The sequence below is a fragment of the Polaromonas sp. AET17H-212 genome (assembly GCF_002379085.1).
Classification (GTDB): domain Bacteria; phylum Pseudomonadota; class Gammaproteobacteria; order Burkholderiales; family Burkholderiaceae_C; genus Polaromonas.
This window is the reverse complement of the sequence record NZ_NBZW01000017.1, coordinates 54,417-99,893: the sequence shown is the minus strand read 5'-3', so window position 1 is coordinate 99,893 and position 45,477 is coordinate 54,417. Positions and strand designations below refer to the sequence as shown.

Here is a 45,477-nt window from a genome sequence, read left to right as displayed (position 1 = left end):
GGAGTGGGGAGTTCGTCCTACTGTCCGTTGCAAACCCAAGGCGCAGCGTGATGCCGGATTGGCTTTCCGGCAACGAAACAAAGCGAAACACACCGCAACCGGCGTGAAACCACCCGGAGCGCCCGCACGCGCACCATGCAGGCTTCCTCCACTTCTTTGCAAGGACCTCCCATGAAACGCTTCATCAAGAAAACACTTTTAGGCCTCTTCGGCGGCGCGCTCATCGTCGGCAGCCTGGGCGCGTGTTCGCATCGCGCTCCCGGTGGCTGGCAGTCCGGCACCGAGGCTTCGCCGGAATCACGCGCCCGCATGGTCGAGAAAATCGGCTCCCGGCTGGACCTGGACGCGGCGCAGAAGCAGAAGCTGGCGGTGCTGGCCGACCGGCTGCAGACCCAGCGGGCGGCGCTGCGTGGTGCCAGCGATCCGCGCGCCGACATGCGCGCCCTGTTTGCCGGCAGCAAGCTCGACCAGGCGGGTGCCAAAAAGCTGATTGACGAAAAAACCGCCGCCCTGCAGGCTGGCAGCCCGGCGGTGATTGCCGCTGCCGCCGACTTCTTCGACAACCTGCGCCCCGAGCAGCAGCAGCAGGTGCGTGAGTTCATGGAGCGCGGCCGCCGCTGGGGCCGCCATGGTTGAGCCGTCGGGCGTAGTGGTGTCCCTGGCGAAGTTCTTATGATGGCGACATGCCCCGCATCCTGCTGATCGACGACGACGAACACCTGGCCGCACCGCTGGCGACTTACCTGGCGCGTTTCGGCCTGCTGCTCGACAGCGCCCTGCGACCCGGCCAGGGCTTGGCCATGCTGCGTGCCACGGCTTACGACGCGGCCATCCTCGACGTCATGCTGCCCGAGATGGACGGTTTTACCCTGTGCCGCGAGATCCGCAGGGAAAGCGACATTCCGGTGGTGATGCTGACCGCGCGCGGTGACGTGATGGATCGCGTCGTTGGCCTGGAGCTCGGTGCCGACGACTACCTGCCCAAACCGTTCGAGCCGCGCGAGCTGGTGGCGCGCCTGCAGACCATCCTGCGGCGCCAGCGCGTGGCGCCCGGTCCGGCGCACCAGCCGCGCCGGGTGTTCCAGGACCTGGTGATCGACCTGGAGGCGCGCGAGGTGTTGCGCCAGGGGCAGCCGGTGGACCTGACCGGCACCGAGTTCGAGCTGCTCGCGCTGCTGGCCGCCGAGCCCGGCAAGGTGTTCAGCCGCGATGACATCCTGAACCGGCTGCGCGGCCACGAGGCCGATCTCTACACCCGCGCCGTTGACATCGTGGTGAGCCGGCTGCGCAAGAAGCTGGAGCCGCTCGACTGCATCAAGACCTTGCGCAATGCGGGCTACACGCTGGCCGTGGGCAAGGCCGCGGCGCCATGACACATCCACAGGCTGCGCCGGCGGCCTGCCGGCGCTGGCGGCATTCGCTGCGGCTGCGGCTGGTGACGGTTTTCCTGCTGCTGGCGCTGGCCATGGCAGCCGTGTTCATGGGCGGCATGCAGCGGATTTTTTCCACCGGCTGGCGCGATGCCGCCAGGCCGCTGGTGGCGGACTACATGGACCGGCTGGTGCTGGAGATCGGCACGCCGCCCGACGTGGCCAAGGCCCGGGCGCTGGCCGAACGCCTGCCGATTGCCATCCGCATCGAAGGGCCGCAGGTGAACTGGCAGTCGCACCCGGACCGGCCGGAGCACCGCGAGCGCGCCGGTTTTGGCGGCCGCGCAGGGGACTGGCTCAGCCGTACCACGGCCGACGGCCACCGCGTGAGCTTTGGCCTGGGCACCGTGCCCTGGCAGCGCGGGCCGCACAGCCCGGTCGGCTGGATCACGCTGGCGCTGCTGCTGGCCCTGATTGCTGCGGCCTATGGGTATGTGCGGCGCCTGCTGCGGCCGCTGGACGACATAGGCGCGGGGGCCGAGCGCTTCGGCCACGGCGACTTCGACACGCCGATCCCGCTGCGCCGGCGCGACGAACTGGGTGACCTGGCGCAACGCATCAACACCATGGCGCAGGACATCAAGGGCATGCTCGACGCCAAGCGCGGCCTGCTGCTGGCGCTCAGCCACGAGCTGCGCTCGCCGCTGACACGTGCGCGCCTGAACGTCGAGCTGCTGCCCACCAGCGCCGACGGCAGCGGCGCGGGCGAGGCCGAACGCGCCGCCCTGCTGCGCGACCTGAACGAGATGCGCGACCTGATCAGCGACCTGCTCGAAAGCGAACGCCTGGCCAGCCCGCATGCGACGCTGCAGCGGGAACCGGTGGACCTGGCCGCGCTGGTGCGCGAGGTGGTGGCCGACATGCCCGACGCTGCCGCGGTGACGCTGGACCTGGCCGTGGACCTGCCCGCGCTGGCGCTGGACCGCACGCGCATGCGCCTGCTGCTGCGCAACCTGCTCGACAACGCCCTGCGTTACAGCGCCGAGGCCGGCCAGCCGCCGCGCATCACGCTGACCCGGCAGGACGGCGGCGTGTTGCTGGCGGTGCGCGATTTCGGCCCGGGGGTGAATGCCGAGCAGTTGGCCCGCCTGACCGAACCTTTCTACCGCACCGACAGCGCACGCCAGCGCGCCACCGGCGGCGTGGGGCTGGGCATGTATCTGTGCCAGCTGGTGGCGCAGGCGCATGGCAGCCGGCTGCAGGTGGACAACGCGGCGCCTGGTCTGCGTGTCCGGTTGCTATTAAAAAAATAGCTGATAGTGCCCGTGAATCATGGGCTCAAGTCCTATTTTGTCCTTGTCCCCAGCACCGCGGCGCCAATGATCAGGACCGCCGCCAAGCCAATGCTCCAGCTCAGCGCGCGGCCGCTGACCAGCATCAGCAGCGCGGTGGAGCCCAGCGGCGTGACGTAACTCAGGATGCCAATTTGCCGCGCATCGCCGAGCTTGAGCGCCCGGTCCCAGAGAAAAAACGACGCGCCCAGCGGGCCCAGCCCCATCACCGCGATCAGGGCCCAGTCCCGTCCCGACACGGCCGCCGACGGCTCCAGCGCCCAGTGGCACAGCAGCGACAGCAGGCCCGAGACCAGGCCGAACAGGCCGATGGCCGCGGTCGGGAACGCCGGCACGCGTTGGGTCAGCAGTGAATAACTGGCCCAGATGAAGGCCGAGCCCAGCGCCGGCAGGTAACCCCAGGCCCAGCCGCCGCCAGCGCTGCCGGTGCGGGCACCCAGAATGGCGACCGCGGCGCCGGCAAAACCGAGCAGCGCGGCCAGCACATGGGCGGCGCGCAGCTTCACGCCGCGCAGGAACAGCGGCGCCAGCACCACCATGAACAGCGGCCACAGGTAATTGACGAGGTTGGCTTCCACCGGCGGCGCGTGACGCAGGGCGATGAAGAGCAGGAAGTGGTAGCCGAACAGGCCGTACACGCCCAGCGCCAGCGTGGCCGGCGGGATGGCCCAGGCCCGCCTGTCCTTCCAGACAAAGGGCAGGGCCAGCAGGCTGCCCGCCAGCAGCGCCAGGCCGGTCAGCAGGAAGGGCGGGAGGTGCCGGAGCGACACGCCCAGCGAGGCGAGCAGGACCCACAGTGCGATGGCCCCCAGTGCGTATAAATTGGCTTGCATGGCTGCAAGCATAGGGGGCCTTGGGCTGCGCCTTGCAGCGATGAACCGCGCACGGCGTTTGACCGCTGTGGCGGCCAGTTCCGCGGGACCGGGGATTCGTAAGAAAAACTAAACTATAGATTTATTTTCAGTAAGTTTTTTCTTTTGAATCCAAACTTAAAATAATTTTGTGGCCTGTTCTTGACGGGCTCTTGACTCAATATTTTTGGAGGCTCGTGCCATGCGTCAACGCTTTCTGCAGCTCACTCTTGTTTTTGCCGCGCTGGCGGCTGTGGCCATGCCGGGCCTCGCGGCCTACCCCGACAAGCCGATCCGCCTGATCGTGCCGTCGGCCGCAGGCGGCGCACCCGATGTTCTGATGCGCAGCTTGGCCTTACAGCTGTCGCAGCAAATGGGCGTGCCGATCGTGATCGACAACAAGCCGGGTGGCTCGTATCTGATCGGCACCATGGACCTGATCCGCTCACCCGCGGACGGCTACACGCTGGCCTACGGCAACGTGGTCTCGTTGGCCACCAACCGCTCGCTGCTGGCCAATGTGCCGTACGACGTGGACAAGGACCTGACGCTGATCTCGAACACGCTGCGCCTGTCCAACATCATGATCGTGAACAACAGCGTGCCAGTGAAAAATGTGCCCGAGCTGATCGCCTACGCGAAGAAGAATCCGGGCAAGCTGGCTTTTGCGTCGGACGGCAATGGCACCACCGCCCATCTGGGCGTGGAGCTGTTCAAGTCCATGACCGGCACCCACATGCTGCATGTGCCCTACCGGGCAGCCACGGCCGCCATCACCGACCTGATCGGTGGTGGCGTCCAGCTCATGATGATCAACACGCCGGTGTCCGGTCCGCATGCCCAGGCCGGCCGGGTACGGGCCCTGGGGATTTCGTCCAGCCAGCGCTCGCCCGCCTACCCGGACATTCCCACCATTGCTGAATCCGGCGTGCCGGGCTTCGAGGTGGTGGCGTGGGGCGGCATTGTCGGGCCGGCCAACTTGCCCAAGGACATCGTGACCCGACTCAATGCAGAAATTCGTACCGCATTGGCGAGTCCGGCGGTGCGCGAGCGCTTCAAGGCGCTGGGTGCGGATACAGACCCCAGCACACCCGAGGAGTTCCGCGAGCTCTCGCGTCGTGAAACGATCAAATGGGCCCAGGTCGTCAAGTTCTCCGGCGCCAAGGTCGACTGACCTTTTACTGGAGTTCCCCCTCATGAGTCCCTGGCAAGCAGCCCAGCCCGGCGATCTGATCAGCGCGATCGATACGCCTTCTCTTGTTCTGGATCTGGATGCGTTCGAGCGCAATCTGGCGCGCATGGTGGCGGCGCTGCGCGGGCGTGATGTGCGCCTGCGCCCGCATGCCAAAAGCCACAAGTGCCCGCAGATTGCCTTGCGTCAGGTGGCGCTGGGCGCAGTTGGCATCTGTTGCCAGAAGGTCAGCGAAGCAGCGGTGTTTGTGGAGGCCGGCATCCAGGATGTGCTGGTCACCAATGAGGTGATGGGCGACGTCAAGCTGCGCCATCTGGCGGCCCTGGCGCGCACCGCGCGCATGGGCGTGCTGGTCGATCATCCGCAGCAGGTGCAGGCGCTGGCTGCGGCGGCGCAAGCCCATGCGGTGACACTGGATGTCTATATCGAGGTCAATGTCGGTGCGAATCGCTGCGGTGTTGCCCCCGGAGAAGAGGCGGTGCGGCTGGCGAAGCAGGTTGCGGCCAGTGCGTCGCTGCGTTTTGCGGGCCTGCAGTGCTACCACGGTCCCGCCCAGCATCTGCGCGCGCCGCAAGACCGGGCCGCGGCCATCGGCAGCGCTGTTGAGGCCGCACGCATGACCCGCCAGGCGATTGAGGCTTGTGGCATCGCTGTCGAGCGTGTCACGGGTGCGGGCACGGGCAGCTTCGTGCTTGAGCGCGATTCGGGCGTCTTCAATGAAATCCAGGCCGGCTCCTATGTCTTCATGGACCGCGACTACGGCGACAACCAGCGCGGTGAAGGTGACGTCGCGTTCGAGCATGCCCTGTTTGTGCGCACCAGTGTCATGAGCCGGACCTCCGCCACGCATGCCGTGGTTGACGCCGGCCTGAAGGCATCGAGCGTCGACTCGGGCATGCCCGCCGTGTGGCAGCGACCTGATTTGCGCTATGTGAAGGCCGCCGATGAGCATGGTGTGCTGAGTACCGCCGACGCGGCCGCGCTCTCCCTGGGCGACCCGCTGATGCTGGTACCCGGTCATTGCGATCCGACCGTCAACCTGTATGACGAACTGGTCTGCGTGCGCGGTGGACGGGTCGAGGCGCTCTGGCCGATTGCCGCGCGCGGCGCGCTGCTGTGAATCCGGGCGTGGCCAGCGGAGGCCATACCGGGTTTGGATTCAACATTCGGTGCCGCAGGCATGGCGCGACCCGCTGCGGCAAGTAAAAAGACGTTTTAACTTCAAGGCCTCCCATGCAGGAAAATTTTGACCTTCTGATTCGCAACGCAAGCATCGTCGATGGCACGGGTGCGCCCCGGTTCACCGGCGATATCGGCATTCGCGGCGACCGCATCGCGCGCATCGGCGACCTCTCAACGCTGAACGGCGAGGTGGAAATCGATCTGGCAGGCCGCATTGCGGCACCGGGTTTCATCGATGCACACACCCATGACGACCGCATCATGCTGTCCGGCGGGGACATGGCGCCCAAGGTCAGCCAGGGCGTGACCACGGTGATAGGCGGCAATTGCGGTGTGTCGCTGGCGCCAATGCCGCGCCCCATTCCCAACCCCGTCACGCCGCCGCTGAACCTGCTCGACGGCGAGGGGGAGTGGTTCCGTTTCCCCACTTTCGCCGCCTACCTCGATGCACTGCGGGCCCAGCCGGCCGCCACCAACTGCGCCATGCTGGTGGGCCACACCACCTTGCGTGTGGCCACGATGGATGACCTGGCGCAGCCGGCCAGTGCGACCGAGATCGATGCCATGCGCGAGCTGGTCGACGAGGCCATGCGTGCCGGCGCCATCGGCGTCTCCACCGGCCTGTTCTACGAGCCGGCGATTGCCGCGCCGACCGAGGAGGTGATCGAGATCTGCCGCCCGCTCAAGGAATTCAACGGCCTGTATTGCACCCACATGCGCAACGAGGCCGAGCGCGTGATCGACTCGCTGGAAGAAAGCTTTCGCATCGGCCGCGAGGTCGGGGTGCCGGTGGTGATCTCGCACCACAAGGTGGTGGGGCAGGCGAACTACGGCCGCTCCGAGGAAACGCTGGACTTCATCGAAAAAAACATGGCCAAGCAGCCGATCTGCCTGGACTGCTATCCCTATACGGCCGGTTCCACCATCCTGTCGGCGGACCGGGCGGCGGGTTCGACGCGCGTCATTGTCAGCTGGTCCAAAGCGCTGCCTGAGTATGCCGGTCAGGACCTGGCTGACATCGCGACAAAGATGGGCGTCTCCCAGGAAGAGGCCGTGCAACGCCTGCTTCCCGCCGGCGCGATCTACTTCAGGATGGACGAAGCCGATGTGCAGCGCATCCTGAAGTTCGACCAGACCATGATCGGCTCCGACGGTCTGCCGCATGACGCGGCACCGCATCCGCGCCTGTGGGGCAGTTTTCCGCGTGTGCTGGGCCACTATGGCCGCCTGCTCGGCCTGTTCCCGCTGGAGACCGCCGTGTACAAGATGACCGGCCTGACGGCGAAGAATTTTGGCCTGAAGGACCGGGGGGTCCTGAAGGAAGGCGCCTACGCCGACCTGACCCTGTTCGACGCCGACACGGTGGACGAGGTCGCCACCTATGACAAACCGATCGCACCGGCACGCGGCATCGACACGGTGATCGTCAATGGCGCCGTGGTCTGGCGCGAGGGCCGCTCGACCGGCGCACGCCCGGGGCGGGTGCTGGCGCGCGAAACACAAGAAGCAGGAAACTGAGATGGCGAAACAAGTTCTGGAACAGCTGGGAACCCCGGCGCTGCTGCTTGACGAGGCCCGGATGGACCGCAACATCGAGCGCATGCGCAGCCATTTGCGCAGCCTGGGCGTTGCCTTCCGGCCGCACGTCAAGACCAACAAGTCTATCGACGTGGCGCGTCGGACCATGGAAACACCACAAGGCCCGATCACGGTTTCCACCTTGCTGGAGGCTGAGTATTTCGCTGCGCACGGGGTCAAGGACATCCTCTACGCCGTCTGCATTGCGCCGAACAAGCTGGACCATGTGATGGCCCTGCAGGACAAGGGCGTCCAGCTGTCGCTCCTCCTGGACAGCATGGAGGCGGCCCGGTTTCTGGCCGAACGCGCCAAGGTGGCCCAGCGGCACTTCGACGTCCTCATCGAGATCGATTCGGACGGTCACCGTTCGGGCGTGAAGCCCGACGCGCCCGAGCTCATCGAGATCGGTCAGTTCCTCGAAGGCGCGGGCCTCCCGGTGAAGGGGGTGCTGACCCATGCCGGCAGTTCCTATGACGCCTTTACCGTGGACGCGATACGCGCCATGGCCGAGCAGGAGCGCGCCGCCGTCGTTCACGCGGCCGAGCGCCTGCGGGCGGCGGGCATGGCGTGTCCGGTCGTGAGCGTGGGCTCGACACCGACCGCGTTGTTCGCCGAGCATCTGGAGGGCGTGACGGAGGTGCGCGCCGGTGTGTTCGTCTTCTTTGATCTGGTGATGGCCGGCCTGAACGTCTGCCAAACCGATGACATTGCCCTGTCGGTCCTGGCCACGGTGATCGGGCACCAGCGCGAAAAAGGCTGGACCATTCTGGATGCCGGATGGATGGCCATGTCGCGCGACCGCGGCACCGAGAAGCAGCCGTTGGACCAGGGGTATGGCGTCGTCTGTGACCTCGATGGCTGTCCGCTGGACGACTTCATTCTGGTGGGCGCCAACCAGGAGCACGGCATCATGGCGCACCGGTCCGGCAAGGTGGACGGTGCGCTGCACCTGCCCGTCGGTACCCAGGTCCGGATTCTGCCTAACCATGCGTGTTCCACCGCAGCCCAGTACGGTCATTACAGCGTGCTGGGGACCGGTCACGAGATCATCGCGTCCTGGCCGCGTTTCAGCGGCTGGTAAAGCCTGAAAGGAAGGCGTTATGTTGGTCATTTCCGAACAGGATGCCCGCGCCCTGGTGAGCGTCGAAGACGTCATCGCTGCGATCGAAAAAACCTTCGCTTCCATGGCGCGTGGCGTGGCCCGCAACTACCCGGTCGTGCGCGAGGTGGTGGGTTATCAGGACGCGGTGTATGGCGTCAAGACCGGCTGTGACACCAGTGCGCCCATCCTTGGCCTCAAGGCGGGCGGTTACTGGCCCCACAACCTGGCCTTGGGCCTGAGTAATCACCAGTCCTCGACCTTGCTGTTCGATCCGGAAACGGGCCGCGCTTCGGCCCTGGTCAGTGCCAACTACCTGACCGGCGTGCGCACCGGAGCCGCCAGCGCCATTGCCAGCAAGTACCTGTCGCGCCCCGACAGCAGCGTGCTCGGCATCATCGGCACCGGCGTCCAGTCGGCCTACCAGTTGCGGGCGACGCTGGCCGTGCGACCCATCCGCAAAGTCTATGCATGGGACCCGTCAGCGGAAAATCTCGCGACTTTTGGCCGCACGGTGACGGAACTGGGCCTGGCGTACGCCCCCCAAACCGACTGCCAGGCCGTGGCTGCGAACGCCGACATCCTGATCACCGTGACACCCTCGCAGCGGGCCCTGGTTGAAAAATCCTGGGTGCGTGCCGGCACCCATATCAGCGCCATGGGCGCTGATACCAGGGGCAAGCAGGAGCTGGATCCGGCCCTGGTGGCCAGTGCTGCCCTGTTCGTGGATGAGGCCGCCCAGGCCATCACCATCGGCGAATGCCAGCATGCCTATAACGCCGGGCTGATCACGGAGCAGAGCCTGCGCGGCAGCATCGGCGCGGTCATCGCAGGGTTCTGCGATGGGCGCCGTAACGCACAGGAAATCACACTCTTCGATGGCACGGGTGTGGCCTTGCAGGACCTGGTGGTGGCGGACCTCGCCGTGCGCCTGGCTGCAACGCGGGGCCTTGGCACCCGCGTCGAGTACTAGGCACGAATCATCGAGCCGGTGAAGTTGAATTGCTGATGCGACGTCAAGATTCTCTTTTCTTTTTTACACAGGAGTGCGCGCCATGAAAAAACGATCCCTCTGGGCCGGTTTGGTCCTTGCCGCGACGGCGGTGCTGCCGCTGTCTGGTTTCGCGGCCTACCCGGACAAGCCCATTCGCCTGGTCGTGCCGTCGGCCCCTGGCGGCGCGCCCGACATCCTGATGCGCACGCTGGCCGCGCAACTGACGCAGCAGATGGGCGTGCCTTTCGTGATCGACAACAAGCCCGGCGCCTCCTACGTGATAGGCACCATGGAGGTGGTGCGTGCTGCGCCCGACGGCTACACGCTGGGCTACGGCAACATCGTGTCGCTGGCCACCAACCGCGCCTTGATGTCCAAAGTGCCCTATGAGGTGGACAAGGACCTGACGCTGATCTCGGGTGCGCTGCGCGTGGCCAACCTGCTGGTGGTGAACAACAACCTGCCGGTCAAAACCGTGCCCGAACTGATTGCCTATGCCAGGAAGAACCCGGGCAAGCTGGTGCAGGGCACGGCGGGCAACGGCACCTCCGGTCACCTCGGCGGCGAACTCCTGCGCTCGATGACGCAGACATCCATGCTGCATGTGCCCTACAAGGGGGTGACGGCAGCCATCACCGACCTGATCGGCGGCGAAGTCCATGTCATGCTCGAGAACACGCCGGTGCTTGGCCCGCACGTGCAGGCGGGGCGCATGCGCGCCCTGGGCATCTCCGGCGCCCAGCGCTCCTCCAACTACCCGGACATTCCCACCATTGCCGAAGCGGGTGTGCCGGGCTTCGAGGTGACGGGCTGGGGCGGCATCATCGGGCCGGCCAACCTGCCCAAGGACATCGTGACCCGACTCAACGCCGAAATCCGCGCCGCGTTGGCCCACCCGGCGGTGCGCGAGCGTTTCAAGGCGCTGGATGCAGAAATAGTCCCCAGCACGCCGGAGGAGTTTCGCGAACTCGCGCGGCGCGAGGCGGTCAAGTGGGCTGAAGTCGTCAGGATTTCCGGCGCCAAGCTCGACTGAAGCTGGAGTGTGAAACGGCTTGGCCGTGCGCCTGGCTCCGGAACCGCAGGCCGTAGCGTTCACGCGTGGGGCTGCTTTTGCTTCGGTGGGCGCACCAAAGAGCCGGCGCAGGGGAGGGCGATTAAGTAGAATGATTTCAAAGTACTAACGCCTGCCGTTAATAAAGCTAATCAATGTCGAACGACATCACCGGACTGCGTTTTTTCGTGGCGGTCACAGAAGGCGGTTCCCTGGCCGAGGCCGCGCGGCGCATGGACGTGACGGCGTCGGCCGTGTCGCAGCGCCTGCGGCAACTCGAGACCCGCCTGGGCCTGCAACTGGTTCACCGCAGCACCCGGCGCTTCAGCCTCACCGACGAGGGTGAGCTGTTCTACGCGGGGGCCGTCGGCCTGCTCGCGGAACTCGACGCGTTAATCGACACCGTGCGCGCGCGCTCGGGCGAGGTCGCCGGGACGCTGCGTGTCTGCGCGCCCCTGGGTTTCGGCCGGCACCACCTGGCGGCCGCGATTGCCGATTTCCATACCCTGCATCCCAGGCTGATGGTCTCCCTGACACTGAGCGACGTGGTGTCGGTGGCCGACGCGAACCGGTTCGACATGATTGTGCACATCGGTAGCCTGACAGACTCGAGCATGGTCGCCTACCCCATCGCGCCCAATGCCCGTTTCGTCTGCGCCGCGCCCGCTTACCTGGCCCGCCACCCGGCGCCGCACAAACCGCAGGAGCTGGTCACCCACGATTGCATCGTGCTGAGGGAAAACGACGAAGACGTGACCTTGTGGCGCTTCAGGAAGGGCCGCAACGAGGTATCGGTCCGGGTGCCGGCGATCCTGAGCAGCAACGATGGCGACGTCGTGCGGCAGTGGGCGCTGGGCAGCAAGGGGCTGATCATGCGTTCGGAGTGGGATGTGGCGGAAAGCCTGGCCGCAGGCCGGCTGGTCCGTGTGCTGGAAGACTGGCACCTGCCTGATGCCGACATCGTGGCCCTGGTCGACAGGCGCCACGGCATGTCGGCGCGCGTGAAACTGTTTCTGGCCTTCCTGCAGGCGCGCTTCAAGCCAGTGCCGCCGTGGCGCCGGTGAACGGGGTCGCGCCGTCTGCGCACCAAGGCGCTGAGCTGGCCATGCCCACGGTGGCGCGGGTTCAGGGCTTCCCGGGTAGGGTGGGGTCAGTTCCGTTCCTGGGGGACTGATTCTTTGACTACGGATTGTTGACCGCCACCCCGGCGGCATGGGCCTGCTGGTCGGCGTGGTAGCTCGAGCGCACCATGGCGCCGACTGCGGCGTGGGTGAAGCCCATCTTGTAGGCTTCCTGCTCGAACATCTTGAAGGTGTCGGGGTGCACATAACGGCGCACCGGCAGGTGGCTGGTGGAGGGCGCGAGGTACTGACCAATCGTCAGCATGTCGATGTGGTGCGCGCGCATGTCGCGCATGACCTGCAAAATTTCTTCGTCGGTCTCGCCCAGGCCGACCATGATGCCGCTTTTGGTCGGCACGGCCGGATGCAGGGCCTTGAATTTTTTCAGCAGGTTCAGTGAGAACTGGTAGTCCGAGCCGGGACGCGCTTCCTTGTACAGGCGCGGCGCGGTTTCCAGGTTGTGGTTCATCACGTCGGGCGGCGCGGCTTTGAGGATCTCCAGTGCGCGGTCGTCGCGGCCGCGGAAATCGGGCACCAGGATCTCGATGGTGGTCTGCGGTGACAGCGCGCGGATGCGCGTGATGCAGTCCACAAAATGCTGGCTGCCGCCGTCGCGCAGGTCGTCGCGGTCCACGCTGGTGATCACCACGTACTTGAGCTTGAGCGCGGCAATCGTCCTGGCCAGGTTCTCCGGCTCGTTGACATCGAGCGGGTCGGGCCGGCCGTGGCCGACATCGCAGAAGGGGCAGCGGCGCGTGCACTTGTCGCCCATGATCATGAAGGTTGCCGTGCCCTTGCCGAAACATTCGCCGATGTTGGGGCAGGACGCTTCCTCGCACACCGTGTTGAGCTTGTTCTCGCGCAGGATCTGCTTGATCTCGTAAAAACGCGTGCTCGGGCTGCCGGCCTTGACGCGGATCCACTCGGGCTTTTTGAGCAGCTCGCCCTGCACCACCTTGACCGGAATGCGCGACAGCTTGGCCGCCGCCTTCTGCTTGGCCAGCGGGTTGTAGTCTTGCTGGCTCTGGATATCGCGAACAACAGGATTGACAGCTTCTGGGGTGCTCATGGTGTGCTTCTTTGGAGGTATGTGGTCAGGGCGTCAGGTAGGTGACGAGCTTGTGGCCCAGCACGTCCGCGGCCTCCTGCCAGCTGGCCGATACCCCGATTGTAGAAAGGTCTGTGGTTTGCAGCCCGGCATACCCACAGGGGTTGATGCGCGAGAAGGGTTCGAGGTCCATCGCCACATTGAGCGCGACGCCGTGGTAGGTGCAGTGGCGGCTGACCTTGATGCCCAGCGCGGCGATCTTGCCCAGGCCGCGGAAAGGGTCGGCCGGGCTCTGCGGGCCGCTCAGCGCCGCGTGTGATGCCGGGTCCGCGAGACGGACATAAATGCCGGGCGAGCCTGGCACGCGGTGCCCGGTCACGCCGAAATGCCCCAGCGTCCGGATGACGGACTCTTCAATGCGGTAGACATATTCCTTGACGAAATAGCCGGCGCGTTTCAGGTCGATCAGCGGGTAGGCCACCACCTGGCCGGGGCCGTGGTATGTGACCTGGCCGCCGCGGTCGGTTTGCACCACCGGAATGTTGCCGGCGGCCAGCACATGGTCAGGCTTGCCGGCCAGCCCCTGCGTGTACACCGGGGAGTGCTCACAAATCCATAGCTGGTCGCGCACGTCCTGATTGGGCTGGAGGCCGATTTGGCTTGAAGTGTCATGGCGGCTGGCGGTGAAGGCCTGCATGGCCGCATAGGTGGGCAGGTAGTCGACCCGGCCGAGCGGGCGCACATCAAAGGACATGGCAGGCCTCTGCAAGGTGGTGCCTTACAGCACCACCTTGACCATGGGGTGGGTCGACAGCGTGCGGTACAACTCGTCGAGCTGTTCCCTGGAGGTGGCCGTGACGGTGATGGTCACGCCCAGGTATTTGCCGCCCTTGCTTTCGCGCAGCTCGATGGTGGTCGCGTCAAACGCCGGGTCGAACTGGTGGGCGACCATGGTGATGGCATGTACCAGCCCGTCGACCTTTTCGCCCATGACCTTGATGGGAAACAGCGAGGGGTACTCGATCAGTGATTCCTGGCGCGGTGTTTCGGGGGGAGAAGGCGGTTTGGGTGGGGTGTTCATGCTTGCTCCGTCTGCGCCTGTTTGGCGCGCTGGTAGGCCGCGTGCAGCTTCGCGTAAACCGGACCGGGCTGGCCGCTGCCCACGGGCTTGCCGTCGAGCGAGGTGACGGGCAGCACCTCCTTGGTGGCCGACGACAGCAGCAGCTCGTCGGCGGCGAAAACTTCCTCGCGTTTGACCCGGCGCAGTTCAAACGGGATGCCGGCTTCGCGGCAGATCTCCTCGATCAGGCCGTAACGAATGCCTTCGAGTACCAGGTTGTCCTTGGGCGGGCCCAGCACCTTGCCGCCCTGCACGACCCAGACGTTGCTGGCGGCCGCTTCGCTGAGGAAGCCGTCGCGGAACATCACGGTTTCCAGCGCGCCCACGTCGGCGCTGATCTGGCGCGCAAACACCGCGCCCAGCAGGCTGGTGCTCTTGATGTGGGCCTTGCTCCAGCGGAAGTCGTCGGCGGTGACGCAGGCCACGCCGTGTGTGCGCTGTTCCGGCGTCGGGGGCTTCATCGTGTTCGTCATGACAAACACGGTGGGTGTCAGGTCGGGTGGCATCACATGGTCGCGCAGCGCCACGCCCCGGGTGATCTGGATGTAGACCAGCTGGTCGGTCTTTTCCGGCGAGGTGTGCATCTGCAGCGCGTAGTCGGCGACCAGCTTGCGCGTGACCTCGCGCCACTGGGCGTGGCTCAATGGATTGGTGATGCGTAGCTCCGCCAGGCTGCGGTCCAGGCGTGCCATGTGCTGGGCAAAGCGGAAGGGCTGACCGGCATACACCGGCACCACTTCATAGACGCCGTCACCGAAGATGAAACCGCGGTCCATCACGCTGACCTTGGCGTCCCGCAGCGCAGTGAATTCGCCGTTGAGGTAGCACGGTGTGGCGGGCAGGGGCGTGATCGAGGCGGGGCTGGAAGTGCTCATCATGGCATTCAAAAAAAGAGTGGAAAGACGATTGTCGCGCAGGCCGTGTTGTGCCCTGGTACTGCAGCACGGAAGCAGCGAAACAAAAATGAAAGTGATGACTTCGTGCCCAGGGCAAGGCGCAAGCCGCAGCGAAGGCTGTGCGCCTTCGCAAGGATTGCAACGCCGCCATGGGAGCGAAGACGCGCTTTCATGTTTCGATATTTTCGGGTTGCCGTACTAACGCCCATGGCGCTGGATGCGCCGCTTGAACCAGACGCGAAAGCGCCAGGCGAGGTTGACCAGCACATAGCCGCCGACCGAGCCGGCGACGGAAAAAATGGCCATGCCGAGCACCGCCGGCCAGCCAAAGCGCGCCAGCAAGCCCATGACATCGAAGCCGGCACTGGCTGAGGCTGCTTCCAGCGCCGCGCTGCCGGCTTCCACCTCGTGGGGTGAGATCCCCAGGATCAGGCTGCCCAGCTTGTACGCCAGCCAGAGCCAGAAGCCGATGGTGAATGGATTCGTGATCAGTGTCACGCCGGCGGCCACCGGGATGTTGCCGCGCCACCAGATGCAGTGGACGGAGGCCACCAGGATCTGGGCGACCGGCAGCGCAAATGCCCAGAACATGCCGATGGCCACGCCGCGGGCAACGGCCTCGTGCTGCACATGCCAAAGCCCGGGTTCGCTCAGGTGATGCGCCACCGGCTTGAGCCACGGATGGGCGGTCAGCGTCTCGCGGCTGAACCCTTTGGTGAAGCGGGCCGTCCACGAGGGTGTTGGCGGGTCGCCCTTTTTGCGTGTGCTCATGGCCGGGCCCTGGCGCCAAGACAGCGTGTGTTGTCCATCGTCATCGCGCTGGCTGCCCGCATCCTTATGCCCAGAAAATCACGGCCGCAATGGCCAGGGCGCCGAGCACCAGGTTGCTCATGGCCAGGTTGGCGATCTGGCCCACACGGCGCCCGCCTTCGGGCCAGTCGGCGGCAGCCACGGCCAGCTTCAGGCGCCGGTAGGGACCAAAATAAAGATGACCGAACAGCGCGAACATCAGCAGGCCGACGCCGAACATCAGGTGCCAGCCCAGCGGCGCGTTTTTCATGCCGACAGCCAGCAGCCTGGCCAGTCCGGTAAGCAGCAGCAGCGCAACGGCAGGCCAGACCAGCACAAAAAACTTCTGCAGGACCAGGGCGATCAGCGGCAGGCGCTGCGGTGGCGCCAGTTGCGCGGCGGCGGCAGGCCGCAGTGCAAAGAGCATGAAGCTGATGCCGCCCAGCCACACGATGGCGGCGGCGATATGGAGGAATTTCATCAGGGCGGGCATGCGAAGGGCTTTCAAAAAAGGCGTGCTGCAAGAGCAGAGATGTCACGCCTGTGGCGGGACCTGCAGCGGCCGAAAAACGGATTGTCGCCTGCAAAACGCGCCCCTGCGGACCGCGCGGCCATGCCTCCCGCCACAGTTTGGTGCAGGGACTTTCCGGAACGGGCGGGTTTCTACGTATAATCAAGGGCTTTGCTAATAACCGGCCTGTAACCTGCTCGTAATTTGTGATGATCAAAATGACAGATTCGGTGGTTCTTCCGTTGGCAAAGGCTCCGACTCAGGTAACTGAGGCGGGTGAAGAAAATTTCAAGCCGCTGACGCGCGAAGAAGCGCAGAAGCTGCGCGAAGCCAGTCCTTCGCTGTCGCCCTGGTGGGTGGTGGGCGGGCAGCTGGTGGCCGGAGTCCTGGTGGCCTGTGTTGCCTGGGCGCTGACCGGAAGACAAAACGTGGCCTGGTCGGCGTTCTACGGCGCGCTGGCGGTGGTGATCCCCGCGGCGCTTTTTGTGCGCGGGTTGACCAGCAAGGTGGCTTCCATGAATGCGGGCGCTGCGGTGCTCGGGTTCTTTTTATGGGAAATGGTCAAGATAGGCCTGACGGTCGCGATGTTGTTCGCGGCGCCGCGCCTGATTGAAGATTTGAGCTGGCCTGCCATGTTGGCGGGCCTGATAGTGACGATGAAAGTGTATTGGGGTGTGCTCTGGTTCAAGCCGAAGCGCCCCGGTATCCACCCAACTTAACGAGACGAGTAGCTAGATGGCTTCTGCAAACGGACCTACCGCCGGCGAATACATTGGTCACCACCTGACCCATTGGCAAAACAAGCCAATGAGCGGTGTCATTGACTTCTCGGTGTACAACCTCGACTCCATCATCTGGGCCTTGCTGCTCGGCGTCGTTGGCAGCTTTTTCCTCTGGAAGGCTGCACGCGCAGCGACCGCCGGTGTGCCGGGCCGCTTCCAGGCTGCCGTGGAGATCCTGGTTGAGATGGTCGACAGCCAGGCCAAGGGCATCATCCACAACGCGCAAAGCCGCAAGGTGATCGCGCCCATGGCGCTGACCGTGTTTGTCTGGATTTTCCTGATGAACGCGATGGACCTGCTGCCTGTCGATTTCCTGCCCAAGATCTGGGAGCTGGTCTTTGCCGCGACCGGCCATGATCCGCACCATGCCTACCTGCGCGTCGTGCCGACCGCTGACCTTTCCGTCACCCTGGGCCTGTCGGTCTCCGTGCTGCTGATCTGCATTGTCTACAACATCAAGATCAAGGGTTTTGGCGGCTGGCTCCATGAAATGGTCAGTGCGCCGTTTGGCGGGCATCCCCTCCTGTGGCCTTTCAATTTCGTGTTCCAGATCATCGAGTTCATTGCCAAGACCGTGTCGCACGGCATGCGACTGTTCGGCAACATGTATGCCGGTGAACTGGTCTTCATGCTGATCGCCCTGATGGGAGGTGCTGCCGCCATGTCGCTGCCGGGCATCCTGCTGCCGATCGGCCATGTTCTGGCCGGCACCGTGTGGGCCATCTTCCACATCCTGATCATCACCTTGCAGGCCTTCATCTTCATGATGTTGACCCTGGTGTATGTGGGCCAGGCCCACGATCATCACTAAGTTTGTCAGTCTGGTTTTTCTTTCTTTTGTTTGTTAGTTAACTTAAATCCATAGGAGCTTTAAATGGAAAACGTTCTCGGTCTCGTCGCATTGGCCGCTGGCCTGATCATTGGCCTGGGCGCTGTCGGCGCATGTATCGGCATCGGCATCATGGGCAGCAAGTACCTCGAAGCTGCTGCTCGCCAGCCTGAGCTGATGAATGAACTGCAAACCAAGATGTTCCTGCTCGCAGGTCTGATCGACGCCGCTTTCCTGATCGGTGTCGGTATCGCGATGATGTTCGCGTTTGCCAATCCCTTTGTGCTGAAGTAATCGTCACAACCCCGACAGAAAGGCGTTGCCGTGAGTATTAATGCAACCCTGTTCGTCCAGGCGATTGTTTTCGCGATCCTGGTGTGGTTCACAATGAAATTTGTGTGGCCGCCCATTACGAAAGCGCTGGACGAGCGTGCCCAAAAAATCGCTGAAGGCCTCGCTGCCGCCGACAAGGCCAAGTCCGAACTTTCCGTTGCCAACAAGCGCGTGGAAGAAGAGCTTGCCAAGTCGCGCAATGAGTCGGCCGTGCGCCTGGCTGAAGCGGAGCGCCGCGCCCAGTCCATGATCGAAGAGGCCAAGGCCAAGGCTGCGGAAGAAGGCAACAAGATCATTGCCGCTGCCAAGGTCGAGGCCGAGCAGCAAACCGTCAAGGCCCGTGAGACCCTGCGTGAGCAGGTCGCCGCACTGGCTGTCAAGGGTGCCGAGCAGATTCTGCGCAAGGAAGTCAATGCCGGTGTGCATGCTGACTTGCTGGGCCGCCTGAAGACCGAACTTTGAGAGGGGTGTCACCATGGCCGAACTAGCCACCATTGCCCGTCCCTACGCTGAAGCCCTGTTCAAGGCCTCCGGGTCTGACCTGGGCGGCACCTCGACCTGGCTCGATGAGCTGGCTGCCGTAGCGGCCAATGTCCAGTTGCAGCAGTTTGCCGGCAACCCCAGCGTGACGGCGTCGCAGACGTTCGACGTGATTGCCGGTGTCGTCAAGTCGACGCTGCCGGAAGCTGCGAAAAACTTCCTGCGCGCCGTGATTGACAACGGACGCATCAGCGTGCTGCCGGAAATCGCCAGCCAGTTCCGCGCCTTGAAAAATGCGAAGACCGGTTCGTCCGATGCCACCGTGTACAGCGCCTTTGCGCTCGAGGGTGCGGCACTCGCCGATCTGGCAGCGACGCTGGAGAAGCGTTTTGGCCGCAAGCTCAACCTCACGGTTGAGCTGGAGCCGGACCTGATCGGCGGCGTGCGTGTCGTGGTGGGTGACGAGGTGCTGGACACCTCGGTGAAAGCCCGTTTAGAGCAAATGAAAGTGGCGCTGATTTCCTGAGCTGGCGCCAAGGCGCAGCACCCGGGTTTTTAGCCAACAACATAGAAAGAAGGAAAGAGTCATGCAACTCAATCCCGCAGAAATTTCTGAACTGATCAAGAGCCGTATCGAAGGCCTGACTGTCAGTGCCGACATCCGTAACCAGGGTACCGTTGTGTCGGTGTCCGACGGCATCGTCCGCGTCCACGGCCTGTCCGATGTGATGCAGGGCGAGATGCTGGAATTTCCGCCGACGGCGGACGGCACGCCCACTTACGGCCTGGCGCTGAACCTCGAGCGCGACTCGGTCGGCTCGGTGATCCTGGGTGAATACGAACACATCGCCGAAGGCGACACCGTCAAGTGCACGGGTCGTATTCTGGAAGTGCCAGTCGGTCCCGAGCTGCTTGGCCGCGTGGTCAACGCCCTCGGCCAGCCCATCGACGGCAAGGGTCCGATCAACGCCAAGATGACCGACGTGATCGAAAAGGTCGCCCCGGGCGTGATCGCCCGTAAATCGGTGGACCAGCCCCTGCAGACCGGCCTGAAGTCCATCGACTCCATGGTGCCCGTCGGCCGCGGCCAGCGCGAACTGATCATTGGTGACCGCCAGACCGGTAAAACGGCTGTGGCGATTGACGCCATCATCAACCAGAAGGGCCAGGGCGTCTCCTGCGTTTACGTCGCGATTGGCCAGAAAGCATCGTCGATCAAGAACGTGGTGCGTTCGCTGGAGCAAGCCGGCGCGATGGACTACACCATCGTCGTGGCGGCATCCGCTTCCGAATCGGCGGCCATGCAGTATGTCAGCGCCTACTCCGGCTGCACCATGGGCGAGTACTTCCGCGACCGCGGCCAGGACGCGCTGATTGTGTATGACGACCTGTCCAAGCAGGCCGTGGCTTACCGCCAGGTCTCGCTGCTGCTGCGCCGTCCGCCAGGCCGCGAAGCCTATCCCGGCGACGTGTTCTATCTCCACAGCCGTCTGCTCGAGCGCGCTGCCCGCGTGAACGAAAAGTACGTCGAAGACTTCACCAAGGGTGAAGTCAAGGGCAAGACCGGTTCGCTGACGGCCCTGCCGATCATCGAAACGCAGGCCGGCGACGTGTCCGCCTTCGTGCCGACCAACGTGATCTCGATCACCGACGGCCAGATCTTCCTGGAAACCAGCCTGTTCAACGCCGGTATCCGCCCCGCCATCAACGCCGGTATCTCGGTGTCGCGCGTCGGTGGTGCGGCCCAGACCAAGCTGATCAAGAACCTGTCCGGCGGTATCCGTACCGACCTGGCCCAGTACCGCGAGCTGGCTGCGTTTGCGCAGTTCGCTTCTGACCTGGACGAGGCCACCCGCAAGCAGCTCGACCGCGGTGCCCGCGTGACGGAACTGCTCAAGCAGGCGCAGTATTCGCCTTTGTCCATCTCCAACATGGCCTCCACGCTGTTCGCAGTGAACAAGGGCTTCATGGACGATGTCGAGGTCAAGAAGGTCCTGGCTTTTGAAGCCGGCCTGCACAGCTACCTCAAGGACAAGCACGCTGCACTGATGGCCAAGCTCGAAGCGGCCAAGGCGATGGACAAGGACGCCGAGGCAGAGATGACCACGGCCGTGGCTGCGTTCAAGAAGTCGTTTGCCTGATCCGGACCTGAAGACATCAAAGCCCAGGGCTTAGAAACCATTTAGGAAGCAATATGGCAGCAGGCAAGGAAATACGCGGCAAGATCAAGTCGGTGGAGAACACCCGCAAGATCACCAAAGCCATGGAAATGGTGGCGGCCTCCAAAATGCGCAAGGCGCAGGAACGGATGCGCGCCGCCCGACCTTACAGCGACAAGATTCGCAACATCGCGGCCAACCTGGCCCAGGCCAATCCCGAGTACACCCACGCCTTCATGCAGGTCAACGATGCCAAGGCCGGCGGCTTCATCGTGGTCACGACCGACAAGGGCCTGTGCGGCGGCTTGAACACCAACCTGCTGCGCCAGGTCACGGTCAAGCTCAAGGAAATGCAGGCGGCGGGTCAGGGCATCCAGTCGGTGGCTATTGGCAACAAGGGCCTGGGCTTTCTGAACCGGATCGGCGCGCAGGTGGTGTCGCATGCGACGCAGCTGGGCGACAAACCCCATCTGGACAAGCTGATCGGCCCGGTCAAGGTGCTGCTGGACGCGTACAGCGAGGGCAAGATCAATGCGGTTTACCTTTGCTACACACGCTTCATCAACACCATGCGCCAGGAGCCCGTGGTCGAGCAGTTGCTGCCGCTGACGGCAGACCGGCTGCAGGCTGACAAGGATCAGCACGGCTGGGACTACATCTATGAGCCTGATGCACAGACGGTCATTGACGACCTGCTGGTCCGTTACGTCGAAGCGCTGGTTTACCAGGCGGTCGCCGAAAACATGGCGTCCGAGCAGTCGGCCCGCATGGTGGCCATGAAGGCCGCCACGGACAACGCCGGCAGCGTGATTGGCGAACTCAAATTGGTTTACAACAAAACGCGTCAAGCGGCGATCACGAAAGAACTTTCGGAAATCGTCGCCGGTGCCGCAGCGGTTTAAACCGCGATTCAAGATTTAAAGAACGGAAAAGGACTCAATCATGGCTCAGGCTCAAGGCAAGATTGTTCAGTGTATTGGTGCTGTGGTGGACGTGGAATTTGCGCGCGACCAGATGCCCAAGATCTATGACGCGCTCAAGATGGAAGGCTCCGCGCTGACGCTGGAAGTCCAGCAGCAGCTGGGCGACGGCATTGTGCGCACCATCGCACTGGGCACCTCGGACGGCCTGCGCCGCGGCAACGTGGTGTACAACACCGGCGCCAACATCACGGTGCCCGTGGGCAAGGCCACACTGGGCCGCATCATGGACGTGCTCGGTGCGCCGATTGACGAGCGCGGCCCCGTCAGCCAGGAACTCACCGCCCCGATTCACCGCAAGGCCCCGGCTTATGACGAGCTGAGCCCTTCGCAGGAACTGCTGGAAACCGGCATCAAGGTGATCGACCTGGTGTGTCCGTTTGCCAAGGGCGGCAAGGTCGGCCTGTTCGGCGGCGCCGGCGTCGGCAAGACCGTGAACATGATGGAGCTGATCAACAACATCGCCAAGGCGCACTCGGGTCTGTCCGTGTTCGCCGGTGTGGGTGAACGTACCCGCGAAGGCAATGACTTCTACCACGAGATGGCCGACTCCGGCGTCGTGAACCTCGAGAACCTCGGCGAGTCCAAGGTCGCGATGGTGTACGGCCAGATGAACGAGCCCCCAGGCAACCGTCTGCGCGTGGCGCTGACCGGCCTGACGATCGCCGAGTCCTTCCGTGACGAAGGCCGCGACGTGCTGTTCTTCGTGGACAACATCTACCGCTACACGCTGGCCGGCACCGAAGTGTCCGCGCTGCTGGGCCGCATGCCTTCCGCCGTGGGTTACCAGCCGACGCTGGCCGAGGAAATGGGCCGCCTGCAGGAGCGTATTACCTCCACCAAGGTCGGTTCGATCACCTCCATCCAGGCCGTCTATGTGCCTGCCGATGACTTGACCGATCCGTCGCCAGCGACCACCTTTGCCCACTTGGACTCCACCGTGGTGCTTTCGCGTGACATCGCTTCGCTGGGTATCTACCCTGCGGTCGATCCGCTCGACTCGACCAGCCGCCAGCTCGACCCCAACGTCGTCGGTGAAGACCACTACGCCACGGCCCGTGCCGTGCAGGGTACGCTGCAGCGCTACAAGGAACTGCGCGACATCATCGCGATTCTGGGCATGGACGAACTGGCGCCTGAGGACAAGCTGGCGGTGGCCCGTGCCCGCAAGATCCAGCGTTTCCTGTCGCAGCCTTTCCACGTGGCTGAAGTGTTCACCGGTTCGCCCGGCAAGTACGTGACCCTGGCTGAAACGATTCGCGGCTTCAAGATGATTGTGGCCGGCGAGTGTGATCACCTGCCGGAGCAGGCGTTCTACATGGTCGGCACGATTGACGAGGCGTTCGAGAAGGCCAAGAAGGTCTAAGTCATGGACACCTCACACACCATCCATGTCGATGTTGTCAGCGCGGAAGAGTCCATCTTTTCCGGCGAGGCCAAATTCGTGGCCTTGCCGGGCGAGGCGGGCGAGCTGGGTATCTACCCACGCCACACGCCGCTGATCACCCGGATCAAGCCCGGTGCTGTGCGTATTGAAAAGGCCGATGGTTCGGAAGAGTTTGTTTTCGTGGCCGGCGGCCTGCTCGAAGTGCAGCCCCACTGTGTCACGGTGCTGTCCGACACCGCCATCCGCGGCAAGGACCTCGACGAAGCCAAGGCCACGGCCGCCAAAGCCGCCGCCGAGGAAGCGCTGAAAAACGCCAAGAGCGATATCGATATCGCGCTGGCCCAGTCCGAGCTGGCCGTGATGGCCGCGCAGATTGCCGCCCTGCGCAAGTTCCGCCAGAAAAAATAAGCGGAACCACCCCCTTCCGAAAGCCCCGCCCGCCAGGCCGGGGCTTTTTTCATGGGCGTGTTCCGTTTCCTGCCGGGGCCGAGGTCCGGCGCCGGGCGCGGCAGGCTGTTGTGGATGCGCTGCACCTGAGGTACTTGTTTTCTTGCCGGATTGACACTTTTCCCATCTACGGTGGGCGCAGGCAGCTATCAAATCAGGAGTGGCTGTAACAGCTGGACACGAGAAGGGCCAGCGGGGTGCGCCGGTGGGCGTTATCGTCTCGAGGAGTTCAACCGGAAGACAAGGCGACACCAATGGACAGCATTCTTGACAGTGTGACGTGGGCGGAGGATTTGGAGCCCGGGCGCAAGGCCAGGCGTCTGCGCCACGTGTGGCTGAAGCGGCTGCTTGTGCTGGTGGCTGTGGTCGCTGCCCTAGGTGTGTTGATGGTGCCCTGAGCCCACCCGGCTTACCGCAGCAGGGGGGTGTCGGGCAGTTCGTTGGGGCCCGGCTCGGCACCGCCAGTGCCTGTGGGCACGGCAAAGTGCTGCATCAGCACCGCCGAGGTTTCTTCCAGCGCCTGGGTCAGTCCGTCTTCATAACGCCTTTCCCGAAACGCGCTGGCCATGTGGGCCACCATGGCCTGCCACTGCGCCGGGCTCACATGCCTGGCCACGCCGCGGTCGGCCACGATTTCGATGGCGTGCTCGGCCAGCAGCACATAGATCAGCACGCCGTTGTTGTACTCGGTGTCCCAGACGCGCAATTTGCCAAACATCATCACCGCGCGTTCGCGTATCAGGGTGCGGATGGGTGTGTTTCTGCCCAGCCGCCACAGGTAGCTGGCGGGCAGTGAGGACTCGACACAGATGCGGATCTCGCCGCTGTGGCGTCGCTCGCTGGCGGCCACGCGCCGGGCCAGCTGGTCCAGCAGGTCGGGCGGGATGGCGCGCGCCGTGTCGGACGCATCCAGCCACAGGTGCCGGATCAGGACTTTGAGCTTGTTGATCATGGTGCTCACCAGTTCCCCGACGCGCCGCCACCACCGAAATTGCCACCACCGCCGCTGCTGAAGCCGCCGCCACCGCCGCCGCCCCAGCCGCTGCTGCCGCCACCGCCAAAGCCACCACCGCCCCAACCGGACGATCGTCCCGCACGCCCGATGGAGCCCAGCGAGCCCACGCTGGCAATCAGCGCAAACACCGCGCCGATCAGCGTGGCGATGCCGCCAACCAGCAGGCTGCTGGTGAAAAACCAGGCCAGGCCGCCGACCGCGCCGCCGGTCAGCATGGCCCCCAGCTTGCGGCCGAAGATGCCGGACATCACCCGGGCGCCTATCGGAACCGCAAAAAACAGGAACACCGCCATGTCGGTCCAGTTGAAACCCTTGCCGCCCGCGCTGCCCGCCTGGGCATCGGGCACAGGCAGGTTTTCCCCCTTGATCAGGGCGATGATCTGGTCGGTGGCCGCGTCGAGCCCGCCGGCGAAGTCGCCCTGGCGGAAGCGCGGTGTGATGGCGCGGTCGATGATCTGGCGCGCTGCCAGATCGGGAATCGCGCCCTCCAGCGTCTTGGTGGTTTCGATGCGCACCTTGCGGTCGTTTTTCGCCACCACGAGCAACAGTCCGTCGCCGACGTCCTTGCGCCCGATCTTCCAGCTGTCGCCGACCCGCTGCGCATAGGCGGCAATGTCTTCCGGCGCGGTGGTCGGCACCATCAGCACCACCACCTGCGCGCCGCGGGCCTGCTCAAAAGCCGCCAGTTTGGCCTCCAGCGCCTGGCGCTGCGCGGCATCGAGCGTGCCGGTGCTGTCCATCACGCGGGCCGTCAGGGCCGGCACGGGCAGCACGTCCTGCGCCCGGGCTGTCAGGGCGCTGAGCAGCAGGCCGGCGGCCAGCAACAGGCCCAGCATGGCGCGCGCTGACGCGCCGAACCCGATTTGGCCCGGGAGGCAAAGCAGAGGGCGGCGCACGAGGGGCAAGGCGCTGGCCGCTTATTTCTTGTTGAAGTCCACGGTCGGCGGCGTCGAGATCTGTGCCTCGTTCTGCACGCTGAAGGTGGGTTTGACCTTGTAGCCGAACACCATGGCCGTCAGGTTGTTCGGAAAGCTGCGTGCGAGCACGTTGTAGGCCTGCACCGCCTGGATGTAGCGGTTGCGCGCCACCGTGATGCGGTTTTCCGTGCCCTCCAGCTGGACGCGCAGGTCCTGGAAGCCCTGGTTGGCCTTGAGGTTGGGGTAGTTTTCGGTCACCACCAGCAGGCGTGACAGGGCAGAACTGAGTTCACCCTGCGCTGCCTGGAATTTCGCAAAGGCTTCGGGGTTGTTCAGGGTCTCCGGCGTCACCTGCATGGAGGTGGCCTTGGCCCGGGCTTCCACCACCTTGGTCAGGGTTTCCTGCTCGAAATTGGCCTCACCCTTGACGGTGGCAACGATGTTGGGCACCAGGTCGGCACGGCGCTGGTACTGGTTGAGGACTTCCGACCAGGCCGACTTGGTCTGCTCGTCGAGTCGCTGGAACTCGTTGTAGCCGCAGCCCGACAGCAGCAGGGCCAGCGCGGTGAAAAGGCCGGCAAGGCCCCGGCTGAAAAAAAGTGATTTCATGGCAAGCCTCCAAAAGTGCAAGCTGCAACACTACCATAGTCGAATGTCGCCGCACCCCCTCCTTTGTTCCCTCCAGGCCCTTGATCCGCGGCAGGTGCTGCAGGCGTCCCTGAGGCCGGTGTCCGCTGCGGCCAAGGCCCGACCGGGCCTGATCGTGGCCGGTGCCACCGGTGCGCTGGGCAGCGAGGTCCTGCGCCGGCTGGCCGGCAGCGGCGGCTTTGCGCACACCCAGGTGCTGGCCCACGAGCCCATGAGCACCGGGCTGGCGCAAGTCTCGATTGCGGCCGTGCGGGGCGAGGACATCGCTGCCTGGCCGGTGTGCCCGCCGGTGCAGACCGGCGTGGTGATGTTCGAGCCGCCCCGGCTGTACCACGACCGGGAGCGCGCGCTCTGGACGCCGCAGCCGGCGCAATTGCCCGCGCTGGCACAGTGGCTCAGGCGGTGTGGCGTCCAGACCCTGGTGCTGGTGCTACCGCATGCGCCGGGCCGGCTGCCGCAGGCGCTGCGCCACGGTCTGGCCAGCATTGATGAACAGCAGGTCGCCGCGCTGGGATTCGAGCGGGTGCTGCTGGTGCGTTCTGCACAACAGCCGCTCAGGGCGCCTGGTGGCAGTTTGCCCGAGAAGGTCGCGGCCTGGATGCTCTCCACCTTCAAGTACATGATCCCGGCCGCAGCGCAGCCGGTGCGGCCCGCCAGGCTGGCCGAGTTTGTGGAGGTGGTCCTGCGGGTGTTGCCGGCGGGCATCCATGTGGTGGCCCCCGAACTGTTGTGGCAGGCCGTGCAGGCGCCCCACATGCAGGACGTGGTGCGGGCGTGGCTTAATACAGGGCAAGATTGCCAGGCGGACTGAACACGCACACCCTCCTAACTACTCATGCGAAAACCCAAAGTTTCCCCGGCCGACAGCGGCAACGCCGATGAGATCGAGACGGCGTTTTACGAGGCCCTGCAGGCCGGCGACATTGACCGGCTGATGGCCTGCTGGGCCGACGAAGATGACATTGTCTGTGTCCACCCGGATGGCGCCCGGCTCGTGGGCGCGGGTGCGATACGCGCCGCCTTTGACGCCATGTTTGCCAACGGCAGCATTCGGGCGCATGCCGAAAAAGTCCGCAAGATCGAAACCCTGGGCGCCAGCGTGCACAGCGTGCTCGAACGCATCGAGGTCATGACCGAAGAAGGCCCGCGCCACGCCTATGTGATCGCCACCAACGTGTACCACAAGACGGCGCAGGGCTGGCGCCTGGTGGCCCACCATGCCAGCCCCGGCACGCCCCGCGAGATGCAGGAAATCTCGGACAGCCCGCAAGTGCTGCACTGAGGCGCAAGACACGATGTTTTACGACGCACCGTGGTGGCTGCCCGGCGGCAACCTGCAGACCATTTATGCCGCGCTGCGTTCGCAGCGTTACCTGGCCGAGGCGCCGAGCTTTCGCCGCGAGCGCTGGACCGCGCCGGACGATGATTTTGTCGATGTGGACTTCGCGCGCCATGCCACGGCAGGTGCCGCCGCAGGGCAAGAGCCCCTGCTGGTGGTGTTTCACGGCCTGGAAGGGTCCTCGGCCAGCCACTATGCCGAGGCGTTTGCCGATGTCGCCCGCGAGCGCGGCTGGGCCTGCGCCGTGCCGCATTTTCGCGGCTGCTCGGGCGAGCTCAACCGTGCGCCGCGCGCCTACCATTCGGGCGACTTCGAGGAGATTGACTGGATCCTGCGGCGCTTCCGGGCCGGCCACACCGGCCCCCTGTTTGCCGTCGGCATTTCGCTGGGCGGCAATGCCTTATTGCGATGGGCGGCTGAAATGGAAACTTCGGCGGGCCGTGTGGTGGAGGCCGTCGCCTCGGTCTGCTCGCCGCTGGACCTGATGGCCAGCGGCCACGCGATCGGCCGGGGTTTCAACCGCCAGGTCTACACCCGCATGTTCCTGAGCTCCATGGTGCCCAAGGCGCTCCAGAAGCTGGAGCAGCACCCGGGTCTTTTCAGCGCCGACGCCCTGCTCGCGGCGCGCGACCTGTACGCCTTCGACAATGTTGTCACGGCACCGCTGCATGGATTCAAGAACACCGACGACTACTGGACGCGTGCTTCGGCCAAACCGCATCTGCGGCGCATCGTGGTCCCGGCGCTGGCGCTCAATGCCCTCAACGACCCCTTCATTCCGGCCGGCAGCCTGCCGCAGTCCGGCGATGTGAGTGCGGCCGTGACACTCTGGCAGCCGCGCGAAGGCGGCCACGTCGGTTTCCCGTCGGCGCCTTTTCCGGGACATGTGCGCGCCATGCCCGAGGCGGTGTGCGGGTTTTTCTCGGCGCTTCTTGGCGCAACAGCCAGCGGGGCAAAATAGGCCGGATGGATGACATTGTTCGCCAGGCCATTGCCAAGTGGCCCAACGTTCCGCACTGCTACGGCTGGCTGGGCCTGGACGCGCGCGGCAACTGGTACATGCGCGATGACCAGGCCCAGGCGGCGGGCCCCTTTGCCGGCGGCGCGGCCGCCGGCAAGGGGTCGCTGCTCAAACACGACAAGCTGATCGACTTCATCGCCCGCAACTACGAAGGCGACGCGGCCGGCCAGTGGTTTTTCCAGAACGGGCCGCAGCGCGTTTATGTGGAGCTCGAGGCGACACCGCTGGTCTGGCGTATTGGCAGCGCCCCGGATTTTTCAGTGACCGCCCACACCGGCCGGCCCGCGCGGGTGCAGCGCTGCATTCTCGACGAACACGGCCGGCTCTATCTGGAAACCGACCTGGGTTTTGGCCTGGTGCACACCCAGGACATGGTGCAGGCGTCGGAGGCGATCGAGCAGGGCCTGTGGGTGCCGGCAGACGTCGCCACCCGCGACCTGCCGTCCCGCTTCGGTTATGTGCGCAGCCCGGCGGCCAGCCGTGATGCGCCGGCTTGATGCTATTGATTTAATAGCTGTCTGCGCTGGTAATGAAGGGGTTTGAGCCTGTTTGAACCATAAAAAAGCCGGTCAGGGACCGGCTTTTTTGCAGAGGCTGCTACCGCTTATTTGGCGGCGCTGACCATGTATTCGACGGCAGCCCGGATATCCGCGTCGGAGGCGGAAGAACCGCCTTTGGGTGGCATGGCATTTTTGCCCTTGATCACGCTGGCCGTCAGCATGTCCAGACCGGTCTGGATGCGTGGCGCCCAGGCGGCCTTGTCGCCAAACTTGGGCGCACCGGCAACACCTGAGGCATGGCAGGCTATACAAGCCTGCTTGTACAGCGCTTCGCCGGTGCCGGCCTTGGCTGCTGCGGCTGGCGCGGCGGCGGCCACCACCACGGGCGCTGCGGGCGCAGCCGCCACCGCGGGAGCGGCTACAGGTGCCGCTGGAGCGGCGGGGGCTGCTGCTGCGCCGGCATCTGCCGTGGCTGCCGCTTTTTGCGGTTCGGCAAACTTTGCACCGACGGCATTGGCCATGTGCACCACGGCCTTGCCGATTTCGACATCGTCAAAATCGCCACCGCCCTGGGGACCCATGGCATTTTTTCCCTTGAGGGCGGAGTTCCACAGTGCTTCGAAACCGGTTTTGATGCGCGGCGCCCAGGCGGCTGCGTCGCCAAACTTGGGGGCGCCGGCTGCACCGGTGGCGTGGCAGGCGGCGCATTGCGCTGCATACACTTCGTTGCCGGCTTTCAGCGGACGGTTGGCATCGCGGATTTCAACCATGCCGATTTTCTGGATGCGCTGGGCCACCGCTTTTTCAGGATCTCCGGTGCCGGCGGCAGGCTTGTTGTCCGATGTCACGTAATACACCAGCGCAATGATGGCAAAAATCGGGACGACAAAGGAGAAAAAAACGGCAAGCAGGAGTTGCTTGGGTGTTTTGATGGGGCCTGAGTGGTCTTCTTCGTGGGCCGTCGTTGGATCGTTTGCGCTCATGGCTTCCTCAAAAAACTAAAAATCGGTAACTAAAGCAACTCATATTCGACAACCTTCGATTATAGCCGCCACCCCTGTAAATCCCGGACGCGGCCTGTCCGACTGATAGAATCAGGCTCTTCCACAAGTGCAGTGCGCCCAGCGCCTGCCCTTGCGGGTCACCTACCCGCTGCAAAGCGCCGGTAGTTGCCTTGTTTCAGCGTTGCGGCTGTAGCTCAGTGGATAGAGTATTGGCCTCCGAAGGCTGTCGTCATCGGACCAAATCGCAACAGTTAGACTATTGGTCTCCGAACAGCATGCGGCTGTAGCTCAGTGGATAGAGTATTGGCCTCCGAAGCCAAGGGTCGTGGGTTCGATCCCCGCCAGCCGCACCAAGCCTAGCGCTACGCGCAAGTACTTGCCCACATCGTGTGGGAAGATTCAGCTGTTCGATCCTATACACGCGGCACAGCTCCGCAGTGGACCAATAGTCCATGCTTCTTCTTTCGAAATGCTTGTGCCATGAATGTGCCCACCTCGTGCCAGAATTGCCTGAGTAAACCCGCTTAATTTGTCGTGACCGACTCTTGCCCCTGTGCCAAAGCTTAGTTGCCAGCGGCGAAAACGCTCCTGCGGACGCTCACTGATGGCTGGAAATCGCGGCAGCAGCGGAGGGTCGCCTGACTCGCCGTCCTACTTCTTCAACGCCTTCTCGATTGCTTTGCGTGACGGACCGACGGCCTTCGAGGCCGCCTTCACAGCGGCCTTGGTAGCGCCCGTCTTCTTAGCAACGTAGGCGACTTCATACGGTTGCGAGGCGTTGACCTTCGCGCGGTCCTGCTTCAATCCCAACGGGGTGTGCTTCTTCGCTGTCGCCATGGCAAGCTCCTTCGCTCGTCGTTGATAAAACGTTCAGTGGGGCGTGGTCCCAAGTTCATTTGCGATTTCGGGAAACAGAAAGGCGACCAAGTCGTCCCAAGCGTCGTCGTGGTCGAAGTCTTTGTCGCCAGAGGCCCACGCCTCGCGGTAGACGGGAACTTTCGCGCGCCACTTGCGTGTGGTGTCCTCGCGTTTGATTTGCGCGCCTCGGTCGTGCGCGGCCAGCATCAGTTTGAACATCCAGAGGTGGCCTCTGTGCCTTTCGAAGATGTGGTGGGCGAGCTTGACCAGGGTGTCGTAGCGCCACCCCACCGCGCGGCCTTCCTTGACCGTGTATAGGGTGTCCAGAAGGGCGTAGAGGCCCTGGCCCATGCCTGGATGGGTCGGAAGTTCAATCCCGCGCGCCTCGAAGCTCTCCACCAATTCGGTCCAGAGATCCTCGTCGTAGCTGTTCGGCTGCCTGAGCCAGTAGGACCGAAACGCGCCGCGTAGCTCCGCGTCGGCGTAGCCGCCCAGGAGCTGAGTCTTCTCGCCGTCGGCGTCGAACAGGAAGACCCGCTGCGCGGCCTGGTCGATGGTCAGCTCGCCAAAAGACGCGTGCCGATGAAACTGCCGCCAGCCAAGCTGCCCGAGCTCGATGGACGGCTCGGACCACACGCAGTCCAAGACGAGGTTTCCGGCCTCGCGCGAAGCCGCGAGCGTGCCCGGGGAGGCCACGAAGGCGTTGCGGTTGTTGTTGTAGAAGATGTCGTCCTGAGTGAGACGCGCGTCGCCCATGTCGAAGTCCTTGAAAACCCACAGGAGCAACCCGCCGTTTCGCAGGTAGAACTGGCGGCGCTGAGCGATCACGCGCAGGAATGTGGTGGAGAGTTGGACCTCGAAGGCGACGGGCAGATGGCCCTTCCACACCGCCCGCACGTCAGGGCGACGACGCGAATTGGCGTCGATTCCCTTCCAGGTCGGTTCGATCTCGATCTGGGAGAAGTCTGGGTCGCAGCGCAGGCTCGCGGCGATCACGTCCTTCATGTCGCGGTGCGCCTGCGACTCGCGCGCGCCGTCGTATTTCAACGCCAGGATTTGCTCGCCGGACAGCCGCCCCTTCGTCCGCGCCGGGCAGCGCCCATCCTCGGTCTCGTGGCGAAAGTAGAAGCGGCGCTCGGCCGCGAGGCTGACCAGGTGCACGGGGACGGCGCACATGGGGCAGGCGAGCAGCGGACGATTCGCTTGCAGGTCCTGCATCAAACGCATCCTCAGTTCGAGGACTTGCTGATAGTCGCCGGAGACCCACGATTCGGCCGGCGCGATCTCTCCCGTCGCGAGGTCCATCACCTCGTCGATTTGCGGGTCGGCCACCAACAGCCGTTCATCAACGGTTTCAGTCACGGTCGAAGCATAAACCAAGGCTGTATATTTGACCAGTATTGGATTTGCCAAAGGAGGCGCCACCATGACAGCCCAAGACAGCTTGTTCTCGCCGTTGGCGGATGTGGATTTCTTCCGCCACCTGATCGTCGATCTTCACGACGACGTGGCTGGAAAGGTCGCGCGTTTCAGGCAACTTGCCGACCTCACAGTAGAACAGGGGACCGAGAGCGCGATGATCCCCGGCGGCGCGGCGTTTTCTTCGTGGCTCGAGGCTCGTTCAAGCTTCGTGCACGGCAACTTTGTCGCGACCGTCATGCTCTGCCAAGGGATGGCCGAACACATGTTGGCCTCGCACTTGGCGATGGGCATGGACGCCAAGCCGCTGCCCAAGAAGGTCAGATTCGAGCAGACCCTCAAACGGTGCCTCGACGAAGGGGTGATATCAAAGCGCGACGCCGAAGACCTCGACCGGCTCATGTCGCTTCGAAATCCGCTCTCCCACTACCGCGATGTCAATGACGAAGCGAACTTGGAGCGCAGGGCGATCGATACTCGGATGCCAGCGCGGGAGCACTTGATTTCTGACGCCACCTTCGCGATCTCAATGGCAGTGCGGCTGCTGGCTCTGCCAAGTTTTCGGCTTGGGGACGGACGCACGCTGCTAGACGAGGATTAGCCAGCTGGCGGTTTGGGCATGGCGTCGAGGGCCGCCGCCGATGGAGCGGCCGCCTTCGCGATGGAGGCCAAAGGAGATTTGCCGGCTTCAACCAGCGCAGATCCGTCGCCTAAGTTCAGCGCGACGGCGACATAGTTCAAAAGCGACAGGGCGCGCAGGCTGTTCTCCTTGGTGTCGTAATCCAGGGATGCGCCGTGCATCACAGCGTGGCGGTTCAAACCCGTCGATCCGTTGGCGTCCCTCAGACGCATTTGCTCCCGGATTGGCAAGTCCTCGACCAGGGCGAGATGGGCGATTTGGTCGATGAAGTTGGCTTCGAAGCCTGAGGCGTAGCCGGCCGTCTCCGGCTTGCGGGTGCCTCGATTTTTTAAGAAGAAGTGTCCGCCGCGCAGCTCAGCGCTCACGCCGTCGGCTTGCGCCATGAATGCAAGAATGGAAAGGTCGTATTCCTCTCTCCGGTGAGCGGCGAAGGCGGATTTGAACTTTGACGCGCGCGCTGGCAATGCCGCCGCGAGTTCGGCTTCGATTTCGTCCAAGCGTCCTTCGAAATGAGCCGCCATGTATGCATCAGCTTCTTCGGGCTTGCCCGAATCGATCAACGCCCTGGCTGTCCACATGTTTTGCAGCGGCATGTGCGGATCGAAGAACCAGCCGCGTCGCGCGAGGTGCAGGACCGAAACGCGGAGTTCCGCAGGAACTTTGATCATGGCTTCGCCCAGGAACATCACGACGGAGCCGACGGCGGCCAGCGCGGGGCGCGCTGCGTTCCAGAGCTCTTTGATCTGCTCAACGACCGCTCCGACTCCCCGCAAGAACGCAGGATGGGTGACGACTTCGCCAATAGTGCGGACAAGCACTGCAACGTCTTCGGGCGACATTTGGGCTGGCGTCGTGGCGATGGGTCGGATGCCTTCCGGGGGCTGCACAGCGGGCACTGCGCCAAGCTCGGGTGCTGCGACTGGAGAGGGAGGCAATTTCTCGTACATAGGCTATCCATATACCCGACGCACCAAGGTGCGCCGTGTTTACGCCGTGGGCAAACACGGCTCAAATACGGCTTGCGAGCTTGGCGCTCGTGCGTTGCCGCCTAGTTTTGGCGCCAGTATCGGGACGTGGCCCAAAACAGCCGCGGACTAAAAGTTTCCAAATTGTGCCACTGACGTTTCAGTTGGTTCTTGGGACCATCCTGCCAGCGACGAAGCAGTTTCGTCGCAACCACCAGGAGCATTCATGACCAAACAAGCAAACGCCAAATCCCCCCAGCCAGCATCGCCAGCCCGGCCGCCTGGAACCCCCGGACTTCCAAGTAAGAATTTTGGGATGAAGTCCGGCGGCCCTCGCGACAACAGCGCGCCGAAGCCGAGGGGTTAGGAGGCCTGACCAGGGCCTGGGGACGACGACGCCTCCCAGTGGCGCAACCATGCGCAGTATCTGGTCGCGACCCACGTGTCGGCATCCGACGCCCCAGTCAGCAACCGCCACCGCTCGGCTCTGTCCAAGCGGGCCGCGTTCGACGAGATGCTTCTGAACAGGCCGAGCACTTGGTCGAGACGACGCGCCGCGTGGTAATTCTCCTCGGCCAAGAACAACGTTCGCTTGGCCGAGGATTTCGCTTGGCTCCGAAAGATGGAACTCACGAACTTGCCGAGCTTCGCCTCGCTTGGGAACTCAGATCCGCTATGCCAGCGTTTGAGCGTAGATTCGTCGATGACTGGGTCAGCATTAAGTTGATCGAGGTCCAGCAACTCCCGAGCTTGCTTCACACCGAGCAGGGGCTTGAGCCAAGCGATGTATTGGCGGCCGGGCTTGCACACGCCATTCGCTGCCCGTCGCAGGAGGAACTCGAAACCATCCTGCTCTCGAGAGGCGCCGCGAAGCGCGCGCGTGAAGACATCGACTTTGGCCAACTGCGAAACCATCAGATCGAGCAATGCCGCGACCCGGGGCGCGTCAATTTCCCATGGCTCCACGGCGGCTCCGATTTCACTCAGGACCGCCTCCGACATGTAGAGGTTGAGCACGGGGTTGCCACGGCATTCGGCGGCCAGGCCCTTGAAGTCCTGCTCGCGCGCTAGCGCTTCGGCTACTTTGCTGGCTTGAGCGACCTCAGCGAACATGTCGCAAGGTATCTTGGCTCGAAGGGGTGTGGTTGGGTCTGCCGTTGAACAGAACACTTCCCAATCGCCCATCGCGCCGACTTCGGCTACTGCGTCCGCATCGCCGGCGACTGCGCGGCCGAACAAACTCTTGAATCGGGATGGAGGCGCGGGATCCAGAAGTTCGACCAGTTGAGCGCCAAGCGATTTGGGAAACTTCGCCAATTTGAGCGCCTTGGCTCGTTCGAGCCCTTTGAACAGCGACTCCTTGTCAATCGACTTGAAGACGGACCTCATGGGCGCGCCATCCAACTTCATGACCGCTTCCGGAGTAAGCACGATCAGCCCGCCCATGGCGAGCGGGGACGGCCTGCCCGCGCTTGGCCTGCGAACTGGCGGTGGCCTAGCTCTCTCTGATTCGTCGCTTAGATTCACAAGCTCATGAGGGGTCGTTGGAAAGGCGGGCGGTCGCGGCCCGCTTTCCTAGCTTCATTGCCGCCCTGATGGCCGGGAGCTGCGAGGGCCGTGGCGTCGCCTTATGCTGTTCCCACTTGTAGATCGACTGGCCAGAAACTCCCAACAAGCGCCCCATCTCCTCGGCCGACAGTCCTAACGCAGCTCTCTTCTTGGCCAAGCCCGACCCGCTGAAACGGTTGCGGAGGACCGCGCCCCCTTCTTCGGCGGCAACGCTTGCAGCTTTCTTAGGCTTGGCAAAGTCTTTCAAGGAGCGTTCGAGCGCGGCGATACGGACCTTCAACGCGGCGATCTCGCTGCGGTTGCGAGAGCTTGATTGCTTCAAACTCTCCGTTTCGCGCCGGACCTCCTTGCGAGCGACGCGGGAGATTTCCGCTTTCAGAGCCGTGACAATGTTCATTTCTAACCTTTGTTGAATGTGAGGGCGCGAAAGCCTTACCTGCGCGGTTCGAAGAAGATGCTGAGTTCGACAGCTTTGACTTCATTACTCGTCGCCAATTTAGCACGGGCACTGCCACAGCTAGCGCAAGGCTTATAACCGCTCATTCGAGGATATGCTTGATGCCCATGAGTTCCCCCGAGTTTTCGCCCAGCTATCCGCGCACCTTGGATTTGGAAGGAATGCTCCGGCGTTCAGTGGAGCTCGACTTGGCGGCGCTCGACTTCCTGCGGCCAGAATCCTACGAATTGCAAGAAGAGGCTCTCGACACGGTTCTTAGTTTCAGCGCTGGCGAACTGGGCATCCAACACGCGCGAGCGATTCGGACTCTGGTGGCCAAAGGCTTCGACCCGTCGGCCGCGTCGTTGTTGCGGCTCCAGTTCGAGGCGCTGGTGAGATCAATCTGGCTGGCATGGGCCGCCGAGGAAAAGCATTTGTTGGCGCTCGACGCCGAAGTGTCGTTGGACGCGGAGCTGGCCGCTGGCAAGGCGCTGCCAGGTCTGACCACCATGATCAAAGCAATGAGGAATGTTGGTCCGCCGGGGTGCTTTGAGATGCTCGACGGATTCCGGGCAATGATCCTGCCGACCCTGAACTCCTTTGTGCATTCAGGATTTCATCCGTTGAAGCTGCGAAGCGCCGGCTACGACGAGAACTTGATGGTCCGCTTCTTGAAAGATTCGAACGCGATCTTCACCATGACGGCCATGCACCTCGCCGCCCTCACGGGCGACCCCGAGATTATCTCGCCGATGTCCAAGATTCAGCCGCGATTCGCCGACTGCTTGCCGCCTCTGATCAAGGCTTAGAGCTCATTGATCGCCCGGTCCACAAGGAGGGTGTCGCCGTCGAAGATGCCGTATTCCACCATCGACTCGCCCGACGCCCGCATGACGTAGGTCGCCGCGGGATGCAGGATGAGCTTCTCCAGCACATCGATGCGCGTCGCGCCAAGGTCCTCGACTAACGACGGAAACCCAGCCTTGACCTTGGCGGCCAGCTCTTGAAGCCAAACGGCGACACGTCCAAAAGCTGGGGCAATGCATAGGCGTCCATGGCGAGCTTGCGCGGGCGCGTCATTGCAGGGGAGTGGTGATGGGGCTCAGCCATCGCGCGGCCGCCTCGTCGGGCGGCAAAGCGCGGAGGTCGGCCTCGTTCCAGATGACAACCGCCGCTTCCTCCAATTGGGCTCAGGCTCCGTGTAGCGGGGCGTTCCCTTAAGGCCGGGATGGCAGCCCCCGAACGACAGCTCCCAATTTTTAACGTCGACAAATTAAATGGCAAGCAGTCTATTTGACACCAGGGGGAGGGTTGCGCTATATTTTGCGCTGGGCGCATGTCGACGCCTGCTGCTCACCATGGCAAACCCTCGCGGGACGACTTTCATCACAATCTTCAATCCTGATTCCCTTTGTAGGCGAGTCACTGGCAGTGAGCACCCGCGATTCGCATACGGAAGGAATCTGTCATGCGTTACATCCCCACGTCCGACGCCGTCGTCGAGCGCTTGCGCAAGCAAGCCAAGAAGTTACAACGAAGCGGCGGAGGCAAACACACCGACTTGCTCAACAAGGTCTCCAAGGCCGCAGGCTACGATCACTGGCACCACGCCGTCCAGTGCAACGAAAACGCCAAGGCGGCGACCCAGATGCGCTCGATCCGCGAGGAGTGCGAGGCCATCATCGCCGCGGAGCAGCGAGGCGTTGTGAAGATCGTGATGACCCAGGCCGGTGTCGCCTGTCCGCCATTCGTGCTCTTCTCGACGGGTGTTGGCGACGCTTGGCTGCTCGAGCCTGACGAACAGTTGGCCATGTGCCTCGTATGGCAGGGCGCGCGCGAGGAGATCGGTATTTCGGAAGATCCCTCCCGCATCGAGGTGGCTTGGGACGGGTCCTACGAGCTTCTGGGCGACTTCTTTCGCCTCGAAACGAACAACCCTAAGATCGGCGACCGCGCGATTGGTGGCTATCCGTTGGAAGAGGTCAGAAAAATGCTGGACAAGGCCCAGTCAACACTGTCGAAGATGGCAGCGGTCATCGGCCAAGTAGACGCGGTGGAGATCACGGCCGAAGTGGTTGCCCAGATGGTCAAGAAGGGCTGGAGCGAGGAAAAGGTCTTGAAGATGAAGGCCGACGGTTTCCGCTATTCTCCTGGTCGGGACTCGCTTCTCGGCCCGATCATGGACAGCGACGATATGGACGACGACGAGGATGCTGAGGTGGAGCTTCGCTGATCGAGAGCAAGGCGGCGAGCGTGTCTGGCGCGCGCGCCGTCTTCGCCGACCCTAGGTCGCTCAAGCGCTCGACGCCGACGTTCGCGGTAGGGCAGGCTATTTGGCAAGATCAACTAAACGTCGGCGGAGGCCTGCCACTTTCTCACTTGAATTGCAACAAGGACAGCGGGGAGTGGATTATGGCGCCGGTATCTCGCAAAAAATGAGATTGATAGAAGAGGAAATCGAACCTGCTTTCGGCCCTGCATTTTGTCTCGATGATCTTCATGATTGCCATCTTGTGCTCTTCGCTCGTCTTGATCCCGAAGACTATGCCCAAGAGATCCTCGAAGTTGTATTTCAACGCCCTCTCGGCTTTTGAGTTGGCCGGATCGACCAGGGAGCTGGAGAAGATGAGCCGGTGTTCCTTCTCGTGTTTCCAGTCGTCCAGCTTTGTGCTGATGATCCTGGTGTAGTTGTCCCAATACTGTTTTCGCCAAGCAGGCTGATCGGCGAAGATTTTTTCAGGCCGCGCGCTCCGCGCTCCCGAGGCGTCCTGATACCAATAGCGATTGAGCTTATCCATGGACATGTTTCCCAAGGATGCGAAGAAGTCGATGGGCACGTGGGAATTACCATAGGTCACGGGCAAAAATTCATGTTGGATGAGCCCGCGAAGCGGCCCTTGGTGGCTCCACCCATTGACGCCGTGGAGCCCCAAGGTGGGATGCCTGGCTCCGGTCCGCGCTTTGAATTTCAACGCGACGCCTTTGTGGCCGTCGCCATAGCTTCCCCAAAGCGACGAATTTCCGATGTCAGACATAAAGCAGGCGGCATGCCACTTTGAATACGTCAGTCGGCTGAGCTGATCGACGTATCCATCCGGGAACTGAAAATAGAAAAAAGTCTTGTTGGGCGTGTCACGCGCGTCGGGAGCTTCGTGGCGGTTGTATTGGTTGATGAGATCCATTTGCCGCGCGGTGTTGCGACCAATCGCGAATATCGTCGCTCGAAGATCCACAGACTCCGGGGAGCTGCCAATATCCTTCTCCGCCTTCGCCATCTCGCGAAGCGCGAGAGGCAAGTTGCCTAAAGCGTCGATGACCGCCGTCCATACTTCCGGTGGAGCATCGAGAGGAGGCCCGCCCATGTTCTCCGCAAAAACCTTTTGCGCGACCAAGGACGCGAAGGGATGCATCAACCGTATATATGACGAGAGCTCGTCGCGCCTGATGGGGTGTCCCGATTGGGCCAGGCCCCTGACGAACTCCGCGACGGATGGCTGCGCGAAGAACGCCGCGAATATCTTCTCATCCAATTCATCGGCCCCCGGTCCGTTGGCGTGGCTTGGCTCTTCGACTGGAATGTCTGTCCATGTCACGGGCTCCTTGCCGAGCAAGAGGATGAGGGTGAAAGTCACGCTTACGCAGCGCAGGTAGTGCTTGAAGAGATTGGTCCATAGAATCTCGTCCCCCATCCAGAACAGGTCCTTGAAGCCTTCCATGGGGTCGTTGAGCTCCTCCGGCGATGCGAAGTAGATCGTTTGCGTTTCCAGCTCCTTGTGAACGCCAAGGAGGCTTTCAATGGGTCGAAGGCGGTAGTAATGGTCGGGCATACAGGTGGCACGATGCGTGACGCTTTTTTTAGAACAGCCAGCCTATCACCATGCGACGTCGGTGGACAGCGTTGAACAAAACGGGGCGCGTGCCTTGTGAACGCTCAGACGCTCCGCAGAAGGGAGGATTAAATGAAGGAGCGCAACAGAAAATCACGCGCCTTGGCATTTCTGCTGCTGGCGCTTGCAGGAAGCGCCTACGCCCAGATATTGCCGACCCAGGAGACCTCGCCATCTGCGCCGGACGCTTTGTTTTTTGATCCAGGGCCCGCTTGGTATTACAAGGCGTCGCCTTCGCCAAAGCCCCGGGAACCGGTCTACCGCAAAGCGACCCCGGGAGAGGAGGACGCGGTAAGTAAGGCTCAGGCTGTTCTCGCCAACACCGCAGGTAAAGCCTTGGCGCTTGTTTCCGGCAACGAGGTGGTCTGACACGGTTATAAGCCACCCGCTACCAGTTCACGCACCCTACACGGGTTGGCAACACCGTGATAGCCATGGCCGTTGGCAAAGCCATCTGTGAAGCAAATTCATGCTGGATACCGTCACGGCAGATGTTTTTCCTGAGCTGACGGCGACGGATCTGTGTGAGGCTCAGGCGGGAGAAGCTGCGAAGCGAGGCGATCTCGTACGGGGCTTCTTCCATCGCCTTCTCTCACCGCACACCAGTTTTGCATCAGGTGCAGATCAGTTTCGCGGACGCCGAGTACGCCGGCAAGAGAAAGGAGACGAGGCGCGAAGTCAGCTCATTCAAGGTCGTGCGGTTCTCATTTGAAATGAGTATTTCGACTGAACGCATATGCGGCCTTCATTTCATTTTTCGTGAGGCTCTGAGCTTGTCGTGCGTTGGAGCAATTCAGGTAAGTCGATGCCGAAGTAGTCGCATAGTTTGTCCAACACATCCATCTCTATCCGCTCCGCTGTCTCGTAGTACAGCCGAGTCAATGTTCCGCGGTTGATTCCCGTGTCTCTCGCCACATCGGCAATCTTGAGCTTTCGTTCCCCGAGAAGCCGGGCGAAGTGGCAGCGAATCATGACGTTGTTTTGTAAAAATTGATCTTCTGGAGATTAAAAAGACTTGCAATTAGTCAAATATCGGATATATTGATCTACAAGAGATCAAAAAGATCCGAAATTAAGCAACTTGCTCTCCCAAGTGTAACTCGTCTATTGAAGGAACCAATGCAAGTATCTATACCTGAGGCGACCCCTCAAACCTACTTAACAACGGCTGAGTTATCGGCGTTAATCAAGTACGACTCTAGGACGATTCGTGATCGCCTGAAGGACAGTGTTCTTATCGAAGGGCGTCACTACATCCGTCCATTCGGCGGTCGAAAGACCCTTTATATCTGGGAGCACATTCAGGAAGACATGGCTCGCCATTCCCATATGTCTAGCTCGCCCATTCCGCTGATCAATGGAGGAGCGCTCCATGGGTAGCATTCGACGCCGCACTGAATCAGGGCTCCTGTTCCTGGACTTCGGTTTTCAAGGACAACGCTTGCGTGAGCAGACGGCCCTGCCAGACACCCCGGTCAACCGCAAGCGCCTTCAAAAGGCTCTTGACCGCGTTGAGACAGAAATCGCCCTCGGCACCTTCGAGTATCAGAAAACCTTCGGTAAACCTCTGCCTTCAAGCCAACCGGTGGTCGAAGACGTTGCAGGAGAAACCACGCCTGAACTGCAACGGCAACCGTCATCCCGTACAGGCACACCTACCTTCAAGGTATTCGCTGACATGTGGTTCTCTGAGTCGGAAGTCTCGTGGCGGCGCAGCTACAAGGTCACGCAGCGCGGGTCGATCGACCAATACCTCAATCCCTACTTCGGAGAAAAGGAGGTCGGCCAGATCAACAAGGCAGACGTACTGGCATTTCGGGCAACACTCGCCAAAGTAACCACCCGAAAATCCCAAAACACATTGTCCAACCGTCGCATCAACTCCGTGATGAAGCCGCTGCGGCAGATCCTCAACGAAGCGGCCGACCGCCTCGAGTTTACTTCGGCATTTCGCAACATCAAGCCATTGAAGATGAAGCGCAGCGACGTGATGCCATTTACCCTGGAAGAGGTGCAGCAGATCCTCACGACGGCGCGGGCGGACTACCGCGAGTACTTCACCGTGCGTTTCTTCACCGGCATGCGCACGGGCGAGGTCCACGGCTTGAAGTGGAAGTACATCGACTTCGAGCGCCGATTGATCCTGGTGCGCGAGGCCATCGTACTTAAAGAGGAGGACGAGCTCAAGACCGACGGCAGCGTTCGCGACATCCAGATGAACGACCTTGTTTTTGATGCGCTGCAGGCGCAGTTCAAGGTGACGGGCAAGACGTCGGAGTTCGTCTTCTGCAACCGCAATGGGACGCCCATCGACAACCAGAATTTTCTGAACCGGGTATGGTCGCCGCTGCTTCGCCACCTCGACATACCGCACCGTCGAGCCTACCAGATGCGCCACACTGCGGCCACGCTGTGGCTGGCGTCGGGCGAAGCGCCGGAGTGGATTGCGCGCCAGCTCGGCCACACCAGCACCGAGATGCTGTTTCGTGTGTACAGCCGCTATGTGCCTAACCTGACACGACGAGACGGCTCGGCTATGGAGCGCTTGCTCAAGCAGCACATCTCGGTGACGCCGGTGCGCGGGATTGTGGTGCAGCTGCCAGAGGAACGCCCGGCAATTACAGCCAAAGGGAGTGGGGCGCCCACAGATAAGGCGTCTTCGACAAGCGCCGTCGATCTGGCGTGCGCATCGGATGCCGGCAACGGCGAGGGTATCCGCGCGCTGGACGAACTGGGCCCGGATGACGAGGCGATCACCCGCTCATCGGCGGCTGACCTGCGTCGACGGCGTGCGCCTGACGACTCAACGTCCCTGATGTCGCTCATCAAGAGACCGGAGCTCCCGGCGTTCTTGAAACAGGACTAACCGCCACCTCACAGATACACCCAATCCACTGGCCGGCAGGGCAAAGGTGCCCGACCAGCCAGGTAGGCGGAGCTTTGTCCGAACGAAAAAGCCATTCCAGGAAGAGCTGCAAACAGCAGACCTGTCCCAGCCCATTCACTTCAACTCACTACACCGGAACCACCATGAACTTCACCAACTTCGACACTTTTGAAACCGACGTCAGCGCCTTCAACGAAAAGCTGAAAGCACGCGCTGCCAGCTTTACCGCAGCGTCAGGAAATGCATTCGGGCAATCCGTTTCGCCCGGCGCCGGGCCGCGCTTCTACATCTCCGATCCGCTTGACGAATGCGTCAACGCTTTAGGCCACCTGGCCGATCCCTGGTCGGTGGTGCGCGTCATCGCCTATGTGGGCGCCGCACAGGCCTACGGCAGGGACCCGAGCCTGACCGCCCAAGGCGAGTTTTCAGATGCCTGCGATTCCTTCATGTCCTTCGCCCGCCTGGGTTCGGGTGACCAGACTGTGGTGTTCCCCACGGCCTATGCCGCCGGCTGGCTGCCAAAGGCCGGCGTGTACGAGATGAAACTGATGAGGCGCCGCGTTCCCGGCACCCCGGACGACGCCCTCACGGTTCACCGCTTGAGCGTAGCTCGCAAAGGTCAAGCGATCACCCCTTGGGGGCTCGACCACCTGGGTCTGCCTGAGCAGCTGCTACTCGAGCTGCACAGGGTGCTGGCCAGCATGAAGCCGGTGCACCAGGCGGTTTGTATAGCTGCAATCAGCAGGCCGGACATTGAGCACAAGCTCACACCCATTGTTGATGACACGGGCGAACTGGCTATTGTGCTGGGCCCGCACACCTTGAGCTGTGGTGTTCGCGCGGCCATGGCGCTTTGCGCGCTGGACCTGAACGGCGATGAAGCATCGTTGGCCCGCCTGGCTTGCCTGATCAGCGATCTGGGTGCCTTGCAAGCGACGGGAGTGTCGGCCGGTCTGAAGGGGGCCGACCGTCCTGGCCCTGGCCATGGAATCCAGCCGGCTGACGCCCGCCAAGCGCATCCGCGCACCGCCGCCTTCTTGAGATCTTTGCTCAGCCGCTTCGCGGAACTGGAGCCCGAGGACGCTGCCTATCTGGAGGGGCTGCTGGGAACCGAGGCACATCGCCCCTTTCGCATCGGAAGCAAACAAGGGGGTCCATTCAGTGATCGCCCGGTGGACCCGGTGCTGGCCCGCATGGGTTGTGCGATGGGCGATGCGCTGTCGCAGACCCGGTCGAACTTGTTAAATGAAATGCGAAGCCAGGGCGCCCGGGCGCAGAGCGCATCGGTACAGCTTGGCGGCGAGGACGCTGGGGAGCGAGACCCCATCAAGGGCGCGATCTCGAATTATCAGAACTGGCCGGCGGCGGGTGCAGGTATCGAGAACCGCATCGAGAACAAACTTGGGACTGGCAGTGAGGACTCTTCGGGCAAGGAGAGCGGCGCGGAATCAGGTGACGTTGCTGTGATCCCGTTGGCGTCAATTGCCCTTAGCCCGGACGACCTGCGCTTAGACCTCGACGAATTTGATGAGGGGGCCGGTGCACCTCGCCCGAGCCTGGCGTGGGCCGCCGGCATGCTCGATGGCGACGGCTGCATTGCCATCATCAAGCAGCCTTTTGCAAACCGTAGGCCCATCTACCGACTCACTGTCTCCGTATGCCAGAACTGCCTGCAGACCCTGGAACACTTCCGCCGCTGTGTGGGCGTCGATGGGGTGATCTATGCGGTCAAGCGCAAGCTCGAGCACAACAAGCAGATCTACACCCTGAACTACTCGGGACCCAAGGCCTTGCTCCTCATCCGGCGCCTGCGTACCCTGCTGGTCAGGAAACGCCCGGAGGCCCTGGTGGCGATCTCGTTCTGCTTGAACGGCCAGATCAGTCGCCGCTTTGGACCGCGCGGTGTGCCGACTGACGTGGAAGCGGTGCGCGTGGCGCACTACCTCAAGCTGCGCGCCTTGAAGTGAAGGAGTGCACGATGAACTATTCCAGAAAAGACAATCTGCCGATCGGTGGCGGTGGCGGTGGCGAGGGCCAGGCGGACCAGGGCGGCGGAAGTGCCGACGCTCGGTTGTCGGAGCAGGAGGCTTCGCCCGATGCCAGCAACGACAAGCCTGTGGAGGCATCTCAGGAGCGGAAGCCGCCGAGTTTTACAACGCCACCTCGTCCTGGCCGCCGGCGCTTCGAATCTCCGGTGTACTTGCGCTTGAGGAACATCCTGGATTACACCGACCAACCCAGGATACTGATACCAGTGGAGCTGAAGGACGAACTTGAGGACCTGGGAAATATCCATAGAGGTGAGCATGGCAGATTCACCCATCGACGGGCGCCGCCTTCAATCCTTCAGTCATCCGAACAAAAGCCGCCGGGGGAAGATACAAAGGAGCAAGACGCGCAAGGATCAGACACGCCTGCGGGCAAGCCAGCCCAGCCAACGCGCCGGGGTGCACTCACCACGAGCATCATGAGCCCGCCGGGATTCTGCAAGCAGGTCGCAGAACTCCCCAAGAAGGGGCGATTGGCCGTCTACAGCCGCGAGGCCATCAAAAAGCTGGAAAAGGGTGGGGCGGCCACGGACTCAGACGTGACGAAGCGCAACGAAAAACTCTTCGCCCAGCTCGAACCCAAGGGGGCCTTGCGGCGGATGGGGCTGGCTCGCAGCATCGACGACGTACTTGCGCTGGAACAATCTCACCCGCACTTCTCGGAGGTGATCCAGTTCGTGGCCGACCGCATCTCCCTGCAGAAAGCCAGCCGCCGCCCCGTGCGCATCCCGCCCATGATGCTGTTCGGCCCCCCGGGCGTTGGGAAAACACAT

General features: G+C 62.9%; 52 protein-coding genes and 1 tRNA gene (1 of these 53 cut by a window edge). 33 read left to right on the top strand and 20 right to left on the bottom strand.

Annotated features, from left to right (window positions below; translation table 11 throughout):
* The first annotated feature begins 171 nt into the window (after positions 1–171).
* From B7G53_RS14350 to B7G53_RS14340, 3 genes are read left to right on the top strand one after another with little or no spacing between them, the layout of a single operon-like run.
* The gene (locus B7G53_RS14350) at positions 172–636 is read left to right on the top strand and encodes a Spy/CpxP family protein refolding chaperone (protein ID WP_096668817.1); all 465 of its coding nucleotides are present in this window, start codon (positions 172–174) and stop codon (positions 634–636) included.
* A gap of 47 nt (positions 637–683) precedes the next feature.
* Positions 684–1,373, top strand: a complete 690-nt coding sequence (locus B7G53_RS14345; protein WP_096668815.1) for a response regulator transcription factor — start codon at positions 684–686, stop codon at positions 1,371–1,373.
* Positions 1,370–2,683 carry a sensor histidine kinase gene (locus B7G53_RS14340; RefSeq protein ID WP_096668813.1) on the top strand — a complete coding sequence of 438 codons (1,314 nt, stop codon included), beginning with the start codon at positions 1,370–1,372 and terminating at the stop codon, positions 2,681–2,683. Before B7G53_RS14345 ends, B7G53_RS14340 begins: the two co-directional genes overlap by 4 nt.
* Positions 2,684–2,715: 32 nt before the next feature.
* Here the strand turns inward: B7G53_RS14340 and B7G53_RS14335 are convergent, their stop codons facing one another.
* Positions 2,716–3,555 carry a DMT family transporter gene (locus tag B7G53_RS14335; protein WP_096668835.1) on the bottom strand — a complete coding sequence of 280 codons (840 nt, stop codon included), beginning with the start codon at positions 3,553–3,555 and terminating at the stop codon, positions 2,716–2,718.
* 220 nt (positions 3,556–3,775) lie between these two features.
* Here B7G53_RS14335 and B7G53_RS14330 point away from each other — a divergent pair, with 220 nt between their 5' ends.
* From B7G53_RS14330 to B7G53_RS14300, 7 genes are all read left to right on the top strand, one after another.
* Entirely contained in the window at positions 3,776–4,747 is a 972-nt protein-coding gene (locus tag B7G53_RS14330) for a Bug family tripartite tricarboxylate transporter substrate binding protein (protein ID WP_096668811.1), read from the top strand.
* 22 nt (positions 4,748–4,769) lie between these two features.
* Entirely contained in the window at positions 4,770–5,885 is a 1,116-nt protein-coding gene (locus B7G53_RS14325; RefSeq protein WP_096668809.1) for a DSD1 family PLP-dependent enzyme, read from the top strand.
* 113 nt (positions 5,886–5,998) lie between these two features.
* Complete coding sequence (locus B7G53_RS14320) at positions 5,999–7,465, top strand: N-acyl-D-amino-acid deacylase family protein (protein WP_096668806.1); 1,467 nt, start codon at positions 5,999–6,001, stop codon at positions 7,463–7,465.
* A gap of 1 nt (position 7,466) precedes the next feature.
* Positions 7,467–8,606 carry a DSD1 family PLP-dependent enzyme gene (locus tag B7G53_RS14315; protein WP_096668804.1) on the top strand — a complete coding sequence of 380 codons (1,140 nt, stop codon included), beginning with the start codon at positions 7,467–7,469 and terminating at the stop codon, positions 8,604–8,606.
* 19 nt (positions 8,607–8,625) lie between these two features.
* A complete protein-coding gene (locus B7G53_RS14310; protein WP_096668802.1) occupies positions 8,626–9,597 on the top strand; it encodes an ornithine cyclodeaminase family protein in 972 nt (323 codons plus the stop codon).
* Between the two features lie 82 nt (positions 9,598–9,679).
* Positions 9,680–10,651, top strand: a complete 972-nt coding sequence (locus tag B7G53_RS14305; RefSeq protein ID WP_096668800.1) for a Bug family tripartite tricarboxylate transporter substrate binding protein — start codon at positions 9,680–9,682, stop codon at positions 10,649–10,651.
* 173 nt (positions 10,652–10,824) lie between these two features.
* Entirely contained in the window at positions 10,825–11,733 is a 909-nt protein-coding gene (locus B7G53_RS14300) for a LysR family transcriptional regulator (RefSeq protein WP_096668798.1), read from the top strand.
* A gap of 118 nt (positions 11,734–11,851) precedes the next feature.
* Here B7G53_RS14300 and lipA read toward each other — a convergent pair whose 3' ends face one another.
* The 6 genes from lipA to B7G53_RS14270 all read right to left on the bottom strand — a co-directional run bounded on the left by lipA (position 11,852) and on the right by B7G53_RS14270 (position 16,136).
* Positions 11,852–12,859 (bottom strand): lipoyl synthase, encoded by a 1,008-nt coding sequence (lipA, locus tag B7G53_RS14295; RefSeq protein WP_096668796.1) that lies wholly within the window; start codon positions 12,857–12,859, stop codon positions 11,852–11,854.
* A gap of 25 nt (positions 12,860–12,884) precedes the next feature.
* A complete protein-coding gene (gene lipB, locus B7G53_RS14290; RefSeq protein ID WP_096668794.1) occupies positions 12,885–13,592 on the bottom strand; it encodes a lipoyl(octanoyl) transferase LipB in 708 nt (235 codons plus the stop codon).
* A 24-nt stretch (positions 13,593–13,616) separates the two neighbouring features.
* A complete protein-coding gene (locus B7G53_RS14285; RefSeq protein WP_096668792.1) occupies positions 13,617–13,919 on the bottom strand; it encodes a YbeD family protein in 303 nt (100 codons plus the stop codon).
* On the bottom strand, positions 13,916–14,833 hold the full coding sequence (locus tag B7G53_RS14280) for a D-amino acid aminotransferase (protein ID WP_096668833.1): 918 nt from the start codon (positions 14,831–14,833) through the stop codon (positions 13,916–13,918). Before B7G53_RS14280 ends, B7G53_RS14285 begins: the two co-directional genes overlap by 4 nt.
* Before the next feature lie 219 nt (positions 14,834–15,052).
* The gene (locus B7G53_RS14275) at positions 15,053–15,625 is read right to left on the bottom strand and encodes a DUF2062 domain-containing protein (RefSeq protein WP_096668790.1); all 573 of its coding nucleotides are present in this window, start codon (positions 15,623–15,625) and stop codon (positions 15,053–15,055) included.
* A 64-nt stretch (positions 15,626–15,689) separates the two neighbouring features.
* Positions 15,690–16,136 (bottom strand): CopD family protein, encoded by a 447-nt coding sequence (locus tag B7G53_RS14270; RefSeq protein ID WP_096668788.1) that lies wholly within the window; start codon positions 16,134–16,136, stop codon positions 15,690–15,692.
* Between the two features lie 227 nt (positions 16,137–16,363).
* Here B7G53_RS14270 and B7G53_RS14265 point away from each other — a divergent pair, with 227 nt between their 5' ends.
* From B7G53_RS14265 to B7G53_RS22875, 10 genes are all read left to right on the top strand, one after another.
* On the top strand, positions 16,364–16,873 hold the full coding sequence (locus tag B7G53_RS14265) for an ATP synthase subunit I (RefSeq protein ID WP_441338985.1): 510 nt from the start codon (positions 16,364–16,366) through the stop codon (positions 16,871–16,873).
* Positions 16,874–16,889: 16 nt separating this feature from the next.
* A complete protein-coding gene (gene atpB / locus B7G53_RS14260) occupies positions 16,890–17,747 on the top strand; it encodes a F0F1 ATP synthase subunit A (protein ID WP_096668786.1) in 858 nt (285 codons plus the stop codon).
* Positions 17,748–17,810: 63 nt separating this feature from the next.
* Positions 17,811–18,059, top strand: a complete 249-nt coding sequence (gene atpE, locus B7G53_RS14255) for a F0F1 ATP synthase subunit C (protein ID WP_096668784.1) — start codon at positions 17,811–17,813, stop codon at positions 18,057–18,059.
* Between the two features lie 30 nt (positions 18,060–18,089).
* Positions 18,090–18,560 (top strand): F0F1 ATP synthase subunit B, encoded by a 471-nt coding sequence (locus B7G53_RS14250; protein ID WP_096668782.1) that lies wholly within the window; start codon positions 18,090–18,092, stop codon positions 18,558–18,560.
* A gap of 13 nt (positions 18,561–18,573) precedes the next feature.
* Positions 18,574–19,104, top strand: a complete 531-nt coding sequence (locus B7G53_RS14245) for a F0F1 ATP synthase subunit delta (RefSeq protein WP_096668780.1) — start codon at positions 18,574–18,576, stop codon at positions 19,102–19,104.
* A gap of 61 nt (positions 19,105–19,165) precedes the next feature.
* A complete protein-coding gene (gene atpA / locus B7G53_RS14240) occupies positions 19,166–20,719 on the top strand; it encodes a F0F1 ATP synthase subunit alpha (protein WP_096668778.1) in 1,554 nt (517 codons plus the stop codon).
* A gap of 53 nt (positions 20,720–20,772) precedes the next feature.
* Entirely contained in the window at positions 20,773–21,639 is an 867-nt protein-coding gene (gene atpG / locus B7G53_RS14235) for a F0F1 ATP synthase subunit gamma (RefSeq protein ID WP_096668776.1), read from the top strand.
* 40 nt (positions 21,640–21,679) lie between these two features.
* Complete coding sequence (gene atpD / locus B7G53_RS14230; protein WP_096668774.1) at positions 21,680–23,083, top strand: F0F1 ATP synthase subunit beta; 1,404 nt, start codon at positions 21,680–21,682, stop codon at positions 23,081–23,083.
* Positions 23,084–23,086: 3 nt separating this feature from the next.
* The gene (locus B7G53_RS14225) at positions 23,087–23,512 is read left to right on the top strand and encodes a F0F1 ATP synthase subunit epsilon (RefSeq protein ID WP_096668771.1); all 426 of its coding nucleotides are present in this window, start codon (positions 23,087–23,089) and stop codon (positions 23,510–23,512) included.
* A 293-nt stretch (positions 23,513–23,805) separates the two neighbouring features.
* Positions 23,806–23,949 carry a hypothetical protein gene (locus tag B7G53_RS22875; RefSeq protein ID WP_176491370.1) on the top strand — a complete coding sequence of 48 codons (144 nt, stop codon included), beginning with the start codon at positions 23,806–23,808 and terminating at the stop codon, positions 23,947–23,949.
* Positions 23,950–23,960: 11 nt separating this feature from the next.
* On the opposite strand, the gene B7G53_RS14220 is transcribed toward B7G53_RS22875, so the two are convergent.
* From B7G53_RS14220 to B7G53_RS14210, 3 genes are all read right to left on the bottom strand, one after another.
* A complete protein-coding gene (locus tag B7G53_RS14220; protein ID WP_096668829.1) occupies positions 23,961–24,503 on the bottom strand; it encodes a TPM domain-containing protein in 543 nt (180 codons plus the stop codon).
* Positions 24,504–24,508: 5 nt separating this feature from the next.
* A complete protein-coding gene (locus tag B7G53_RS14215; RefSeq protein ID WP_096668769.1) occupies positions 24,509–25,402 on the bottom strand; it encodes a TPM domain-containing protein in 894 nt (297 codons plus the stop codon).
* Between the two features lie 81 nt (positions 25,403–25,483).
* A complete protein-coding gene (locus B7G53_RS14210; RefSeq protein WP_096668767.1) occupies positions 25,484–26,092 on the bottom strand; it encodes a LemA family protein in 609 nt (202 codons plus the stop codon).
* 43 nt (positions 26,093–26,135) lie between these two features.
* Between B7G53_RS14210 and B7G53_RS14205 the strand changes: the two genes are divergently transcribed.
* The 4 genes from B7G53_RS14205 to B7G53_RS14190 are packed head-to-tail and all read left to right on the top strand — an operon-like array spanning position 26,136 to position 28,988.
* Positions 26,136–26,942, top strand: a complete 807-nt coding sequence (locus tag B7G53_RS14205) for a hypothetical protein (protein ID WP_096668765.1) — start codon at positions 26,136–26,138, stop codon at positions 26,940–26,942.
* 24 nt (positions 26,943–26,966) lie between these two features.
* On the top strand, positions 26,967–27,413 hold the full coding sequence (locus B7G53_RS14200; RefSeq protein WP_096668763.1) for a YybH family protein: 447 nt from the start codon (positions 26,967–26,969) through the stop codon (positions 27,411–27,413).
* Between the two features lie 13 nt (positions 27,414–27,426).
* Positions 27,427–28,431: a YheT family hydrolase gene (locus tag B7G53_RS14195; RefSeq protein WP_096668761.1), complete on the top strand. Its 1,005-nt coding sequence runs from the start codon at positions 27,427–27,429 to the stop codon at positions 28,429–28,431.
* Positions 28,432–28,436: 5 nt separating this feature from the next.
* On the top strand, positions 28,437–28,988 hold the full coding sequence (locus tag B7G53_RS14190; protein ID WP_096668759.1) for a DUF2946 family protein: 552 nt from the start codon (positions 28,437–28,439) through the stop codon (positions 28,986–28,988).
* 107 nt (positions 28,989–29,095) lie between these two features.
* Here B7G53_RS14190 and B7G53_RS14185 read toward each other — a convergent pair whose 3' ends face one another.
* Positions 29,096–29,974, bottom strand: coding sequence for a c-type cytochrome (locus B7G53_RS14185; RefSeq protein ID WP_096668757.1), 879 nt, complete (start codon positions 29,972–29,974; stop codon positions 29,096–29,098).
* A 298-nt stretch (positions 29,975–30,272) separates the two neighbouring features.
* On the opposite strand from B7G53_RS14185, the gene B7G53_RS14180 reads away from it, so the two are divergent.
* Positions 30,273–30,348: transfer RNA gene (locus B7G53_RS14180), tRNA-Arg, on the top strand.
* Between the two features lie 298 nt (positions 30,349–30,646).
* Here B7G53_RS14180 and B7G53_RS14175 read toward each other — a convergent pair.
* On the bottom strand, positions 30,647–30,832 hold the full coding sequence (locus tag B7G53_RS14175; RefSeq protein WP_096668755.1) for a DUF3606 domain-containing protein: 186 nt from the start codon (positions 30,830–30,832) through the stop codon (positions 30,647–30,649).
* 33 nt (positions 30,833–30,865) lie between these two features.
* Positions 30,866–32,215, bottom strand: coding sequence for a DUF6035 family protein (locus B7G53_RS14170; RefSeq protein ID WP_141396345.1), 1,350 nt, complete (start codon positions 32,213–32,215; stop codon positions 30,866–30,868).
* A gap of 64 nt (positions 32,216–32,279) precedes the next feature.
* Here B7G53_RS14170 and B7G53_RS14165 point away from each other — a divergent pair, with 64 nt between their 5' ends.
* Positions 32,280–32,873, top strand: a complete 594-nt coding sequence (locus B7G53_RS14165) for a hypothetical protein (protein WP_096668751.1) — start codon at positions 32,280–32,282, stop codon at positions 32,871–32,873.
* Here B7G53_RS14165 and B7G53_RS14160 read toward each other — a convergent pair.
* The 3 genes from B7G53_RS14160 to B7G53_RS14150 form a co-directional block, all read right to left on the bottom strand.
* A complete protein-coding gene (locus B7G53_RS14160) occupies positions 32,870–33,751 on the bottom strand; it encodes a hypothetical protein (protein WP_096668749.1) in 882 nt (293 codons plus the stop codon). The genes B7G53_RS14165 and B7G53_RS14160 overlap by 4 nt on opposite strands.
* Positions 33,752–34,240: 489 nt before the next feature.
* Positions 34,241–35,323: a hypothetical protein gene (locus B7G53_RS14155; RefSeq protein ID WP_096668747.1), complete on the bottom strand. Its 1,083-nt coding sequence runs from the start codon at positions 35,321–35,323 to the stop codon at positions 34,241–34,243.
* An 85-nt stretch (positions 35,324–35,408) separates the two neighbouring features.
* Positions 35,409–35,843 carry a helix-turn-helix domain-containing protein gene (locus B7G53_RS14150; RefSeq protein ID WP_096668745.1) on the bottom strand — a complete coding sequence of 145 codons (435 nt, stop codon included), beginning with the start codon at positions 35,841–35,843 and terminating at the stop codon, positions 35,409–35,411.
* 167 nt (positions 35,844–36,010) lie between these two features.
* Between B7G53_RS14150 and B7G53_RS14145 the strand changes: the two genes are divergently transcribed.
* Positions 36,011–36,691: a DUF6988 family protein gene (locus tag B7G53_RS14145; RefSeq protein WP_141396344.1), complete on the top strand. Its 681-nt coding sequence runs from the start codon at positions 36,011–36,013 to the stop codon at positions 36,689–36,691.
* Here the strand turns inward: B7G53_RS14145 and B7G53_RS23225 are convergent.
* Positions 36,688–36,882, bottom strand: a complete 195-nt coding sequence (locus B7G53_RS23225) for a S24 family peptidase (protein WP_255250018.1) — start codon at positions 36,880–36,882, stop codon at positions 36,688–36,690. The genes B7G53_RS14145 and B7G53_RS23225 overlap by 4 nt on opposite strands.
* 468 nt (positions 36,883–37,350) lie before the next feature.
* Here B7G53_RS23225 and B7G53_RS14140 point away from each other — a divergent pair, with 468 nt between their 5' ends.
* Positions 37,351–38,115, top strand: a complete 765-nt coding sequence (locus B7G53_RS14140) for a hypothetical protein (RefSeq protein WP_096668741.1) — start codon at positions 37,351–37,353, stop codon at positions 38,113–38,115.
* Between the two features lie 142 nt (positions 38,116–38,257).
* Here the strand turns inward: B7G53_RS14140 and B7G53_RS14135 are convergent, their stop codons facing one another.
* Complete coding sequence (locus B7G53_RS14135) at positions 38,258–39,709, bottom strand: DUF2971 domain-containing protein (RefSeq protein WP_096668739.1); 1,452 nt, start codon at positions 39,707–39,709, stop codon at positions 38,258–38,260.
* A gap of 132 nt (positions 39,710–39,841) precedes the next feature.
* On the opposite strand from B7G53_RS14135, the gene B7G53_RS14130 reads away from it, so the two are divergent.
* Positions 39,842–40,138 (top strand): hypothetical protein, encoded by a 297-nt coding sequence (locus tag B7G53_RS14130; RefSeq protein WP_096668737.1) that lies wholly within the window; start codon positions 39,842–39,844, stop codon positions 40,136–40,138.
* Positions 40,139–40,157: 19 nt separating this feature from the next.
* Here the strand turns inward: B7G53_RS14130 and B7G53_RS14125 are convergent, their stop codons facing one another.
* Both B7G53_RS14125 and B7G53_RS14120 read right to left on the bottom strand, forming a co-directional pair.
* Positions 40,158–40,352, bottom strand: a complete 195-nt coding sequence (locus tag B7G53_RS14125; protein WP_096668735.1) for a hypothetical protein — start codon at positions 40,350–40,352, stop codon at positions 40,158–40,160.
* Positions 40,353–40,519: 167 nt separating this feature from the next.
* Positions 40,520–40,741, bottom strand: a complete 222-nt coding sequence (locus tag B7G53_RS14120) for a helix-turn-helix domain-containing protein (RefSeq protein WP_096668733.1) — start codon at positions 40,739–40,741, stop codon at positions 40,520–40,522.
* 147 nt (positions 40,742–40,888) lie between these two features.
* Between B7G53_RS14120 and B7G53_RS23220 the strand changes: the two genes are divergently transcribed.
* The 4 genes from B7G53_RS23220 to B7G53_RS14100 all read left to right on the top strand — a co-directional run.
* Entirely contained in the window at positions 40,889–41,149 is a 261-nt protein-coding gene (locus B7G53_RS23220) for a hypothetical protein (RefSeq protein WP_096668731.1), read from the top strand.
* Positions 41,142–42,635 carry an Arm DNA-binding domain-containing protein gene (locus B7G53_RS14110; protein WP_096668729.1) on the top strand — a complete coding sequence of 498 codons (1,494 nt, stop codon included), beginning with the start codon at positions 41,142–41,144 and terminating at the stop codon, positions 42,633–42,635. The genes B7G53_RS23220 and B7G53_RS14110 overlap by 8 nt, the downstream gene beginning before the upstream one ends.
* Positions 42,636–42,799: 164 nt before the next feature.
* Positions 42,800–44,623 (top strand): hypothetical protein, encoded by a 1,824-nt coding sequence (locus tag B7G53_RS14105; RefSeq protein ID WP_096668727.1) that lies wholly within the window; start codon positions 42,800–42,802, stop codon positions 44,621–44,623.
* 11 nt (positions 44,624–44,634) lie between these two features.
* Positions 44,635–45,477 carry the 5' portion of an AAA family ATPase gene (locus tag B7G53_RS14100; protein ID WP_096668725.1) on the top strand. 669 nt of this gene lie beyond the right edge of the window, so the window shows 843 of its 1,512 coding nt (coding positions 1–843); its start codon is at positions 44,635–44,637; its stop codon lies off the right edge, out of view.

Excerpts from the sequence above, each read along its gene's own strand:
- B7G53_RS14195 (WP_096668761.1), top strand. The coding sequence starts at position 27,427 with ATGTTTTACGACGCACCGTGGTGGCTGCCCGGCGGCAACCTGCAGACC.
- B7G53_RS14210 (WP_096668767.1), bottom strand. The coding sequence starts at position 26,092 with ATGAAATCACTTTTTTTCAGCCGGGGCCTTGCCGGCCTTTTCACCGCG.
- B7G53_RS14105 (WP_096668727.1), top strand. The coding sequence starts at position 42,800 with ATGAACTTCACCAACTTCGACACTTTTGAAACCGACGTCAGCGCCTTC.
- B7G53_RS14155 (WP_096668747.1), bottom strand. The coding sequence starts at position 35,323 with ATGGGCGGGCTGATCGTGCTTACTCCGGAAGCGGTCATGAAGTTGGAT.
- atpD (WP_096668774.1), top strand. The coding sequence starts at position 21,680 with ATGGCTCAGGCTCAAGGCAAGATTGTTCAGTGTATTGGTGCTGTGGTG.
- B7G53_RS22875 (WP_176491370.1), top strand. The coding sequence starts at position 23,806 with ATGGACAGCATTCTTGACAGTGTGACGTGGGCGGAGGATTTGGAGCCC.
- B7G53_RS14160 (WP_096668749.1), bottom strand. The coding sequence starts at position 33,751 with ATGTCGCCCGAAGACGTTGCAGTGCTTGTCCGCACTATTGGCGAAGTC.
- atpA (WP_096668778.1), top strand. The coding sequence starts at position 19,166 with ATGCAACTCAATCCCGCAGAAATTTCTGAACTGATCAAGAGCCGTATC.
- B7G53_RS14325 (WP_096668809.1), top strand. The coding sequence starts at position 4,770 with ATGAGTCCCTGGCAAGCAGCCCAGCCCGGCGATCTGATCAGCGCGATC.
- B7G53_RS14270 (WP_096668788.1), bottom strand. The coding sequence starts at position 16,136 with ATGCCCGCCCTGATGAAATTCCTCCATATCGCCGCCGCCATCGTGTGG.
- atpE (WP_096668784.1), top strand. The coding sequence starts at position 17,811 with ATGGAAAACGTTCTCGGTCTCGTCGCATTGGCCGCTGGCCTGATCATT.
- B7G53_RS14340 (WP_096668813.1), top strand. The coding sequence starts at position 1,370 with ATGACACATCCACAGGCTGCGCCGGCGGCCTGCCGGCGCTGGCGGCAT.
- B7G53_RS14265 (WP_441338985.1), top strand. The coding sequence starts at position 16,364 with ATGATCAAAATGACAGATTCGGTGGTTCTTCCGTTGGCAAAGGCTCCG.
- atpB (WP_096668786.1), top strand. The coding sequence starts at position 16,890 with ATGGCTTCTGCAAACGGACCTACCGCCGGCGAATACATTGGTCACCAC.
- B7G53_RS14275 (WP_096668790.1), bottom strand. The coding sequence starts at position 15,625 with ATGAGCACACGCAAAAAGGGCGACCCGCCAACACCCTCGTGGACGGCC.
- B7G53_RS14350 (WP_096668817.1), top strand. The coding sequence starts at position 172 with ATGAAACGCTTCATCAAGAAAACACTTTTAGGCCTCTTCGGCGGCGCG.
- B7G53_RS14120 (WP_096668733.1), bottom strand. The coding sequence starts at position 40,741 with ATGATTCGCTGCCACTTCGCCCGGCTTCTCGGGGAACGAAAGCTCAAG.
- B7G53_RS14150 (WP_096668745.1), bottom strand. The coding sequence starts at position 35,843 with ATGAACATTGTCACGGCTCTGAAAGCGGAAATCTCCCGCGTCGCTCGC.
- B7G53_RS14165 (WP_096668751.1), top strand. The coding sequence starts at position 32,280 with ATGACAGCCCAAGACAGCTTGTTCTCGCCGTTGGCGGATGTGGATTTC.
- B7G53_RS14175 (WP_096668755.1), bottom strand. The coding sequence starts at position 30,832 with ATGGCGACAGCGAAGAAGCACACCCCGTTGGGATTGAAGCAGGACCGC.
- B7G53_RS14335 (WP_096668835.1), bottom strand. The coding sequence starts at position 3,555 with ATGCAAGCCAATTTATACGCACTGGGGGCCATCGCACTGTGGGTCCTG.
- B7G53_RS14130 (WP_096668737.1), top strand. The coding sequence starts at position 39,842 with ATGAAGGAGCGCAACAGAAAATCACGCGCCTTGGCATTTCTGCTGCTG.
- B7G53_RS14145 (WP_141396344.1), top strand. The coding sequence starts at position 36,011 with ATGAGTTCCCCCGAGTTTTCGCCCAGCTATCCGCGCACCTTGGATTTG.
- atpG (WP_096668776.1), top strand. The coding sequence starts at position 20,773 with ATGGCAGCAGGCAAGGAAATACGCGGCAAGATCAAGTCGGTGGAGAAC.
- B7G53_RS14200 (WP_096668763.1), top strand. The coding sequence starts at position 26,967 with ATGCGAAAACCCAAAGTTTCCCCGGCCGACAGCGGCAACGCCGATGAG.
- lipB (WP_096668794.1), bottom strand. The coding sequence starts at position 13,592 with ATGTCCTTTGATGTGCGCCCGCTCGGCCGGGTCGACTACCTGCCCACC.
- B7G53_RS14185 (WP_096668757.1), bottom strand. The coding sequence starts at position 29,974 with ATGAGCGCAAACGATCCAACGACGGCCCACGAAGAAGACCACTCAGGC.
- B7G53_RS23220 (WP_096668731.1), top strand. The coding sequence starts at position 40,889 with ATGCAAGTATCTATACCTGAGGCGACCCCTCAAACCTACTTAACAACG.
- lipA (WP_096668796.1), bottom strand. The coding sequence starts at position 12,859 with ATGAGCACCCCAGAAGCTGTCAATCCTGTTGTTCGCGATATCCAGAGC.
- B7G53_RS14315 (WP_096668804.1), top strand. The coding sequence starts at position 7,467 with ATGGCGAAACAAGTTCTGGAACAGCTGGGAACCCCGGCGCTGCTGCTT.
- B7G53_RS14110 (WP_096668729.1), top strand. The coding sequence starts at position 41,142 with ATGGGTAGCATTCGACGCCGCACTGAATCAGGGCTCCTGTTCCTGGAC.
- B7G53_RS14345 (WP_096668815.1), top strand. The coding sequence starts at position 684 with ATGCCCCGCATCCTGCTGATCGACGACGACGAACACCTGGCCGCACCG.
- B7G53_RS14280 (WP_096668833.1), bottom strand. The coding sequence starts at position 14,833 with ATGAGCACTTCCAGCCCCGCCTCGATCACGCCCCTGCCCGCCACACCG.
- B7G53_RS14305 (WP_096668800.1), top strand. The coding sequence starts at position 9,680 with ATGAAAAAACGATCCCTCTGGGCCGGTTTGGTCCTTGCCGCGACGGCG.
- B7G53_RS14125 (WP_096668735.1), bottom strand. The coding sequence starts at position 40,352 with ATGGAAGAAGCCCCGTACGAGATCGCCTCGCTTCGCAGCTTCTCCCGC.
- B7G53_RS14205 (WP_096668765.1), top strand. The coding sequence starts at position 26,136 with ATGTCGCCGCACCCCCTCCTTTGTTCCCTCCAGGCCCTTGATCCGCGG.
- B7G53_RS14285 (WP_096668792.1), bottom strand. The coding sequence starts at position 13,919 with ATGAACACCCCACCCAAACCGCCTTCTCCCCCCGAAACACCGCGCCAG.
- B7G53_RS14140 (WP_096668741.1), top strand. The coding sequence starts at position 37,351 with ATGCGTTACATCCCCACGTCCGACGCCGTCGTCGAGCGCTTGCGCAAG.
- B7G53_RS14320 (WP_096668806.1), top strand. The coding sequence starts at position 5,999 with ATGCAGGAAAATTTTGACCTTCTGATTCGCAACGCAAGCATCGTCGAT.
- B7G53_RS14190 (WP_096668759.1), top strand. The coding sequence starts at position 28,437 with ATGGATGACATTGTTCGCCAGGCCATTGCCAAGTGGCCCAACGTTCCG.
- B7G53_RS14300 (WP_096668798.1), top strand. The coding sequence starts at position 10,825 with ATGTCGAACGACATCACCGGACTGCGTTTTTTCGTGGCGGTCACAGAA.
- B7G53_RS14225 (WP_096668771.1), top strand. The coding sequence starts at position 23,087 with ATGGACACCTCACACACCATCCATGTCGATGTTGTCAGCGCGGAAGAG.
- B7G53_RS14135 (WP_096668739.1), bottom strand. The coding sequence starts at position 39,709 with ATGCCCGACCATTACTACCGCCTTCGACCCATTGAAAGCCTCCTTGGC.
- B7G53_RS14220 (WP_096668829.1), bottom strand. The coding sequence starts at position 24,503 with ATGATCAACAAGCTCAAAGTCCTGATCCGGCACCTGTGGCTGGATGCG.
- B7G53_RS14215 (WP_096668769.1), bottom strand. The coding sequence starts at position 25,402 with ATGCTGGGCCTGTTGCTGGCCGCCGGCCTGCTGCTCAGCGCCCTGACA.
- B7G53_RS14245 (WP_096668780.1), top strand. The coding sequence starts at position 18,574 with ATGGCCGAACTAGCCACCATTGCCCGTCCCTACGCTGAAGCCCTGTTC.
- B7G53_RS14310 (WP_096668802.1), top strand. The coding sequence starts at position 8,626 with ATGTTGGTCATTTCCGAACAGGATGCCCGCGCCCTGGTGAGCGTCGAA.
- B7G53_RS14330 (WP_096668811.1), top strand. The coding sequence starts at position 3,776 with ATGCGTCAACGCTTTCTGCAGCTCACTCTTGTTTTTGCCGCGCTGGCG.